The organism is Alteriqipengyuania sp., from assembly GCF_964222115.1.
Taxonomy (GTDB): domain Bacteria; phylum Pseudomonadota; class Alphaproteobacteria; order Sphingomonadales; family Sphingomonadaceae; genus Alteriqipengyuania.
In genome coordinates, this window is the sequence record NZ_CAXQBM010000023.1 from 2501 (window position 1) to 58910 (window position 56410).

Genomic DNA, 56410 nt, shown 5'->3' on the forward strand with positions numbered 1-56410 from the left:
TCGCACCGGAATCGCCGATCATGGCAAACCTATCTTTACCCCGTTGCGGGTAAGGCATTCGCGATAATGAGTGCACCCTCGCCCTTCCCCGCAGCCAACCGGCCCGATCGGCGCGATCCGCATGCGCGCCCGCGTGTGGCCGTGATCGTGCCCGCCTTCGGTGTCGCGCACTTGGTTGGCGATGCTCTTTCATCGGTCCAGTCGCAGACTTTCCGCAATTGGGAATGTGTGGTGATCGACGACGGCGCGCCGGACGACGTGGCTGGAGCTGTCGAGCCCTTCCTTGTCGATTCGCGCATCCGGATGATTCGCACCGACAACCACGGGGTCAGCGCAGCACGAAATGCGGCGATCCAGTCTGCGCGTGCTCCGCTCGTCGCGCTGCTGGACGGCGACGACCTATACTATCCGGACTACCTCGAGCAGATGACTGCCGAAATCGAGAGCCATGCGGGCTCAGCGCTCGTGACCTGCAACGCACGCCTCTTCGGTGCGATTCCCGAAGGGGAAAGCTTCGCGCAGAACAATGGCAGGGCGGGCGCCGCGACACTCGCGGCCGTTCTCGACCGCAGCTTCGATGTCTATATCGGATCGATGTTTCGGCGCGACGACTGGGCGCGCGTGGGAGGATTCGATCCTACGATGAGCCATTCGGAAGATTTCGACTTCTGGGTGCGGCTGATGATCGACCACGGGGATGCGCGTTACCTGGACGAGCCGCTGGGACAATATCGTATCCGGCCCGGCTCGGCCTCATGGAGCGAGCTGAAGATCCTGTACGGTAATGCCCACGCCTATAGAAAGGCGATGGCGCTGCTGAGTGATCGGGAGGAAGGCCGTGTCGCCGAACGCATGCTGGCCCAGACCGAACGGCAGATTGCGAGACTGGAGGCAATCGCCCGCGTAGAGGGCGGAGCAACCGGACCGGCTCTTGAGGAATTGCGCAGCCATTCGTCCGATCTGCGCAGCCCGGTGTGGCAAACCTCCTTCCTTGTCTGGCGCGTCTTGCCGGCGCTGGCCGCGCCCATGCTGAGATGGCGGCGCGAGGCCAATGATCGCCACTATGCCAAGGGTGACGTGTCGCCCCAGCGATTCGCGCCTGCCACTTTCCGTGGCATGGGCCCGCTTGGGCACCAGCCCCAGACAGCGGGAGCGGGCGCATGAGCTTCGTCGATAGTGTCCGCTCGGCCATCGCATGGCGATCGGGCAGCCAGATCATCGCGCAGGTTATCACATGGAGCGTGACGCTCGCCGTGGTGCGCATCCTCGATCCGGGCGACTACGGCCTGTTCGCGATGGGGCAGGTGGTCATCACCTTCCTGTCGTTCCTCAACGGATACGGGTTCGCGAGCGCGTTGATCCAGCGCGAGACGATCGACCGCCAGCTGATCCGCCAGACATTCGGCATGCTGATCCTGGTCAACTGCATCCTCGCCGCGACCCAATACGCACTCGCGCCCATCGCGGCAGAATATTACCACCAGCCAATGGTGGAGGACCTGCTGCGCGTGCAGGTGCTGCTGTTCCTCTCCGTGCCGTTCGTCGCGATGCCCGAAGTGCTGCTGATGCGCGAACTGGATTTCAAAAAGCCCGCGATGGTCAATGTGGTGGCTGCGCTGGTATCTGCCGCCGTCGCGCTCACCTGCGCGCTGGCGGGCATGGGCGTCTGGTCGCTCGTCTGGGCACCCATCGCGCTGTTCTGGACCCGCGCCATCGGCCTGACCTTTGCTGCACGCTGCCTCGACTGGCCCAGCTTCGACTTTCGTGGGAGCAAGCACCTCTTCACCTATGGATCATGGGTGCTCGCGAGCCACTTCTGCTGGACCATTGCGACGCAGGCCGACATCTTTTTGGCTGGCAATAGGCTTGGCGCACACCAGGTCGGCCTCTATGCGGAGGCGATCTTCCTCGTCACTATTGTGACCGCGCGGTTCATCCCGCCGCTGAACGATGTCGCCTTCCCCAGCTTCGCGCGACTGCAGTCCGATCGCGAGGTGCTGGCGCGCGCATTCCTGAAGGCGGTGCGGCTGATCATGCTGGTGGTGAGCCCGATCTTCCTCGGCATGCATGCCGCAGCCGAGCCGCTGGTGCTGACAGCCTTCGGCCCGAAGTGGGGCGAGATGGCGCCAATCGTCTCGCTGCTTGCGCTCGCGATGCCCGCGTTTACGGTCTACATCCTGTTCTCTCCCGCCTTCAATGCCATCGACCGGCCCGACCTTTCGGCCAAGACCAGCGCTGTCGTCGCCGTCATCCTGATCGGCGCATTCCTGTTCGGCCTTTCCGGCGGGGCGATGGGACTGGCAAAGGCATGGGTCCTCGCCAGCCCCGCGCTCCCCCTTGTCGCACTGGCGATGGGTGGCCGGGCCTTGCGCATTGACCTGCGCGGACTGATCGCCGCTATCACTCCGGGGCTTGGTGCGGCCTGCGGCATGACGCTGGTCGTGCGCGGCGTTGCTACAGCGCTGCCCGGTCTTGCGCCACCGCTCGAACTGGCAATCCTCGTGACCACGGGCGCCTGTGCCTATTTCTCGATCATCTATACCCTGCGACGCGATATGCTGGTCGAGATCGTGCGACTGGTCATCAAGCGACAGGCACCGCCCGTCCCCGCCGCTTAGGCCTCACGCAACAGCGGGCTTTTTTGGAGGAACCGGCGGCAAGTGGTATAACCCCTCTCATAAAAAGAGAGAGGACCGCGGTATGGCTTTCAGGCACTTCGCGAAACTGGCATTCGCTGCCACTTCCCTCACGCTGATCTCGGCGCAAGCGCCGCCGCAAGCCAAACAGGTCGAGATCGACGCTCCCCCGGTGGCCGAAGTTCTTCCCGAGACTCGTGCGGACAGCCTTGCAGCACCAGCGGCGGAACCCGTGCCCGAAATCGCACGTGTCCGCCTGAGCGGAGACGGCAATGACCGGCTGACCGTGCCTGTACGCATCGGTGAGAACGGGACCTACCCGTTCCTGATCGATACTGGATCGCAAGGCACCGTGGTGAGCGACCGGCTGGCGCAGCGACTCGCCATTCCGCAAAGTGGCCGGGTCACGATTGTCAGCACCGCCAGCATGGAGCAGGTGTCGACCGTCAGGCTCCCACAGCTTGGCTTCGCCAACCAGACCATCCCGCCGATGGACGCGCCGATGCTGGGATTCGACCACCTTGGAGTGGACGGGATACTCGGCCTCGATGCGTTGCAGGACCTGCGCGTGCTGATCGATTTCCGTCGCGGTCGGATGGATGTCGCCAATGCGAGGGACGACAAGCCCGATGGGCGTTTCGATATCGTCGTTCGCGCGCGGCGCCTGAAGGGGCAGATGATCATCACGAATGCCGAGATCGACGGGGTTCGCACCGCCGTGATCATCGACACGGGCTCGCAGATATCGATCGGCAACGCCGCGCTGCTCGACCGGCTGGGGCGGCGCGAGCGTGGACGGGTCATGGGTATCGACGTGCTCGGCACGCGCTATCTCGGCCGGGTGTCGATCGCCCGGCAGGTCAGCCTGGGGCGGCTTAGCCTCGGCAACCTGCCGATCGCCTATATCGACAGCCCCGCTTTTTCGGAACTCGGCTTTACCGACGAGCCCGCGATGCTGCTGGGCGTGGGCAACCTGCGCCAGCTGGACCGCATCGCGATCGACTTCGTGCGCGAATCCGTGCTGTTCGACGTGCCCGACGATATCATGCGCCGTCAGGTGCCCACGATACTCGACCGGCGACGGAGCTATACGACCGACCTTTAGCGGGCCGATCTGCAAAAGGCCGATCTCTCGCAAGCGCTTGTGCTAACGAACTGGCGTGACCACATGCTGGCCCGCGATGGGACCGGCGGCAGGCAACATAAAGGACGATAAACGGGGCCAGCCCGAGGGCTGGCATACGCTGCGAAGGTTCCTGCCCTACCTGTGGCCGAAGAACCGGACGGACCTGCGCCTGCGCATCCTGGCCGCGCTGGTCCTGGTGTTGGTCGCAAAGGGCACCACCCTCGCCCTGCCATACGCCTATCGCGCCGCAGTCGACTCGATGACCACGCCCGCCAACACGGCGGCCATGGTCGCGATCTCCTTCGTGGTCGCCTACGCGGCGGGACGCTTCGCCAGCGTCGCCTTCGACAATATCCGCAACATGGTGTTCGAGCGCGTAGGCCAGGACGCCACCCGGCAGTTTGCCGAAGACGTGTTCCGACGGCTGCACCAGCTCTCGCTACGCTTCCACCTTTCGCGCCGCACGGGCGAGGTCACCAAGACGGTCGAGCGCGGGATCAAGAGCATCGATACGATGCTCTATTTCCTGCTGTTCAACATCGCCCCCACCCTGATCGAACTGATCGCGGTGGCGGTGATCTTCTACCTCAATTTCGGGCTCGGCCTAGTGGCCGCAACCGCAGTGACCGTGGTCGCCTACATCATCGTCACGCAAGTCATCACCGAATGGCGCACCAAGCTGCGGCGCGAGATGAACGATCTCGACGGGCACGCGCTGGCCCGCGCGGTCGATTCGCTGCTGAACTACGAGACGGTCAAATATTTCGGCGCCGAGGCGCGCGAGCACGAACGCTACGCCAAGGCCGCGCGGCAATATTCCGAGGCGGCGATCAAGTCCGATTCCTCGCTCGGCCTGCTGAACATTGCGCAGGCGCTGATCATGAACCTGCTGATGGGCGGCGCGATGGCCTACACCGTGTGGGGCTGGAGCCGCGGCGACCTCACCACGGGCGACCTCGTGTTCGTGAACACCTACCTCGTGCAGCTCTTCCGTCCGCTCGACATGCTGGGCTTCGTCTACCGCACGATCCGGCAGGGCCTGATCGACATGGCCGCGATGTTCCGGCTGATCGATGCCGATGTCGAGGTGGAGGACATGCCCGGCGCACCTGCCCTGCATATCGCGCAGCCATCCATCACCTTCGACAATGTCCATTTCGGCTATGACGAGGATCGCCAGATCCTCCACGGGCTCGATTTCGAGATCGCTGCAGGAGAAACCGTGGCACTGGTCGGCCCGTAGGGTGCGGGCAAGAGCACCATCGCGCGGTTGCTGTTCCGGTTCTACGATCCGCAAGCGGGCCGCATCCTGATCGACGGGCAGGATATTGCGCGTGTGACACAGGAAACCCTGCGTGCCCAAATCGGCATCGTCCCGCAGGATAGCGTGCTGTTCAACGACAGCATCGGTTATAATATCGCCTATGGTCGCGCGGGAGCCGATGAAGCGGATATCCGCGAAGCTGCGCAAGGTGCCGCCATCCTGCCCTTCATCGATGCCCTGCCCGAAGGCTTCGACACGCAGGTGGGCGAACGCGGACTGAAACTGTCGGGCGGAGAGAAGCAGCGGGTCGCCATTGCGCGCACGCTGCTGAAAGACCCGCCTATCGTGATCCTCGACGAAGCGACCAGCGCGCTGGATTCGCGAACCGAGCAGGAAATCCTTGGCACGCTGAACCGCGTGGCACGCGGACGGACCACACTGGCCATCGCACACCGCCTGTCGACAATTGCCGATGCGGACCGCATCCTCGTGCTCGATAATGGCAAGCTTGCCGAACAGGGTCGCCACGCAGACCTGCTTCGCCGCGATGGCCTTTACGCAGAAATGTGGGCGCGCCAGCAGGCCGAGCAGAGCGAAACGCCCACCTGACATGCCCTGCGGGTTGTGCTGCAGCGCAGCATGGTGCACGGGGCACCGCTCACGCTGAAAGACTGGAAGCAAACCTATGACCGCCCCGACCGGCGCAGCCATGCACGCAAGCAAAATCGCCCGCTGGAAAAGCGAATGGTTCGGCAATGTCCGCGCCGATGTGCTCGCGGGCATCGTCGTCGCGCTGGCACTGATCCCGGAAGCGATCGGCTTCTCGATCATCGCGGGCGTCGATCCGCGTGTAGGCCTCTATGCCTCGGTCGCGATTGCGATGGTGATCGCCTTCACCGGCGGGCGACCGGGCATGATCTCGGCCGCTACCGCTGCCGTCGCCGTGGTGGTAGTGCCGCTGGTCCGCGATCACGGGGTCGAATATATCTTCGCCGCGACCATCCTGATGGGCATCTTCCAGGGCATCGCCGCCCTGCTGAAGCTCAACCTGCTGATGCAATTCGTCAGCCGTAGCGTCATCACCGGCTTCGTCAACGCGCTCGCAATCCTGATCTTCATGGCCCAGCTGCCCGAGCTGAACCCGAACAACGAAGGCGTGACCTGGCTGACCTACGCGATGGTCGCTGCAGGCCTCGCAATGATCTACCTCGTCCCCAGGCTGACCACCGCGATCCCCAGCCCGCTGGTCGCCATCGTGGTGTTGACCTGCCTCTCCCTGTGGCTCGGCTCGCCGGTCAATACCGTATCCGACATGGGCGAGCTGCCGCAGGGCCTACCCTTCTTCATGCTGCCCGACGTGCCGCTGACGTGGGAGACGCTCACCATCATTGCGCCGTACTCGCTTACCATGGCTGCGGTCGGACTGCTCGAATCGTTGCTGACCGCGCAGATCGTGGACGACATGACCCACACGGGCAGCGACAAGCGCCGCGAAAGCGCAGGGCAAGGCGTGGCCAACATCGTCGCCGCGCTATTTGGCGGCATGGGTGGCTGTGCGATGATCGGCCAGTCGGTCATCAACGTCACCTCCGGTGGGCGCGGACGCCTTTCCACCTTCGTGGCAGGCTTTGCACTCTTGATCCTGCTCAGCGTGCTCGGCGGCATCGTGGGCCAGGTGCCGATGCCCGCGCTGGTCGCGATCATGATCATGGTCAGCATCGGCACGTTCAGCTGGAACTCGATCCCCAACCTGCGCGTGCACCCGTGGCAAAGCTCGATGGTGATGTTCGTTACTGTCGCGGTGGTGGTCGCCACGCACAACCTCGCCATCGGAGTGCTGGTGGGCGTGCTGCTGTCGGGCATCTTCTTCGTCCAGAAGGTGATGCACATGTTCGAGGTCACGCGCACGAAGGAAGGCGAGACCGCGACCTATACCGCGCGTGGAGAGATCTTTTTCGGCAGCGTGGCCCGCTTCGAAGCGGCGCTGGGACCGGAAAGCCTGCGCCCCGATCCCGCCGACCACGTCATAATCGATGTGACCAAGGCACACTTCTGGGACATCTCGGCCCTCGGCGCGCTCGACAAGGTGGTCGAAAGGATGCGGATGCATGGCCGCAGCGTGCAGGTGGTGGGGCTCAACGAAGCGAGCGCCGATCTGGTGGACCGCCACGGCGTGACCGACCGCACCGGCGTGGAAATCGGGCTGGCGCCGCATCCGTAAGCGTTCAGCCGGTTCCGGTTACCGAGTGAAGATTGGCATAGACTTCGCGGCGAACCTCGCTCGCCTCGTAAGTCTGCGCAATCGCCTTAGCGAGCGGTGACGAGAGATAGGCGTCGAGCGAGGGCCTGTCCTCGAAGACATAGGCCCCGCAGATATCGCCGGTTTCCTCGTCCAGACCGAACCGCTTTTCCACGAGGCCGTGCACGTCATCGAATGAGCCGAAGCGTTCCGACATGCGGCGGATCAGCTCTTCCTGCCCAAGGTCCGAAGTGATCCTGACGAACAGGATGTGCTGGCCCGCAGAGGAATCCTCCCCGGTCACAGGATATACTTGCTCAGGTCCGTATCGCGCGAGAGCGTTTCGAGCCGTTCGCGCACATAGGCAGCGTCGATGGTGATCGTTTCGCCCTCGTGCTCTTCGGCCTCGAAGCTGATTTCCTCCAGCAGCCGTTCCATCACGGTCTGCAGGCGCCGCGCGCCGATGTTCTCGACCGCCTCGTTCACCCGTGCGGCGATCTTGGCAACCTCGCGCACGGCTTCGTCGGTGAAGTCGAGCGTGACCTTCTCGGTCCCGATCAGCGCTGTATATTGCTGGACGAGGTTGGCGCGCGTTTCCGAAAGAATCCGCACGAAATCCTCCTCGGTCAGCGCGCGCAGCTCGACCCGGATCGGCAGCCGGCCCTGCAGTTCGGGCAGCATGTCGGACGGTTTGGAGACATGGAACGCGCCGCTCGCGATGAACAGCACATGGTCGGTCTTCATCGGCCCGTGCTTGGTCGCCACGGTGGTGCCCTCGATCAGCGGCAGCAGGTCGCGCTGCACGCCTTCGCGGCTGACCGAGCCCCCGCGCACATCGGACACTGCAATCTTGTCGATCTCGTCGAGGAAGACGATCCCGTTGGTCTCCGCATTCTGGAGCGCGACGCGCGCCACATCGTCCTGGTCCATGCGCTTTTCGGCTTCCTCGTCGACGAGGCGGTCCCACGCATCGGGAACGCGCAGCTTGCGGCGGCTGGTGGGCTTCTTGCCCATCGCCTTGCCGAACATGTCCGACAGGTCGATCATGCCGACATTGCCGCCCATGCCGGGAATATCCATCGTGGTCGCCGGCTGGTCCTGCAGTTCGATCTCGACTTCGACCTCGTTCATCGAATTGTCGACGATCCGCTCGCGGAAACTCTGGCGGGTCGCTTCGGAGGCGCTGTCGCCTACCAGCGCATCGAGCAGCCGTTCCATCGCAGCTTCGCTGGCAGATTCGCGCACCGCCTCGCGCCGACGGTCCTTCTCCAGCCGGATCGCCTCCTCCACCAGGTCGCGCGCAATCTGTTCGACATCGCGACCGACATAGCCGACCTCGGTGAACTTGGTCGCCTCCACTTTCACGAAGGGCGCTTCGGCGAGGCGGGCCAGGCGCCGCGAAATCTCGGTCTTCCCGCAGCCGGTCGGGCCGATCATCAGGATATTCTTGGGCGTCACCTCGTCGCGCAGGTCCGGCCCCAATCGCTGCCGGCGCCAGCGGTTGCGCAGCGCCACGGCAACCGCGCGCTTGGCATCCTTCTGGCCGATAATGTGCTCGTCGAGGGAGGCGACAATCGCCTTTGGGGTCAGATTTTCCATGATGTGCTTTTGAAACCTATCCGTTCGGTTCGAGCGAAGTCGAGAACCGCCCGCGCCATCGTGTCTCGACTTCGCTCGACACGAACGGGCGGGGCAATCCTAAACCGTTTCGACCGTCACCTGGTCATTGGTGAAGACGCAAACCTCGGCCGCCACAGCCATTGCGCGGCGGGCGATCTTTTCCGGGTCTTCCTCGTAATCGGAGAGCGCGCGGGCAGCGGCGAGCGCGTAATTGCCGCCCGAACCGATCGCGGCAATTCCGCCTTCGGGCTCCAGCACGTCGCCATTGCCGGTCAACACCAGCAGCACGTCCTTGTCCGCCACCAGCATCAGGGCTTCGAGATTGCGCAGGTACTTGTCCATGCGCCAGTCCTTGGACAGCTCCACTGCAGCGCGGGTCAACTGTCCGGAATACTGCTCCAGCTTCTTTTCCAGCCGGTCGAAAAGAGTGAAGGCATCGGCCGTCGCGCCGGCAAACCCGGCGATGACATGGCCGTTCTCACCGATCCGGCGGACCTTCTTCGCATTGGGCTTCATTACCGTGTTGCCCATGGAAACCTGCCCGTCGCCCGCGAGCACGGTTGTGCCGCCCCGCTTGACGCCGATGATGGTGGTACCATGCCACTGTTGAAGGCCGTGGCTAGCCGCGTGATCGCTCATGTGGCGCGATATGGGGCGTAGCAGCGCGCTATCAAGCGCTGCCGAGCGCAGACCTTAGCCGCCCCCGCCCGTTCCACCGGCACCCGGAGCGCCGACCGTGCCGATATTGCCGAACAGATCTTCCAGGAAACCGCGTTCGCGGCCCAGGGTCGGCGTCTGGTCGCCATCGGGGCGCAGGTAGACCACGTCGTCGATGCCCTTCTGGTCTGCGGCGACCACATTGCCCGACGCATCGAAGCTGACCGCGAGCACGGTGTGGCTTTCGATCCGCGGGCGGACGAAAGGTTTGCGCGCGGTGATGCTGGATACGTAATACCAGGTTTCCGGCCCGAACTGGCTGGAGAATGTCGGCCGACCCAGCGTCGCCTGCACCGATTGCTGGTTGTCGATGCCCGGCTGCACCAGGCTGAACAGGCGGGTGTCGATAACGTAGCCGCGCGATTCGCGGATCGATGAACATCCGCCTGCAGACACTGCCAGCCCCAGCAGAACCACCGGTGCGATAGCCTTCACGATCCGCATAAACTTTCAAACCTTCTTCGCAAATTCGGTGCGCGCCCTTCCGTGAAAGGTCGCATACGCTATATCGTGGCGCGAGCCTTACGACCTCGCCCGCTCCCGCGCAATGGCACCGGCACCAGTACCTTGTGATCGGGCGCCGGGGCAGATGTGGCGACACCGCTTGAATTGCTGCTGAATGAAGGAAATAGCCCGATGTCCCTCCTCAATCGCCTGCTCGGCACCCGCGAGGATCCCCGCGAAGCGTGGCGGCCGCTGTGGCACGCGCTGGTGGGCATCGCGCGCGAAGAGCACTGGTATGCGCAGCGCGGGGCCGCCGATACGCTGGACGGGCGGTTCGACATGGTCTCGATGGTGACGGCCCTCGCGATGCTGCGGATGGAAACGGTGGAGGATGGGGTCCCCGCGGCAGCCCGCCTGACCGAGCTGTTCGTGGAAGACATGGAAGGCCAGATGCGCGAAGCCGGTATTGGCGATCCCACGGTGGGCAAGATGATGGGCCGGATGATGGCCACGCTGGGCGGCCGGGCAGGCAGCCTGCGCGATGCACTGGCATCGCCCGAAGACGCACTGCTGGCAGAGGTTGTCTCGCGCAATATGCACCTCACGGAAGACGAGCACGCTCCCGCGCGGATGGCCGAGGGCCTGCGAGCGCTGCATGGCGACCTCGCCCGGACCGATTTCGAGATGCTGCGGGGCGGAGCAATCGCACGATGAGCGAAGCTGTGCCCGCTCCCGAGTTTCCGCGGCCGATCTCCTTGCGGCAGATCGTCGGCCATCCGGTAGCGCTGGAGGCCAGCGATGCCGAGCGCTTGGCACTGGCGAAAAGATTCGCGATCACGTCGGTCGATCGGCTGTCGGCACAGGTGTCGCTCGACCGCAAAGGCGACCGGATCGATGCCCAAGGGACGCTCGTGGCCGACATCGTGCAGGCCTGCGTTGTCTCGGGCGAGGATTTCCCCGTGCATATCGAGGAGGATATCGGGGTGCGCTTCGTCCCCGAAGGCTCCATCCATCCCGCGCTCCAGAAGGACGGAGAGATCGAGATAGAGCTCGATCACAGCGATCTCGACGAAATCGAATATGCCGGAGAGACCTTCGATCTGGGCGAAGCGGTCGCGCAAAGCCTGGCGCTGGCGATCGATCCCTATGCGGAGGGCCCGAATGCAGACGCCGCGCGCAAGAAGGCGGGTATCGTCAGCGACGATGCGCCTTCCGGGCCATTGGCAGAAGCGCTGGGAGCCGCGCTCAAGAAGGGTTAGATCTCTGCGGGAGTCACACTGCAAAGTGCCTCTCGATACCGATGCGCTCCAGGAAAGCCGCATCGTGGCTCACCACAAGAAGCGCTCCGTCGAAACCTCGCAAGCCGTCTTCCAGCACTTCGAGAGATTCGATGTCGAGATGGTTGGTCGGTTCATCCAGGATCAGCAGCCAGGTTGGCGTCGCGCCTGCCAGCGTCACCGCCAGCGCTGCCCGCAAGCGCTCGCCGCCAGACAGCGTGCCAACTGTGCGCAGCGCATCGCGATTGCGAAACGCAAAGCGCGCGCACTGCGCATGGGCGCTTTCCTTATCCAGCTCGGGGTGATGGGCCCGCAGATTATCAAGGATGCTCGCCTGCGCATCCAGGACCGTGAGGTGCTGGTCGAGCATCGCGATCCGCTCCTCCGCCCGGTACGCCTCGCCCGCGACAGGATCGAGCAGACCCGCTGCAATCCGCAGAAGCGTCGTCTTGCCCGCACCATTGGGCCCGGTCAGCACAACGCGCTCCGGCCCGTCGATCCGCAAGGTCCACGGGCCCAGCCGACGGTTTCCGACAACCGCTTCCACCCGGTCCAGCGTGAGCACCCTCGCCCCGGAGGGCAGACCGCTGGCGGGCATGTCGATCGTGAGCGGGGTCACGATTTCGACTTGGGCTTGCGCCTCTTCCCTGCGTTTCGCCGCTTCGGCGATCTGCCGGTCGCTCGTCGCTTGATCGCGTCCATCGGTGTGCTCAGCACGCTCGGCCCGCGCGTCGAGCACCATCTTCGGTTCCGATCTTTTTGCGGCCACCGCTCTGCCCGCCTTGTCGCGCCGTGCCTTCACCTCGCGCCGTTGCTGCGCCGCATGTCGCGCTGAGCGAAACACAGCATCGGCGCGCTCGCTCTCTTCGAGGACACGCTGCCGCTCGGAATCCCGCGCGCCTTCGAAGGCGGACCATCCGCCGCCAAAGCTGCGGACACCGACAGGCGTCAGCTCGACGATCCGATCCATATTTTCGAGCAGCGCGCGATCATGGCTGGCGACCAGCACGCCGCCTCGCCAATCCCGGACAAGCGCCGCAACAACCTCGCGTCCGACCGCATCGAGGTTATTGGTCGGCTCGTCCAGCAGGAGAAGGTCGGGTGCTTCCAAGCGGACGCGAGCAATACCAATGCCGGTCCTCTCTCCGCCTGACAGGGTACCGATCCGCCGGTCCAGCGGCATGGCGGGCAATCCGACGGTTACGAGCGCAGCCTCGATCCGCTCTTCAAGAGACCAGTCCGCGTGGGCGAGATCGTCCGGCATGCCCTCGCCTGCCAGCACGCGGCGCAGCGTCGCGACACGATCCTCCACGCCCAGCGCGCGGGCAATCGTGAACTCTGGCGGCAGGTCCTGCTGCAGCATACCGGGCGTGCCTGAAGCGTGGATAGTGCCGGCCGCAGGCGGTGCCGCCCCTGCGATCATGTTCAACAGGGTCGACTTGCCCGAACCGTTACGCCCGACGAGGCCGACGCGCTCGGTAGCGATCGACAGGGTCAGGTCATGGAAGAGCGGGCGGCCGTCAGGCGTGCGGGCGGATACGGAATCGAGTGTGAGGAAGGGAGGCATAAGGTACCGTTACAGAGATCGAGACAAGGCGGTTCGCGTTGCTGATCCTGGTGTTCACGGCACAATTCCTTCTTTGCTCGGCCTGAATGTATGGCGTGGCGGAACGTGACGCAACCGGTCGCCGCGCGGGCGAGAACCGATTACGCTGTCCTACACGGTCGGCGTGCGGCATGATGCGCGCCGCTCTTTGAGGTCGTCGCATAAAAAAACCGCCCCACTTCAAGCAGGGCGGTCTTTCACTCTTAGACACTGTGTCAGGTGTGTCAGGGGCCTGTCGCCGCCAACGACTTCTATCCCGGCTCAGAACGGCCCGACCTAGAACGGGATATCGTCTTCCAGATCGTCGTAGTTGGCGCCGCCACCCGAGCTTGCGCCGGACGAGCCGCCGCCAACCTGGTTCCAGCCGCCCTGGTCGCCACCGGAGCCGCCACCCGAACCGCCGCCGTAGCCACCACCGCGCTGGCCGCCGCCACCGCCGCCGCCCTGCGCACCGTCGAGCATTGTCAGCGTGCCGTCGAACCCGCGCAGCACCACCTCGGTGCTATAGCGATCCTGCCCGTTCTGATCCTGCCACTTGCGGGTCTGCAGCTTGCCTTCGATGTAGACCTTGCTGCCCTTCTTCAGGAACCGCTCGACCACATTGACGAGGCCTTCGGAGAAGATCGCGACGGAGTGCCACTCGGTCCGCTCCTGCCGTTCGCCGGTGTTGCGGTCCTTCCACTGCTCGCTGGTCGCGATGCGCAGGTTGGCCACCTTGCCGCCGTTCTGGAAGCTGCGGATTTCCGGGTCTGCACCCAGATTGCCGATCAGCATGACCTTGTTGAGGCTGCCCGCCATGATTCGTATCCCTTCGTGTCTGTTGGGAACGACCTATCGAATGGGGCGCACCGGGGCGAGTCAAGAAAGCGCCGATGTGAACAGGCTCGCTACAGGCCCAGCGCCACCGCGCTCCAGTAGGTGATCCCGGCGAACACGTAGGCCAATGCGAACAGGTAGCCGAGCATGAAGAGCGGCCATTTCCAGCCATTGGTCTCTCGCCGGGTCACCGCAATGGTCGACAGGCATTGCGGCGCGAAGACGAACCACGCGAGGAAGGCGAGCGCGGTCGGCAGGCTCCAGCGTTGAGACAGCGTGCTGGCGAGCCCTTCGGCTTCGGCCTCCTCGTCCTCCGCATCGATGGCGTAGGTCGTGGCGAGCGAGGCGACTGCCACCTCGCGCGCGGCCATCGCCGGGATTAGCGCAAGGCTGATCTCGCGGTTGAAGCCGATCGGTTCGAGGACGACGTTGAGCCCGGTGGAAATCTGCCCGGCGAAGGATGCATCGAGCTGGCTCTCACCCGGCTCGGCCTGCGGGAAACTGAGTAGCAGCCACAGGATTACCGTGGCGGAGAAGATGATCGTCCCCGCGCGGCGCAGGAATACCCACGCGCGCTGCCACAGGCCTATCAAGATATCGCCCACGCTCGGTAGCTGGTAGCGGGGCAGTTCCATGATGAAGCCGGTCGCTTCGCCCCTCGTCAGCGTGCCGCGCAGCGCGAGCGCCACGATCAGCGCCGCGACGATACCGGCAAGGTAGAGGCAGAACATCACAAGGCCCTGCAGGCCAATCCCCGGCGCGACATCGCGCGCTGGAATGAACGCCGCGATGATGACGGCATAGACCGGCAAGCGCGCCGAACAGGTCATCAGCGGCGCGATAAGGATCGTGGTCAGCCGGTCCTTCGGGTCGGCAATGCTGCGCGTCGCCATGATCCCGGGAATGGCGCAGGCGAAGCTTGAGAGGAGCGGAATGAAGCTGCGGCCCGACAGGCCCACCCCCGCCATCAACCGGTCCATCAGGAAGGCGGCGCGCGCCATGTAGCCGGTCGCCTCCATGATCAGGATGAACAGGAACAGGATGACGATCTGCGGCAGGAACACGACGACCGATCCGACGCCTGCGATGATCCCTTCGGTCAGCAGGTCGCGCAGGAAGCTGGCCGGCATCGCGCCTTCCACCCACGCGCCGAGCGCCCCCGCCCCGCCGTCGAGCGCATCGGTCAGCGGCGCGGCCCATGCGAACACGGCCTGGAAGATGACGAACAGCAGCACCAGCAGGATCAGCGGACCGATCCAGGGATTGAGGAGCACGCTGTCCACCCGGTCGCCAATGCGGCGCGCGGCGGAGGTCTGGTAGACGACCGCTTTCGCAATCGTGCGTGCCTCCAGCCGCCTCTCGGTCGCATCCATCCGGGGGCGGTCGACAGATGTGCCGATTTCCGCACGCGCCGAGGCAATAGCCGCCCTGATCTCGTCCAGCCCTCGCCGCCGCACCGCAACCGTCTCTACCACCGGCACGCCGAGCGCTTGCGACAGCGCCTCGACATCGAGCTTCAGCCCGTCCCGCTCCGCCATGTCGACCATGTTCAGCGCGACGATGGTGGGCTTGCCGATCGCGAGCACTTCCTGCGCGAAGACAAGATGCTGTTCGAGGTTTCCCGCGTCGAGCACCAGCACCAACACGTCCGGCTCAGCCTCACCGGGAAACTCGCCATGTACGACCTGCCGGGTCACATCCTCGTCCGGGCTGGAGGCATCGAAAGCGTAGGCGCCGGGCAGGTCGATCACTTCCGCCTGTGTCCCGTCGGGAAGTGCGAGCAGGCCCGCGACCCGTTCCACTGTCACACCCGGATAGTTCGCGATCTTCTGCCGCGCGCCGGTCAACTTGTTGAAGAGTGCGCTCTTGCCCGCATTCGGGTTGCCGAGCAGCGCGACCCGGAAAGTCTCTGCCACGATCAGCCTGCCTTGAGAGAGATTGCCGCAGCCTGCACCTTGCGCAGCGCGATAGTCATTCGGCCGATCGTGATCGCCAGCGGGTCGCGACCGCCAAACACTCCGTGATGCGCCATGCGCACCTCAACCCCCTCTTCGAAGCCGAGCGCACGCATGCGCTTGGCATCTGCGGGCGGCAGCACGCCCCAATCGATCGCGGCAATCACCGCACCTTTTCCGGGCTGGAGGCTGTCGAGCGTCATCGCGCGGCTTGTGACAAAGCGCACTACGACATGCAACTGATTATCAATACCCGCGCGGGACTATTCGGCCGGGTAACGCAAGCGGCCCAGCAACCGAACCGGGCTGAAGTGTTCGCGATCAGCCCCGCCAAGAAACTGCGCCTTCGCCTTTTCGAACTGCATCACGTTGTCGATACGCCGATCGAGAAACGCGCGGGTTTCAGCCTTGTCGTCACTCTCGTCGTCGATCCACACCAGCAGCGTGGACGTATAGAGCGATGCGAGGATCGCGCGCTTGGTGTAGTGGTTGTAATCGGTCGCGGTATCGCCCGCGAGGCGCCACATTATGTCGGCGCTCTTCCACGCACGGCGGAACGCGGACCGCACGTTCTGCGGCATGGCCCCGACCGCCAGTGCGCGGCGCATGGCCTCTTCCTGACCTGCCACCGCATCCAGCCGGTACTGCACGAGGTCGCGGATCCTTTCGCGAATCTTGCGTGTCGCCAGCACATCGGGCGGAAGATCGCGGGCCATGGCAGCGTCGGTCGCTTCGATCCACGCGGTCACCATCGCCATCGCGCGAGATTGTCCATTGCCCTTGAACGCCAGCTTCGCCAGCGCGGGTTCCACGCCTTCCATTTCGGCAGCCGAGATCAGCGCGGCTTCGGTCCACCCGTCGAAAATAGCGGAATCGGCGATGGCCGGAGCCAGCGCGAGCCGCAATTCGTCAAGCGTGAGGTCGGCGGCATTGTCGATCATTGGCTAGAAGCTCGGCCCGTATTGCGTGGTGGATTCCTCTTCGCGCTTTTCGTCGGCGGAAGTGAATTCGTCCGACAGCCGGCGTTCGCCGATCAGCGCAACGTAATCGCGCGCAGACCGCCCCGAATTGTCCGTGCGATCGGGGTTCGCACCATTGGCGAGCAACACCCGCACCAGCGCTATGTCGCGCTTGTGCACGGCGAAGATCAGCGGAGTTTCGCCAGTAGCGGTGATCGGATCGATGCGCGCGCCCGCTTCCAGAAAGGCGATCACACCCTCGATATGGCCGAGACGCGCGGAGATCATCAACGGAGTCACGCCGTCCTTGTTGGCGATATTCGGATTCGCGCCATTGCCCGACAGGAACCGGATCCACGCGGTATCGCGACGCTGTGCCACAATGTGCAATGCCGTCTCGCCATTGGACTGGTCACGCGTGTTGATCAGCGAACTCGCGCCCGGTTCTTCCACCATGTCCGAAACTATCGTCGCGTCACGCTCCCGCACCGCTTTCAGGAACTTGTACCCGTCCGAAAATCCGCCGAGCTGAGCGACGGCGATGCTGCTCAGCGCGGCGAGCGAGAGAATGCCCATTCGGGCCCAATTGCGGAAAACCACCGGCGACACCTTAAACACTCCTGTCAAAGCCCCTAATTGCTGTATGGCGAGGCTCATTCTTCGATACACAGTTAGCAGACGCTGAACCCGATTGCCATGAACAGACTTCCGAAATCGATCGCATGCCTTGCACCTTTGGCGCTGGGCCTTGCCGCATGCTCCGGTGCAGAGGAAGCCCCCGCTGCGCCCCCGCTCGAAGGCGCCGCAATCGGCGGCGATTTCACGCTGACCGGCGAGGATGGCGAGCCTGTGTCGTGGGACGATTTCGACGGCAAATACCGCACACTGTATTTCGGTTATACCTTCTGCCCCGATGTCTGCCCGGTCGACACCGGACGCGCGATGGCGGGGCTGAAGCAGTTCGAGGCCGCATCGCCAGATCGTGGGGAGAAGGTCCAGCCGCTTTTCATCAGTGTCGATCCCCAGCGCGACACGCCGGAGGTGCTGACCGAATTCACCGACCAGTTCCATCCGCGACTGATCGGCATGACGGGGACGAAAGAGCAACTCGACAAGGTGGTGGACGACTTCAAGTCCTACTACCGGATCGGTGAACCCGGGGCGGGCGGCGGCTACCTCGTCGATCATACCAGCGTCACCTACCTTTTCGGACCCGATGGCCAGCCTATTGCGACCCTCCCGACCGACGAGGGCGCCGATGCTGTCGCCGCCGAACTCGACAAATGGGTGAATTGAGGGAGCGCTTCTGGGAGCGCCCGCTGGCCGAACTCAACCAGGCCGAGTGGGAAGCGCTGTGCGATGGATGCGGACGCTGCTGCCTGCACAAGCTGGAAGACGACGACACCGGCGAAATTGCCGAGACCAACGTCGCCTGTCGCCTGCTCGATTGCGAGACCGCCCGCTGCCGCGACTATGCCAACCGCAAGACGTACGTGCCCGATTGCCTGCGGCTGACCCGCTCGCTGGTCGACAAGCTGCCGTGGCTACCCGAAACCTGCGCCTATCGCCGCCGCGCCGAAGGGCGCCGCCTGCCCCGGTGGCACTACCTTCTCACCGGATCGCGCGACGATGTGCACCGCAAAGGCGCAGGTGTGGCCGGTCGGGTGATCTCGGAAACGAAGGCAGGGCCGCTCGAACACCATATTGTCGAGTGGGAAGGATGATCGACTGGCTGCGCGATCCGGCCGACCCTTCGGTGCAATTGGCCGATATTGAGCTTCCCCTGCACATTGTGCGGCACCCTCGCGCCACGCGTATGACACTGCGCCTGGCCGATGACGGGCAGAGCGCGCGGATCACCATGCCACGCTGGGGATCGACGCGCGAGGCGATCCGGTTCGCCCAGTCGCGCGCAGGCTGGCTCGATGCGCAGCGGGCCAGGCGCCCACAACGCGCCGAACCGCGACCGGGGGGCACGATTGCGTTTCGCGGGCACGATCTGGCGATTGACTGGCAGGAAGACCGCCCACGCAAGGTCGTGCTGCGCGGAGCCGCCATCGGGCTCGGCGGGCCTCGAGACGGCCTGACCCCCCGCCTCAAGCGCTGGCTGCAAGGCGAAGCGCGAAGCCTGTTTGCCGACGATCTCGCCTTCTACTCAGCGCGCGCGGGGCTGGAGACGCCCGACTTCGCGCTCAGCAGCGCACGCAGGCGGTGGGGCAGTTGCTCGTCGTGCGGCACCGTGCGCCTCAATTGGCGGCTGGTGCAGGCGCCCGATCACGTCCGCCGCTCGGTCGTCGCGCACGAGACCGCGCATCGCGTGCATTTCGACCATTCGCCGCGATTCCATGCCCTGCTGGCGGACCTGTTCGAAGACGACCTGCCGGACGCGGAGCGCTGGCTGAAGGCGAACGGACCAAGCCTTTTCAGCGCCTTCGGCTGACGCCCGGCGCATCCCCACTGGCGGGGCCGCGCTTCACGCCCTATGTTGCAGCGATGCGCATCAGCCCGAAATACGACGTCGCCGGCGGTTTTGGCGACCTGTGGACCGAACTGAAACGTCCCCAGCCCTATCGCTGGCCGATCCTGGCTGCGTCATTCGCCCTGACCGGGCTGGTACTCTATCCCTTCACGCAAGAACGCGTCTATCCGCCGCCGCCCAAGCCCGACATCGTGTACATCACCTCCTTCGCGCCCGATCGCAGCGATGCTGAAATCGTCGCCTCGAACATCGAGAACCAGGAGCGTAAGGAGGCGCGCCAGCGGCTGGAGGAGGCACGGATAGAGAAGCGGCGCGAGATGTATCGTGCGCTCGGGCAGGCGACCGGGATCGACACCGACAAGATGGAAGCCGAAATCGCCGAGGAACGCGCCCGGGAAGAGGCGGCACAACAGGAACGTATCGAAGCGGCGACGGGCGGATCGGTTGACCAGCCTGCCGACTGACGCACGCTGGCTGGCTGCTGCCGCACGGCTGGCCTTGCGTGGGCGCCCGCACAGCTACCCCAACCCCTCCGTCGGTTGCCTGATCGTCAAGGACGGTCGCGTCGTGGCACGCGGCTGGACGCGGGATGGCGGCCGCCCCCATGCCGAAGCCGCAGCGCTGGCGGACGCCGGCGATGCGGCACGCGGTGCCGACATCTACGTTACTCTCGAACCTTGCGCGCATGAGTCACCGCGAGGCCCCGCATGTTCCGACCTGCTGGTCGCCGCAGCCCCTGCCCGCGTGATCGTGGGCCAGAGCGACCCCGACCAGCGTACTGCCGGAAGGGGGATGGAGCGCCTGCGCACAGCGGGCATAGCGGCCGAGCTGGCCGATTGCCCGGCCAGCGCCGCCAGCCTTGCAGGTTATCTCACTCGCGCCGCTTCCAGCCGCCCGCATGTGACGCTCAAGCTGGCCATGTCGCTCGACGGGTGCATCGCGGATGCCGAAGGCTCCAGCCAGTGGATCACCGGCGAGGCGGCGCGCGCGCACGTCCATTCGCGCCGCGCCCTGGCCGATGCCATCCTCGTTGGCGGTGGAACCTGGCGCGCAGACACGCCACGCCTCGATGTGCGACTGCCGGGACTTGAGCAGCGCAGCCCGATGCGCTGGGTGCTCACATCGCAGCCTATCGATGGAGCGCAATCCATCGCCGCTCCGGCAGACATCGCGCAGATACCGGCGCAGTACCTTTACATCGAAGGCGGCGCACAGACCGCCGCAAGCTTCCTCGCCGCCGACCTTGTCGACCGGCTGGAGATCTACCGCGCGCCCATCGTCATCGGCGGCGGCATGCCTGCTGTGCGCGATATCGGCCTGCCAGAGCTTGCACAGGCGCATGATCGCTGGCAGCGGGTCGAACAGCGCATGCTCGGCCCCGATACCTACGAGGCCTTTGTACGAACCCGCACGGGAGGCTGAATGTTCACCGGAATCGTCACAGCGATCGGCACGATCACCGCCGCAGAGCAGCGCGGCGACCTGCGCGCGACGATTGCCTGCCCGTATGACCCGGCAGGCATCGCCATCGGCGCTTCGATCGCATGTTCGGGCGTGTGCCTGACCGTGGTCGAGCGTGGCGGGCAGCCGGGCGACGCATGGTTCGCGGTCGACATCTCGGGCGAAACCGTTTCGCGCTCCGCCCCCGGGCAGTGGCAGGAAGGGCGCCGCCTCAACCTCGAACGCGCGCTGAAGGTGGGCGACGAACTGGGCGGGCACATCGTCACGGGCCACGTCGACTGTGTAGGCGAGGTCGTGTCGGCGAGCGAGGAAGGCGGCTCGACCCGGCTCGCCATCCGCGCTCCGGCAGAGTTCGCACCCTTCATCGCGCCCAAGGGATCGATCACCGTCGACGGCGTGTCGCTGACGGTAAACGCGGTGGACGACCTTTCGGACGGCAGCTGCACCTTCACGCTGAACATCATCCCGCACACGGGCGAAGTGACGACGCTCGGCACGCTAGAGGCTGGCAGCCACGTGAACCTCGAGATCGATGTCCTCGCGCGCTACCTCAAGCGGATGCAGGGTCTCGCCGTGAAGGCCTGAGCGCGCATTAGCGCAGGATAGACTCCATCTTCTTGCCGCGGGCGAGTTCGTCGACCAGCTTGTCCATCCAGCGGATCTTCTGGGTCAGCGGATCTTCGATCTCTTCCACCCGGATGCCGCACACCACGCCCTTGATCTCGTCGACGTGCGGATGGATCTGCGGCGCTTCGTCGAAGAACGTCTCCAGCGTGGTCGCGCGCTCGATCTGGTCAGCCATCCCGGCATCGTCGTAACCCGTCAGCCACTGGATGACGGTGTCGAGCTCGGCCTTGGTGCGACCCTTACGCTCCGCCTTCTGGACATACATCGGGTAGATTTTGGCGAACTCGTAGTCGCCGATTGCCTTGCGCGGCATGCTGGCCTCTCCTGTGTACTTCACGTGTGATAGCACTTCGACACGGCGACGTCAGTCGGGCAATCGCGCTTCGATTCGAGCCGATACCTCCCGGCCCTGACACACCTGACACAGTGTCTAAGGGGAGAAATCCTCCCGCCCCGATCTTGCAGTTCCCAAGGGATATCGACGCTGTGAAAGAGCGGCCCGGAGCCTAGCCGCCCTGATCGCTGTAGGACAGCGGCCCGTTTGCAAACTCATCTCGCGTAATCGCATAGACCAGGTGCAGCACGCGCTTGCCTTCGTACTTGGCAAGCTCGGTGCGCCGGGTTTTCTGCGCGCCGATATTCTCCAGCGCATTGCGGCTGCGCCAATTGGCCTCTCCCACGCGAAAATCGACCCGTTCCACACTCTGGAAGGCGTGCGCCAGCATCAGCCGCTTCATCTCCCGGTTGACGCTCTTCCCCCAATATCGCGGGGCAAGGAATGTCCAGCCGATCTCTACCGAGCTCTGCTCCTCCGGGTCCTCATCGGCATCCATCAGCGCCTGGAAGCGCGACGACCCGATGATCTCGCCCTTGTCCTTGTCGATGATTGCCAGCGCACCGCCCTTCGCCAGCGCATCCTCGAAGAATGCACGGAACACCGGCTCGCGCCAGCGATCATGCATGGGGTGCTGTTCCCACACCATCGGGTCGGACGCGACGGCATAGAGCGCGTCCCAATCATCCTCTGTCAGTGGCCGCAGCAGGGTCCGTTCCCCTTCAAGAACGGGCTGCCGGTCCATGTCAGCCCGCAGTGCTCTGGGTAACGTCCGCCAGCGCGGCGATGAACTTGTCGATATTGCCCCGGGTCAACCCGGCGATATTGATGCGCCCGGAACCGGCCATGTAAACCGCGTGGTCTTCCCGCAGCTTGCCGATCTGCTCCTTGCTCAGCGGCAGCATCGCGAAGAGGCCATTCTGCTCTTCCAGATGCGCGAGCGGTACGCCTTCCACCTTGTTATCGGCAGCAGCCAGATGCGCGCGAACCCAGCGCAGACGCTCCCGCATCCGGTCGAGTTCGGCCAGCCATTTCTGGCGCAGGTCCTCATCGCGCAACACTATCCGCACCGCCGCACCGCCATGATCGGGCGGCATCGACCAGTTGGCACGTGCCAGTGCCGCCGCGTTCGACATGGCGGCACTCAGCATGCCCGGCTCCGCAACCTTGGCGTAGAAGGCGCCTACGCGGTCGCGGTAGAGCCCGAAGTTCTTGTCGCAGCTGTAGGCGATCAGCGCGTTGGGGACCCTGGCCAAAACCTTGCGCAAGCCTGCTGAGTCTTCTTCCAACCCGTGGCCCAGCCCCTGATAGGCACTGTCGATGATCGGCAGCACGGGGCTGTCCGCCAGCGCATCCGCGATCTGGCCCCACTGGTCATCCGTGTAATCGATCCCGCTGGGGTTGTGGCAGCAAGCGTGCAGCAGCACCGCATCGCCCTCTACGCCATTGCGGATCAGGTCGAGCACCGCATCGCCATCGGCACTGCCGTCCAGCTTCGCATGCGCGAAGGTAACGGCCTCAAGGCCGACATCCTCGATGATCGGGATATGGTTGGGCCAGCTGGGCGTGCCCACATGCACGCGCGTGATGCCTGCCCTGGCAGCCAGCGCCATCGCGAGCCGCACCGCACCGGTACCGCCCGGGGTCTGCAACCCGTCGATACGGCCATTCATGCCGGTATCGTCGCCGAAGAGGATCGGCATGATCGCCTTCACGAAGCCCTTGTCGCCTTCGGGGCCGAGATAGCTCTTGGAGTCCTGCTCTTCCCACAACCGCTGTTCGGCGGCCTTGATCGCCTCGAACACGGGCGTTGCGCCATCATCCGTGCGGTAGACCCCAACGCCAAGATCGATCTTGTCGTCCCGCTCGTCGGCGGCAAAGGCAGAGATCAGCGCGAGCAGCGCGTCGGGCGGAGTGTCTTGCAGGCGATCGAGCATGCCCGCCCCATGCTATCGCAGGGGCGCAACCGCAACCGATAATATCCGCCAGGCGCCGCTCAGAACGGTAACCAGCGCTGCTTCTTGGAGAATTTCATGTAGCCCGCGTTGACGCCCAGCCGCAGCCCCGCACCCATGCGGATCGGGATCAGCACGGTGTCGCCCTTGCGCAGGTAGCTCGCGGTGACACCGCCGACGAGGTAGGCCTGCCCCTCGCCCGCCGGGAAACGCTCGTACAGTTCCTCGGTATCGAACAGGTTGTAGACCAGCACGAAGGTCTTGCCGCCATTCGCGCCGACATCGAAGCCGATCGACGGGCCGGTCCAGTAAACGGGCATCTGCCCCTCGACCTTGTGATACAGCGTGCCCGAACCGTAGCGCGCACCGATAAAGAAGGCGCCGCCCGCCTCGCGACCGACGATATAGCCATTGGGCGTGCCCTGATCGGCCAGCACCTTCTCGATCATGCGGGCGATACCTTCCGCATTGTCCCCGAAGAAGCCCTGCGCGGCGCCGATCAGGTCGTCATCGCGCCATGTGTCGGCGCTTTCCGCGGCCGGTACGGTCGGCTCTGCGGCATAGGCGTAGGAATCGGTTTCCACCGGGGCGGGTGCCACCTGATCGCTCTGGGGCGACAGGTCGGTCCAGGTCGAAACCTGCGATTGCGGCTCCTCGGCAGGTTGTGCGGGCTGCTGCGGTGTGCCGTAGACCGAAGGCTCGCCCGGATTTTCCATCAGATCCCCGTCGATCTGCTGGTTCGGGTCGATCGTTTCGAGTGTTTGCGCCGCGATCGGTGTCGCCAGCATGGCGAACATCGCGACGAACAGGGCAGCGAACCGGTGGATGCTGAGAGTGCGAGCCATGACGGTCGCTCCTTCGCAAAAAGTTTATGGACGATCCCGGCGATAGACTGAATCGCATGAACCTCGCGCATCAAGAGCGAAGGCGGTGAACCGAATCGAAAACGCGCCGAGACGAGTCGTGCAGCACGAAGTTTACGCGCCGCCTTCGCGCCTCTTGTGCGCACGTGCTCTGCTGGTTATAGCGCGCCGCTCTCGCGCCGCAGCCACTGCGGTCGGGCGCGTGCGGAGACGTGGGTGAGTGGCTGAAACCAGCTCCCTGCTAAGGAGCCATACCTCTAGCGGGGTATCGAGGGTTCGAATCCCTCCGTCTCCGCCATTCTTTCGATCTCGCGGCACTTCACCCGGAAGCAATGCGGGATCATGCCCTCGACAAGGCGGTCCGGCGCGCGGTCGCGCGCCTGCCGGAGAGTTCGTACCGCTTCTTTCACTCCCCGCCATTATCCAACGGTGGTATTCGCGAAGATCGCAGACATGCGAAGTGTGACCAATATTGCTTCCCATTAGTGGCGCTGCTGGAACGATTGGCTTCGACACCATCGATATCGTGCGCTCACCCAGCTGACAGCCAATCAATGGCAAAGAAGATGCCTGCCACCCCAGCGGCCGCCCCGAACGAGATGGCAATCAGCATGAGGAGGCCGTCGCGCAGCAGCAGCGCAAGCCCGAACGCAGCTATCGCGGCCATCGGGATCGTGCTCGCGAAGGGAATGAATTCCAGGATCGGAACAGAAAGGCAAAGGATCAGGATCAGCAATGCGGCGCTGCGCGCAACGGGCGCACGCACGAAGCGATCCATCCTGCCATGAAACCACTTGTCCATGACCCGTGCCACGCCATCCAGCTTTCCGATCGCCTCGTGCATTCGCTCGCCGCCGACAGATCGGCGCTGGAGCCAGCCGGGCAGCCATAGATGCTCCTTGTCCAACGCCAGCTGGATTGCAGTGATTGCGACGATGACGGCTAGAAAGGTGGGCACTGCGGGAATGCCGCCGATCGGGCTGATTTCGATAAGCGCCGGTATTAGCAGCGCAGGCCCGTAGGAGCGATCTCCAATCGTATCGAGGACATCTCCGATCGTGACCCGATCGTGCCTTTCGGCAAGCGCGCTCAACCGGTCCAGGATGCTGCCGACCGAATGCACTTCCGATTCGCCATTGGCCGAATTTGGTCCGTCCATCACGCCCCTATGCACGCCGACATCAACAGAAGGACGGCGAACCCGACCGCAAATGCTGGGCTCGACAGGTGCCGCGGTGTGTCGGGCGCATCAGCTTCAGGGAGCAAATCCTCAATTGTCGCTGTCAGCAGTATGCCGGCAAAAACAGCCAGTACCGCGCCTTTCGCAAGTTCGCCCGCGCCGTTGAGTAGGACATACCCGACCAGCCCACCGATCAAGGGAGCCACAAAATAGGCGAGTGCAGCCAGCAATCGGGCACGCGGCTTGACCCGGCTATCCCGAAACGCTGCGGTGATCGCGAAGCCACCGGGCAGGTTTCCGATAATTTGCGACGTCGCGAGGAGTATTCCGAGCGGGCCAGCCACAGCAGCGCCCCCGCCCGTCATCAGCCCGTCGGTGAAGAGGTCCAGCGTGATCGCGGTGTGCGCCCCCCAGCCCCGTTCCTCCGCTCCATCCTTGCTGCCGCGAATGCGCTGTGCCACCGCCGCGATCGCAACCGAAACGCCTCCTCCGATTACGAACGCAAATGCGACCAGCCAGATGGCGACGAGCTCTTGCGCTCGCGGTAACAGCTCGGTCGCCGCCACCGCAAGCCCGACCCCGGCCGCCATGTGGAGCGCGCCGCCGGTAACTCCAGATGACGGCTTACGCCATTCGGCAAGCGCCATTCCCGCCAGGCTACCCAATGCCGGGAGCAGGGTGAGGAGCAGAACCGTGCCTAGGCCGATTGACTCAGCCATGTGCGCAAGCGCGACTGGCGATTGCTCTACGAAGCGCGTCGAAACCACGGAGTTTCCGGGCCGCTTCGCGATCCATCATCCATGGTTTCGAACAGGTGTAAGACACAGCAAACTTTTGGCCTAGTCCGCGACCCGCGGCGGCGGCGGATTGGTGCGCGGCGCGCTGCGGCGAGCGATCCGCCAGACGGTGTTCGATACGTCGTCTGCCACCAGCAGCACACGGCGCTCGGGATCGTAGGTCACGCCGACGGGGCGACCGCGGGCATGGCCATCTTTCAAGAAGCCGGTGAGCAGGTCGATCGGTTCGCCCGTGGGTCGACCATTGCTAAACGGCACGAACACCACCTTGTAGCCAGAGGGATCGGAACGGTTCCAGCTGCCGTGCATGCCAACGAACGCGCCCTCCCTGAACCGTCCGCCAAGGCCGTCCTCAGTGGTAAAATCGACTCCCAGCGCTGCGACATGCGCCCCAAGCGCATAGTCCGGGACAATCGCGGTGCGGACCAGATCGGGGCGCGCGGGCTTAATCCTCGGATCGATGGTTTGCCCGTAATAACTATAGGGCCAGCCATAGAAGCCGCCATCCCTCACCGATGTCAGGTAATCGGGCACCAGCTGGGGGCCCAGTTCGTCCCGTTCGTTGACCACGGCCCACAAGCCATCGGTCCATGGATTGAAGGCGAGCGCGGTAGGGTTGCGGATACCGGAAGCGAAAATGCGGCTGGCGCCGGTTTCCCTATCGATCTCCCAGACCACCGCACGATCTTCTTCCACGTCCATCCCGCGTTCGCCGACATTGCTGTTAGAGCCGATGCCGACATAGAGCTTGGATCCGTCGGGGCTGGCGGTCAGCGCCTTGGTCCAGTGGTGGTTGATCTTGGCGGGGAGCTTGGTGAGTTCGGTCCCCGGTCCGGGAAGGCTGGTCGCCCCTTCTGTATAGGGGAAGCTGACAAGGTTGCCCTGGTTGGCGACGTAGAGCGTGCCGTCCACGAAGGCGAGGCCATAAGGCGCGTCCAGCCCCTCGATGAAGGTCGTCTGCAGATCGGTCTGCCCGTCGCCATCGTCGTCGCGCAGGAGGGTAATACGATCACCACCCTCGACCGAACTTTTACCGCGACTCTTTATCCAGCCTGCGATCACATCCTTCGGGCGCAGCTTGGGCGCTTTGCCGCCCGATCCTTCCGCGACCAGGATATCTCCATTGGGCAAGACCAGAGTCTGGCGCGGGATTTTCAGGTCCTGCGCTATGGCGCTGACCGTGAAGCCTTCGGGGACTGTGGGCAGTTCCCCATCCCACCCTTCCGGCGTCGGAATGGTCATGGCCGGAAACAGCGTGTCGCTCTGTTCGGGCAGGTCCGGGCCCGTGCCCGTCTCGTCGACATCGGGATCGCTCCCGGCCTGACATGCACCGAGGACCAGCGCGAGCGGCAGCGCGAGAGTAGCAAGGCGGCTCATGTCGCTTGCTCCGCCATGCGTGTGCTGTGGGCGAGGTATGCGGCTACGAAGGCCAGCAGCGTGCACAGGACCGAGAGCGCCAGTCCGAACGTACCGACCGAGTGCCAGCCGTCGCGCGCATGCTGGAAGGCGTTGATCACGCCCAGAACGAACATTGCGGCGACGCTACCCAGATAGATCAGGCCGATGCCACCGGCATTTCTCAAACGACCGAAGAAAAGGCTGAGCAAAGCCCAGGCAAGGACCAGGCCTGCAAAGCAGTCCGCCCCTGCGATGAGCCAGGAGGAAAAATTGCTCCACTGGACCTCTGCGGTGTTGAGATACGTGATGTCGGACAGCAATGCGGAAGGGTAGAGCGCGACCGGGAAGGCCAGCAGAATTGCGTGGAGCGGGTTCGCGAAAGATCGCCAGTGCAGTGATGTCCTGTCCGCTGTTCGCTCCATCTTGCGCTTCTCCTCAGCTCCTCTAACCCACAATGGCGGGGAAAGTGCCAAGGATGATGGCGGCCACCGCCAGACCGATCGCACCGAAGGCGAGTGAAGCGCGGGGCAGACGGCGCGCCCAGAATAGCAAACCCGCGCATGCGACAATGCCAGCGGCAACCGCGATCCAGCGTGCGATCGCCTGCCCCGGGAAGACCAGCACCGCACCATAGGCGATCATGAAATGCAGCGCCCACACCGCGAAAGCGAGCACGAGCGTTCGGTAGATGGAAGGCCTGTCGATCGGCTGGCCGCCTTCCGCTCCGGCATCCTCACCCACCGGGAAACACCCGCGGGATGATCGTGAAGGCCATGCCCTGCAGAGCGCAGTAGGAAATGAAGCGCGCGACCACGTCCATCGTCACATTGGTCGGCGTGGTCATGATCCCGCGCGCTTCGCGGAAGGCGAGATAGGCCGCCATGATGACCGCGACGGTGACCACCTGGGCCTGCAGCACGGCGAGCATGAAGACGCTCGCGCCCATGCCGCTGGCAGTCGGTGAGAGCCCGGTCCCGAGCCAGCCCGTGATGTCGAGATAGAGAGCGCCCACAAGGAGCGCCGCCGCCGTCGCCTCGAACACCCAAGGCAGATCCCGCGCCAGCTTGCCTTCGCGCGTCGCGAGCATACGTCTGCCACCCCATGCCGCCAGAAGGGCCAGCGCTTCCAGCCCCACGATCAGCGCGGTCTCGCGCAGCGGTGGCGGTGCGCTCCAGACTTCGGGACTGATCCCGTAGAGGTACAGGTAAGCGAACACCGCCATGAAGCCGATCATGCCGATTACCACCATCAGCACATTGAGCGCCCACCAGCTGTGGCTCTTGGGCCCGGTGATCGCAATCGGCACTTCGATCCCTGCGCCGATGTTGGCGCTTTGCTGTTCCACCGGACGGTCGGTGTCCCACAGCCAGCGCAGGGTGCTGACCACTGCGACGATGCCGCAGAACACGGCAAAGGCATAGCCCTGCACGGTCAGCGACAGAAAAAACAGCGCGGTGAACACGGCCGCCGACAAGGGCCAGGGTGACGGGCCGGGCATCAGCTGGATATATTGCGGCTCGGCCAGGATCGGCGAGGTGATCAGAGTTTCGCGCTGCCCCGTCGGCGAATTGGGCAGGAAATAGCGGCCCTCTTCCACCTCCTTCGAAATCTCGGGTCGATTCCACAAGGGCTCTCGCGAGGTAACCAGCGGGATCGACCGGGTAGAATAGAGCCCGGTCGGCAGCCACTCCAGCGTACCGCCGCCGTAGATATTGCCCGCATCGTCATCGACGGTGAACCGAAACCTCCGGATGCAATCGATGACGAACAGCAGGATGCCCGCTGCCAGTATGAATGCACCGATGGTGGAGATCAGGTTGAGGAGATCGAAATCGCGGCCCGAGGGATAGGTGTAAACCCGTCGTGGCAACCCCATCAGCCCGGTCAGGTGCATCGGGAAGAAGGTGATGTGCAGCCCGGCAAACATCAGCCAGAATACCCACTTGCCGACCTTTTCGGACAGGGCCCTGCTGCTCGTCATCCCGTGCCAGTGGTAGAATGCGGCGAACATCGGGAACACCATCCCGCCCATCAGCACGTAATGCAGGTGCGCGACGATGAAATAGGTGTCGTGCGCCTGCCAGTCGAATGGCACCATGCCCACCATCACCCCTGTCAGCCCGCCCATGGTGAAGATAAGCACGCTGCCGACCACGAACAGCGCCGGCGTGTTCCACCTGATCTTGCCACTCGCCAGCGTGGCGATCCAGCAGAAGACCTGGATGCCGGCAGGCAGGCTCACCGCCATGCTCGCGGCCGAGAAATAGCCGGCGGAAAGGCGCGGCATATCGGTGGCGAACATGTGGTGGGCCCACACGCCGAAGCTGATGAATCCCGTCGCTACCAGCGCCAGCACGTTGAGCCGGAAGCCTACCAGCTCGGTACGCGCGGCAACCGCGACCATCATGCTCATCAGCCCGGCGGCCGGGATGAAGATGATGTAGACTTCCGGGTGGCCGAAGAACCAGAACAAGTGCTGCCACAGCATCGGGTCGCCGCCGCGCAACGGATCGAAGAACGGCCAGTTGAACGCGCGCTCGATCTCCAGCAGCATGGTGCACAGGATGACGCTGGGGAACGCGACAACGATCATCACCGCAAAGACCAGCATCGCCCAGGCGAACATCGGCATCCGATCCAGCGTCATCCCCGGCGCGCGCGTGCGCATGACGCCGACGATGATTTCGATCGCCCCGGCGATGGCCGATATTTCGATGAAGCCGATCCCCAGCAGCCAGAAATCCGTGTTGATTCCGGGACTGAACGCGATGCTGGTAAGCGGGGGATACATGAACCACCCGCCATCGGGGGCGAGCCCAACGAACAGCGAAAGGAAGAACATCGTCCCGCCGACGAAATAGGCCCAGAACGCGAAGGCAGAGAGGCGCGGAAACGGCAGGTCTCGCGCGGCCAGCATTTGCGGCAGCAGCATGATGCCGATCGCCTCCACCATCGGCACCGCGAACAGGAACATCATCACCGTGCCGTGCATGGTGAAGAACTGGTTGTATGTGTCGGCGCCCAGGAAATCCTGCATCGGCGCGGCAAGCTGGATGCGCATGCCCAGAGCCAGGATGCCCGCCGCGAGGAAGAACCCGAAAGCGGTCGCGACGTACCAGAAGCCGACATAGTTATTGTTGACTGCGGTCAACCGCCCCCATCCCTTGGGGGCTTTCCAGATTTCGGTCAGTTCCTCGACTTCGCTGTCCGGGCGCTTCTCGGTCGGGAAGCGCTCATACAGCGAATGGTCGAAGCCGGTTTCGGATTTCATTCCTGCAACTCGAGCCAGATCGCGATGGCTTCAAGTTCTTCGGCGCTCAGCCGGTCATAGCTCGGCATGCGGTTGCCCGGCTTGATCGACTGGCTGTCGCCGATCCAGCCGATCATCGTGCCGCGATGGTTGGGCAGGATGCCCGCACCAAGGCTACGCCGCGATCCGACATGGGTCAGGTCCGGCCCCGCGAGGCCGTTCGCCTCCGTGCCCGCGACCCGGTGGCAGGCGGCACAGCCGGTATCCATGAACAGTGCGCGTCCTTGCGACGCAGCGGCAGAGCGCCCCCCCGTCGTAGTCGACCGCGCCACGGCTGCGGAAGGTTGAACGCCTGAGGCAAGCCGCGCCAGTCGGGCATCGCGCCAGCGTACCCAGTCGGCCGGCTCATAAGCGATCGCGACGAAGCCCATCAGCGCGTGCTGTCCGCCGCAATATTCGGCGCACACGCCGCCGAATTCGCCTGCACGATCCGCTTCGATCCGCAGGAATGTCCGGCGACCGGGTATCATGTCCTTCTTGCCGGAGAGGTGCGGCACCCAGAAGCTGTGGATCACATCGGCACTTTCGAGTTCGAGCACCACAGGTGTGTCCACCGGGATGTGGATCTCGTTTGCGTCCTGCATCACGACATTCCCGTCGGGATCGAGATATTGCACCCGGAACCACCACATTTCGCCAGTGACGCGAATGCGCATCTCGTCGCCGCGAATAGGCTCGGTCAGGCTTGCGGTCAGGGTCAGGCCCCAGACCAGCAAGGCCGTTAGCACGACGCCAGGAAAGGCGATGCCGCCGATCCAGATTGCCCGCTCCCCGCCCAAAGCCTGCTTCCATTTCGACGGTCCTTTGATCGCCGCCCATAGCGCGGCCACGATGACCACGGTGACGACCGCGCCCAGTCCGAACAGCGCCCAGGCCAGCGTGGTCACCTGCGCGGAGAAAGGGCCTGCAGGATCGAGCACGGGCGGCGGCCAGCCCCACAGCGCATCAAGCATGACGAGCCTCAATCACGGTCGATACCATAAAGATAGGCGGCGATATCTTCGGCTTCCTCTTGGCTCAGAGGCATCGGGGGCATGGTGGAGCCAGGCTTCACTTCGGGCGCATTGCGGATGAAAGCTGCCAGCACATCGGGTCGGTTGGGCAGTTCTCCGGCGATCAGACCCACGTCGTCGAACCCTTCGAGCGAGGGGCCGAGCCGCCCCTTGGGCCAATCGAGACCGGGGATTTCGTGGCAAGACCCGCAGCCTGCGCGCTCTATCGCTGCGAGGCCGCGCATCTGGGAATCGTCGGTCGGTTCCTGCCGTGTCTGTACCGGGTCCTTGCACGCGGTCAGCAAAGTACAGGCGAGGAGCGCGATCATCGCCATCGATATCCGCCCCCCTCGTTCGCACTGTTTGTCTCGCCCCATCCCAAAGGGAACCGGGCGAGCGTCCGCTTCGTTCCCACGAACGATGCGTTTGCGCCCAGCTTATTCTGCTTTCACCACCTTGCTGGTGCTCGCCGTCGCAATCTCGTCATGTAGCCCCGCGCCGATTTCGGATCCGTTCGACGATAGCGGAGAGCTGCTCGCGCTGTCCGGCGGCGATGCCGGACCGCAGGCCGCCTGCCACACCTGTCATGGCCTGAACGGCGAAGGCGATGGCGCGATGGTGCCGCGTATCGCCGGGCTCGATCCGGGCTACATGGTCAGCCAGCTGGGACACTACGCCGACGGGCAGCGCAGCCACCCACAGATGAGCTGGCTCGCCGCGCGTCTGAACAGTGAGGAGCGGCTTGCCGTGGCGACCTATTACGCGCTGATGAGGCCGCCTGCCGTTGCGGATGTCGACCCGTCATATTCCTCCGCCCGCTGCGCGCTCGACCAAGCGCATGCCATCTATCAGCGCGGCCTCCCCGAGCGCGGTCTTGCCCCATGCGCTTCGTGTCACGGCACGGATGGCGAAGGGATCGGAACGGGCATCCCATCGCTGACCGGCCAGGGTGCGGCCTACCACGCAGAACAATTGCGGCGCTGGCGCTCGGGGGAACGTTATGGCGATCCGATGGGTGTCATGCACGATGCCGCGAGCAAGCTGCGTGAAGACGAAATCATCCCACTCGCGGAGTATATCGCCGGTGGTCCGGCGCCGTCTCGTCGTCCGGAATCTCGGGCAATATGCCCCTGACCACGTCGTCGCGGTCCCAGAAATGATGCTTTAGCGCCGCGCCGACATGCATCGGCACCAGCAGTGCAAGGCCGATCACACCCCATACATGCAGCGATCTCGCCCAACGGAGCACCTCATATTTCCATTCGGGCGAGAGGGTGTGGAACGGCATCGGCGGGATTTCCACGATGCCCGCAATGCGCAGCGGCTCGACCGGCTGGATCGCAGACCACATCGCCCAGCCAGACAGGGGCAGCAGCGCGAACAGCATGTAGAACACTATTACGGTCGCATGGGCGACCACGCTCTGCCAGCCCGGCTTGTCCGCATCATTGATCGGATCGGGAATGAAGAGTCGCCATGCGAAACGAAGCAGCGCCAGCAGCAGGATCGACAACCCAAGTTCACTGTGGAGTTCGTATGTCGCCAGCTTGCTGCCCCCCACCGGGTAGCGCGCCATCAGCCAGCCCGAGCCGAGCTGGAACAGCACGAGCCCTGCCATGATCCAGTGAAACCATACGCCAATGGGCGAATACTTGCCTTCTTCGGTATAGCTGACGGCCCATTGACGGATCAGGCGATGCAGCCTCATGTCGGGGCCCTGACGCCCAAGGCTCGATAAAGAATTGCGAGCGCGGCGAGCAGGTACACCAGGCTGCCCGGAGCCCACATGATAATCCCCGCCAATTGCTGGTCCTCCAGCGGGGAAAGCCCCCAGCCCTGCGTGGTCAGCCAATGTGGCGCGTAGAAAGCGCGGCTGGCGAACGCCAGTAAAGCACCGAGCAGGCCCATCGCGACCATGGTCGCGAGCGAGGCGATCGCTGCCGCCGGCGCTGGTGCGCGAACCAGCTTGGCCCACCATATCGCTGCAATCCCAGTGATGCTGGCTTGCATCGCCCAGAACGCCGCATCGCTGCTCATTGCCGCTTCGTAGAACGGCGGGGCATGCCAGAGCCAGAAACTCAGCGCATGGATCGCCGTCCAAACGGATAGCGAACCGCCAATGCGCAAGCTGTCCAGCCGGAGTGCGGCAACCACAAGCGGCGCGAGCAGCGCGGCGAGCAAAATGTCGTGCACAATGCGTACGGTAAACAGTGCCGAGCCCAACGCACAAAACGGACTGACATAGAGAAACACCAGGACGGCCAGCGCACCCGTCGCCTGTTGGACCCGCAAGCGATCCCGCCATAACCATATGGCTGCGGCGAAAACGACTAGGGCGAGCAGCAGTTCGGGCGCAAGATTCCATCGCGCGAACCAGTCATCCCGACCGGGCGCTTCCCCGCAGTAGGGCAACCAATTTGGCAAATGGTACTCCCTTCGCAAGCAAAATGTCCCATCGTGTCCTGTAGTTCCGGAAACGGAACGAGCCATGTCAGGGAAGCGTGGCGACTATCCATGCACTAATATCTCCGGGCACGACCTCATTTCACAAACGATCGCTCGCCGCACCGATGTGTGAGATTCGGGCCGACAGCCGATTTCCGGCTTCCGGGTACGATAAATCCAGAATCCAACCCACGGCTGCCATACTAATTTCGGTTCGCTTAGCGCGCCTCCCATTTTTTTCTGAATTAGATCGGCTGGCCCGCTCGTTTCCTGACTGACCGGCTGCACGAAGCGCCGGAGCACTCATTCTGGAGATCGAACATGAAACGGACCTACCTCACGCTTGCTACTCTCTCGATGACTGCCGCTACGGCCGCGCAGGCCGTGCCCACGCTCTTCGGAGAGCAATTGGCCCGCCAGGAGGAACAACGCATCATCACCTCGCCGATCGCCGGGATCGAGAACAAGCTGTGGTTCGATTATCGCATCGACATTATCGAAGCGCAGAAAGAACTCCGGAGCGACCTCAATCGCGCGAGCGATGCCGAAGATCTGCGCGACGCGTGGGAAGAATACGCCGACGAGCTTCGGGACGAGCGCGAAGACTACGTGAAGAAGATGGCGAAGCGCGGATATCGCATGGGCATTGTCACGGTCGGATGACCGTAAGCCCCACAGACCCCAAAGCCCATGCGTAACTGAAGGGCCGGTGTCCTCGCACCGGCCCTCTTTTTTATCCGATGTATAGAGGTCGATACGGGTGTTCGGCACAGCGCCCGCGCGTTACCGGCTCGCGCGCCAACCTCGTTTGCGTGCTGCCGTTTCAGCTTGCGGATCCAGCGCACCGCCAACCGCCATTTCCTGCGCTGCGGCAAATAGGTCCTGCTCACTGCTGGCCTGCCGAAACTCCGTTGACTGCGCTGTGCCGCCGCCGAGTATTTGCTCGATTCTCCACCCGGTATCGTCGCGGCAGGCAATTCCGCTGCGGGCCTCGCCGCTGAAGGCGCGGCACAGCTCGCCCTCGTCCGCTTCGAAGCTCAACAATATACGAGTCTCGGCATCGCGCTCTTGCGAAGCGACCAATTGCGTGTCGAGCGCTGCTGACAGCGTGGCATCCGCGTAGCCTTCGGGCGGTCCGCTTCCTTGCCACGGTTGCCAGATGGTGAGCACCAGCGAGGCGGCCAGTGCCGGGCCAGCTATTGGCGCCCAACGGCGCACCGCCGGTACCATTCCCCGTTTGGCGCGAGCTTCGGCGAAGCTCGTAATATTCGATGTCGCGTCGCTTTCCGGTGCCTGCCTGGGCTCGAGCAGTGCGGTGAGGTGCGATGGCACCTGCTGGTCGAGGATCGGGGCGTAATGCGCGTTCAACCTATCGCGAAGCGCCTGATGCGCTGCCACCTCGCGCGCCAATGAAGTGTCCGCAGCAATTGCCTGTTCTATCCGGGCGCGCTCTTCGTCGTCCAGTTGTCCGTCCGCGAAAGCAGCAAGCTTTTCCCTGCTGATCGTCATGGCGCCTCTCCCAGCATCGCAAACAAGGCGTCACGCCCCCGGACAAGCCGCGAATTGAGTGTGCCGACAGGGCAGCCGACGATCTCGGCCGCCTCCTTGTAGGAATAGCCTTCGACCATAACGAGGAGAACCGCCTCGCGCTGGTCATCGGGCAAGCGCTCCATCGACCGGCCCACCAAGGCAAGCTCGATCGCTGCCTCCTGCGATCCTTCGACGCCTACGGTCATACCCGCCTCCTCGGTATCGAAGGTCTGCCCGCGGCGGGCGACGGCTCGCTTATCGTCGATGAAAATATTACGCATGATCCGAAACATCCAGCTGTCGAGGCGCGTTCCTTCCCGCCACTGGTCGCGACGGGAAAGTGCGCGTTCGATGGTCATCTGACACAGATCGTCCCCGTCGGCTTGCGAGCCGGCAAGGCCGATCGCGAAGCGCCGCAGACGCGGGAGCAGTTCGAGTACCTGGCTTTCAAACGTCTGGGGCAGGTTGCTGTGCCTCTTCACGGATGAAACGGATGGGGTCGGTCGTTTAATCCATATGTAATGCGAAATCTGCTTAAGGAATACCCATGCGCACCCTCGCCGCATATGCTCTTGCCCTGATCGCGCTTACCGCGACCCCGCTCGCAGCCCAGATCGCCTTGCCTGGCGTACCCACGCAGTTGCCCGAAGTCGGCGGTGTGGTTGGCGACTTGCGCGATAAAGTCGGGAATACCGTAGAGGCGACGCGTGAGAATATTGATCGCAAGGCGCCCCGCTTGCTCACATTGCGCGAGCGTAGGCTCGACCGCCTGTTACGTCGGCACCCTGATCTGATCGAGCGCGATGCCCGGGGCGAACTTGCTCGCCGGGGCGAAGTGCTGGCAGTGGGGCTCCAGGAAGGCGATCTGCGCGCTCTGGGTGCAGCGGGATTTCGTCCGATCGGCACCGAGGCCATCGACGGTCTCGATCTTACCGTAACAAGATTGGCTGTCCCGGAAGGGATGAGCCTGGCCCGGGCCGAACAGCTCGCTACCGCGATTGCCCCGAACGCGGAAGTAACCGCCGACAACCTCTATCTACAGAGCGGGTCGAGCGATCGCGGATCGGCCTTGATGGTAGGTCCGGCCTCGCTGGCTGCTGCCGCGTCCGGCACCATCGAAGTAGGGATGATCGACGGTGCGCCCGGCAGTGCAATCGCGACAGTCGCGACACGCGGATTTGCCAAGGGGGCCCCTTACGCGTCCAACCATGGGAGCGCAGTCGCCAGCCTGCTGCAAAGTGCCGGAGTGGCACGAGTGCGGGTGGCCGATGTCTATGGCCGCGATCCCGCCGGCGGCAATGCTCTCGCCATTGCGAAAGGCCTGGGCTGGTTGACGGCAAGCGGCAGCAAGGTCGTGACTATCAGTCTGGTCGGCCCCAGAAATGCCGTCGTCGGCAGGGCCATCGCGCAGGCGCGCAGGCGCGGCGTGGTGGTCGTGGCAGCGGTAGGAAACGATGGCCCGGCTGCGCCCCCCGCCTACCCGGCATCCTATGATGGCGTGGTGGCGGTCACCGGTGTCGATGGGCGCAAGCGAGCATTGATCGAGGCAGGACGTGCGCTGCACCTCGACTATGCCGCCCCCGGTGCGGACATTCATGCGCGAAACGCGAAGGGCAAGTGGTTCAAGGCGCGCGGCACATCCTTTGCCACGCCGCTGGTGGCGGCTCGCATCGCCCGAGCCATGGCGCGTTCCGGCGACTGGCGCCGCGCACTTGATGCCGAAGCGCGCGATCTCGGCCCCAAAGGCCCAGACAGCACTTATGGCCGTGGCCTGGTCTGCGCGACCTGCGGCAGAAAAAAGTGACTGCCGCGCCGATGGCATGAATTAAATTCGATTGCTGGTTCGTTTTCCCGATGAGCGGCCCCGATTGGACCGCCCTGATTTCGAGGAAAGGAACACTCATGAAAAAGCTTCTTTTGACCGCAGGCTTCATCGCGCTGTTTTCGACCGGTGCTCACGCGCAGCTTCTCGGCGGCGGCGGTGCCGTTGGAGGCAGCTTGGGCGGCACGATCAATGGCACAATCGGCAGTCCGATTGACACCACCACGCTTGATCGCACCACACAGTCGCTACGCAGCACGGTGAATGGCACTGTCGAGACCGAGGGCAATCAGGACATTGATGCTCGCAATGGTCGCGTTTCGGCGCAGCGTAGCGCAAGTGGGTCGGTCAACGGATCGACCGCCAGCCTTGCGGACCTGCCGATCCCCACAATGACCGGTGTTGAGGCAAGCGCATATGGCCGCGGCGAAGCACAGGGTAGCGCGGATGCGCAGCTGATCGGCACGGATGCATTGGCCGGCACCTTGGCACCAGCTGCGGGCCAGGCGCGGACCGCTGCCACCCGGGCAGTGGCACGTGGCAGCGGCACTGCGAACGGCCTGATTGGCAGCGTGCCGCAACCGGGCCTGCCTTCGATGGGCAACAGTGCCTCGGGCGAAGGCTCGGCCAACGGCAACGCTTCTGCCGCGCTGTTGTCATCGCCGCTCGTGGTGGCCGGAAGCGCCGCGTCGCAAGCGGCAGGCACAGCTACCATCGCGCCGGGAATGCCCGTGATGACCCCCGATGGTGCATCGCTTGGCAAAGTCCGACAGGTGATCGCAGATGGCCGTGGCAACGTTCAGCAGGTGGTGGTCAAGCAGGGCAAAGTGACCCGCACGCTGCCGGCCGGGATGTTCAGCGCGCAGGGCGATGCCCTGGTCGCTGGCGAGGCATCCGGGCAGGCAGCCCGTCGTTCGGCCAACGGAGGGCAGCCCGCCCAAGCAGACTAACGGTTACAAGCCGAAAGCATAACGGGCGGGCCCGCGAAGGCCCGCCCTAATTTTATGGTCATCGCCCGGCGCAACACACGGGAGATCAGCCCTCTGCTCGCGCCGGTCTATCTCGCGTGCGGGCTGTTGCAGGTCGAGGTTGCCGATGTGCAGCGCTTCGCACTTCATCATGCGGTGCTGATGGCGATGACCTTGCTGCTCTCCACAGGTCCGATCACTCTGGCGCCTAGGCCAGAGCGCGGGCTTGTCAGGCGTCGATGAGGCGACCTCACAGCAAGCGGACAATGGTCATTCCCCCGTATTCCTGCCATGGTTGTTAGCGGTACCAGCAGGGAGGGCGGGCATGTCGAACAAGGAAACCGGAAAGAATACCACGCGGCGCGAGGCGCTCGCACTCGGGGCCGCAGCGGCGGCATCGCTCGCCTCGGGCAAGGCGCTCGCCCAGCGGGCCGAAGGCCAGCCTCTGCTCGGCAATCCTGCCCTGCCGGAAAAACCGGGGGACCGCCTGGGCTGGGCAATCGTGGGCCTCGGCACCTTCGGCGTCGGACAAGTCATTCCCGGCTTTGCCGATGCACGCCTTTCCCATCTCGCAGCCTTCGTATCGGGCAACGCGGAAAAATCCCGCATGCTGGGCGAACGGTACGGGGTCAGCCGTCACTACAATTACGATAATTTCGACACGATTGTGGACGATCCCTCCATCGACTGCGTCTACATCGTCCTCCCCGTCGGCCTGCATGCTGAGTTCACGATCCGCGCGCTGGAAGCGGGCAAGCATGTGCTGTGCGAAAAGCCGATGGCGAATAGCGCGCAAGAGGCCGAAGCCATGATCGCCGCAGCCAGAAGCGCGGGCCGCAAGCTCGGCGTGGCCTATCGCGTGCATTTCGAGCCGAACAATATGCAGGCGCTCAAGATCGTGGCGGACGGTGACCTCGGCACGATGCGGTTCGTTTCCGCCGACCACGGGTTTTCCGCCAATCCCGATTACCCGCCGCACAAGTGGCGCCTGGAAAAGGCGCTCGCCGGAGGGGGATCGCTGTGGGATATCGGCGTCTACGGCATCAACACCTCGCTGATGATGCTGCCGGGAGACAAGGTGACCCGCGTCTCTGCCGCCTACGCGACGCCGGCAGGCGATCCGCGCTTCACGGAGGTTGAGGGCGCGATCGACTATCGGCTGACCATGGCCAGCGGTATCAATGTGCAGGGCTCGTCGTCGTACTGCTGGAGCCCCTATGTCTCGCGCCAGCGCTATTTCGGCAGCGATGCGAGCATCGAGATGCAGCCTGCGACCACCTACAACTTCAACCAGATCACGCTCGAAGGCGGCGGCGCACCGCCGCGCACCTTCCAGGCGGGCGATCCGATGACGCAGTTCAGCGCCCAGGTCGACGGATTCTCGCAGGCCGTTCGCAACGATACTGCGCTGCGCACTCCGGGCGAGATGGGCCTGCGCGACCTGCAGATCATGGAAGCCTGCTATGCCAGCGCGGACCGGGGCGGCGCGCCCATTGCGGTCGATATCGCGGTCTAGCGGCGAATCCCGCCGGGCGTGTGGTCAGCAAGGTCAGCCTGGGAGTGGTCGGGCATGTCGCCCGGTGTCGCGTGTTTGAGCGCGAGGGCGGCGAGCCCGAGATCGAGCACACGAGAATCCTCCCACCCTTCCATCAGGCCATGCAACACGCCCGCCGCAAAAGCATCGCCTGCGCCGATGCGACCGACCTGCGAAGGCAAGTTGACCGGTCCGGATTTCGTATCACCATCGGGCCTGTCCAGCCGCGCGGCAACCGTTCCCGCAATATCGGCCCCCTCGCCCCTTCGGGTCGCAATGATTGCCGATAGCCGGGGGAAGCGCGCGAACAGCGCCGACGCGGCCTCCCGTTCTTCCCGCGCGCCACCCTCGAAACCCGCCAGGTAGGCGGCGTCGCGGTGGCTCGCGAACAGCACGTCCACCTGCTCGACGATCGGGGCGAGCACACTCGCCCGTTCGCGATCGCTCCCACGCCAAAGGCTTTCGCGATAATTGCAGTCCATCGCGACCGTGCACTCGGCATAGCGGGCGGCGTTAACGATTGCCAAAGTCGCAGCGGCGGGTTCCGCGCCAAGGGCCGGCGAAATCCCGCTCACCACGAGCAGGTCGATACCGTCCAGTGCCGCGGCGAGATCGAACGCCTCCGTGCCGCATCGGGCGAAAGCACTCTCGGCCCGGTCGTATGTCACTCGCGGCGTGCGGCCTGCTCCCAGCCCGTCGACGAAATAGAGCCCGGCCCTGCCGCGCCCATCGACCATGAAGCGCGTATCGACCCGCTCCGCATCCAGCGCGCGGCGCATCCGCTCACCCAGCGGGTTGGCGGGGACGGCAGAGATCATCCGCACATCGTGCCCCAGCTGCGCGAGACCGACAGCCACGTTCGCCTCGGCCCCGCCGACATGCAGATCCAGCTGAGATGCGCGACGCAGGCCAACGCCATTGGCCGGTGAGAGCCGGAGCAGGATTTCCCCGAAACAGGCGATGCGCGCCATTGGCCAGTCTGCCTCCCTAACGGATCGGCGCTGGCGCCATTTTCGGCACCAGCGTCTGGATAACGAGGAAGGCGATCATGTAGCCCAGCCCCGCGTAGATGACGATGGGCACGTAAGACCCTGTCAGTTCGAGGGTCCAGCCCGTCGCCTGCGCGATCAGGATACCACCGACCGCGCCCGCAGCACCGCCCATGCCCGCAATCGTCGCGACCGCGCGGCGCGGGTACATGTCGGCAATCATGGTGAAGATGTTGGAGCTGAACGCCTGGTGCGCCGCCGTGCCTAGGCCAATCAGCAACACCGCCATCCACGGTTCGGGCACGCTGGCCACAGTCACCATTGGCAGCGCGAACAGCGCGGCGACGAACAGCGTCGTCTTGCGCGCCCGGTTTACGCTCCAGCCGCGCCCGACGAGGTGCGAGGAGAGCCAACCGCCTGCGATCGAACCGATGTCGGCCAGCAGGTACACCCCGATCAGTGCCGGGCCGATCGTGGCGAGGATGCCGCTGTCGCCCTTGGGGAACAGCTCCATCCCCTGCGTCTTGGACAGGAAATCGGGCAGCCAGAACAGGAACAGGTACCACACCGGATCGGTGAAGAACTTGCCGCAGATGAAGAACCACGCCTGCCGCTGGCGGATCGCGTCCTTCCAGCCAAGCGGTTCGCCGGCTGCGTCCTCGCCGTCCTGGTCGATCCACGTGCGCTCATCGGTCGAGACCTTGGGATGATCGGCAGGTTGGCGGAAGTATCGTAACCATGCCCACAACACGACGAACCCGATCAACCCGGTGACGAGGAAGGCGGATCGCCAGCCATAGGCCCCGGCAATGCCTATCGCGATAATCGGCGTCAGCAGCACACCGACATTCGCGCCTGCATTCAGGATGCCCACACCCAGCGCACGCTCGCGCTTGGGAAACCATTCGGCGATGGATTTAACCGCACCCGGATAAGCCGCGCTCTCCGCGACCCCCAGCGCAATGCGCGCGAGGATGAAGGCGAGCACGCTGCGCGCGGCGGCGTGGAAGCACGCAGCAAGGCTCCACAGCGCGATGGCAATGGCGATCCCCTTTCGCGTACCGACCCGGTCCAGCCAGCGCCCGACCACCAGAAGGCCGATGCCGTAGCTCGCCTGAAATGCGGTGACGATGTTGCCGTAATCGACCTCGGACCAGCCCATCTCCTCTTCGATCACGGGCTTGAGAACCCCGATGATCTGGCGGTCGATATAGTTGATCGTAATGACGAAGAAGAGCAGCGCGCAGATACCCCAACGGTACCTGCCCAGCGGTTTCGCCACCTCGGCCATGCTAGCCATCATCCCCTCCCATTTTTATTCTATTTTGTTAGCGCTATCATATGGAGGCAGGCCAGTGACCGCAAGCGCATTTCCCTAGCGTCTTTCCGCCACGGCAGCAGCGCGCAGCCGGGCACGCAGCACCTTGCCAGACGCGGTCAGATCGTCCTCGCTCCACCCCGATGGGCCCGTCCCGGGTTTGAGCGCGGCGCTGCCCTCGTCCTTGTCCGCGATGGACCAGTTAAACCACGAAATGTCGTGTTCCTCGGCCCAGTCCCACCACTCCTTGCTGCTGGCCATGTCGATCGTCCCATCACCATCCGCCTGCACCAGACCGAATTCGGTGATCATCAGCGCAAGGCCCTGTTGGCGCGCGGCCTCGGCGCGATCGCGCAGCGATTCCTTGTGCGTGGCGGCGTAGTAGTGGAGCGTGTAGCCGATATTTTCGCCAACCAGCGGATCGCGCGCGGCGATGTCGACATCCTGGCTCCAGCTGGGCGACCCCACAATGATGAGATTGTCCGGGTCCACCGCGCGGATCGCGGCGATAATACGCTCATGATAAGGCTTGATGTCGCGCGACCAGTCGACACCTTCGCGCAAGGGCTCGTTAAACGGCTCGTAGATCAGGTTCGGCAGGTGACCATAACGCTCCGCAATGGCGACCATGAAGCGCTCCGCCTCGTCGGGGTAGGATCGGTGTGCGTGCCAGTCGACGATGACGTAGATGCCTTCCGCCGCCGCAGCCTCGATTACACGGGACGCCTTGGCAAACTCGCGGTCGAAGTGCTGGCGGGCGCTATCGTCTCCTTCTGCGGCGATGGCGGCGCGCACCCCGCTGACCTTCCAGTCCCGCGCCAGCCAGCGCACGGTTTCGGCGGAGTAATATTCCGGCTCCCACTGCGACCAGAACAGGCTCATCCCGCGCAAGGTGACCGGGTCCCCCGTCTTGTCCACCACCTTGCCATCGACGATGGAAAGCTGTCCGTGACGCGCCACGGGGCTGTTCGCGGGCGCAATCGCAACCGGGTGCGGCTCATAGAGCGAACTATCGGCAGGCGGCGCGGCCGTCTGGCAGGCCGCAAGTGCGATCAGCACCGGCGCGACGACAAATCGAATGTGGTTCACGATAGCTCTCCCAGCTTGTTTTCTACGTATCGGCAGTCGGCATCGCTCGGCGACCAGCGCGATGCCAAAGGCCCGCCCTCGCCGAACATCGTTGCGAGCAGTTGGTCGCGCGGGGTCGCTGCGACCAGTGCGCGCAGCTCGCTGCCGCGCGGATCGTCCACAAAGCGACCATCCGTGAGGTGCCAGAGCCACGCCGCAATTCCGGAAAGGATCGCGGTGCATTGCTGCTGCGGATTGTGCGCCAGCGTCTCGAGCCAGCGCTGCGGCAGCTTCTCGCTGCCATCCATCGCAATCTGTGCCAGCCGGTGGCGCAGCGCCGGGTCCTCGAAGCGAGCGAGAAGCCGGTCGGCATAGGCGCCAAGGTCCTGCCCCGATGCAGCGGAAATGGTCGGCGCGGCCTCGTCACGCATCAGACGTTCGACCAAAGTGCGCAAGGCCGGATCGGCCACCGCCTCGTGCACGAACTGGTAGCCACGCGACAGGCCTGCATAAGCGAGCAAGGAATGCGCGCCGTTGAGCATGCGCAGCTTCGCGGTCTCGTATGGCGCAACATCCGAGACCAGTTGCGCACCGTGGTTTTCCCAAGCGGGGCGAGGCCCGGCAAAGCGATCCTCGATCACCCACTGGCTGAAGGCCTCGGTGAACACCGCGCCTTCGTCCCGCACCGCGCCAAGTAGGCCCTGCGCGGCATCGAGATCGGCGGGAGTGGCCGCCGGGACGATCCGGTCCACCATCGAATTGGGGCACGTGCATTCGGCGTCGAACCACGCGACCAGATCGGGCGCTTCGGCGTCGAGGAATTCGCGCATCAGCTGCGCCAGCCGATCCCCATTATGCGCCAAATTGTCGCAGCTCAGCAGGGTGAGCCCGCCGCTGCCTGCCTGCTTGCGCTCTCGCATCGCGCGGGCGAGATGCGGATAGAAGCTCCCCTCCCTCGCCGCCACGAGATCGAGCGAACCGTTACCCGCACGGCAATAGCCCTTCTCGGTCACCGTGAACGAGACAATATGCGTGGTCGGTGCCGCAAGGTGGCTCAGGATCGCGTTGTCGTCTGCCCCGCCAACCAGCACTTCTTGGACGGCGCCGATCACCCGCGCCTCAACGCGCTCTCCACTCCGCTCGACCAGCGTGTAGAGCCCGTCCTGCGGATCGAGCTGCTGCGCGACCGTGCCCGATCGCAGCGAGACGCCTGCGATCATCCAGTCGCGCTCTCCCCCATTCATGCAGGCATCGGTGTACCAGGCCTGATGCGCGCGATGGAAAGCGCCAATGCCGAAATGGACGATGCCTACCTGCTGTGCCGCGCGATCATATCCGGGCCGGGGCACCTCTTGCGGCACGGCGTGGATGCTGTCCGCTGACAGTCTCACAGCCGGTACGCATCCCTGACCAGCCCGTAGGTGAGCGCATGCGCCACCTCGAAGGCCTCGTCCTCCTCCAGGCGATGCTCGGCGACCAGCTCTGCCAGGAAACCGCAGTCGATCCGCCGCGCGAGATCGTGCCTTGCGGGGATCGAGAGGAAGGCGCGCGTGTCGTCGTTGAAGCCCACGGTGTTGTAGAAGCCCGCGGTCTCGGTCGTCCGGCGACGGAAGCGACGCATGCCTTCCGGGGTGTCGTGAAACCACCATGCCGGGCCCAGCCGCAGGCAGGGGTAATGCCCCGCTAGCGGCGCCAGCTCGCGGGCATAGGTATCTTCGTCCAGCGTGAAGAGGGTGATCGTGAGATCGGGCTCGTTCCCGACCGCATCGAGCAGCGGTTTGAGCCCGTTGACGAAGTCGACCGACGTCGGGATATCGGCGCCCTTGTCGCGCCCGAACGCTTCGAACAGCGCCGCATTGTGGTTGCGATAGCTGCCCGGATGGATCTGCATCACGAGCCCGTCGTCGAGGCTCATCCGCGCCATCTCGGTCAGCATCTGCCCGCGAAACAGTTCGGCATCCTGCGCCGAGGCGTGGCCCGTCTTCACCCGGTCGAACAACGCCTGCGCCCCGGCAGGGGAGAGGTTGGCGGTCGCGGGGCTGGCATGGCCATGATCGGTCGCCGTCGCGCCATGTGCCTTGAAAAAAGCACGGCGATTGCGGTGCGCGGCGAGGTAGCCGTTCCAGTCCATCACATCCTCGCCGGTCAGTTCGCCGAACTTCGCGAGGTTTTCCGCAAACCCTTCGAACTCGGGGTCGATCACGGCGTCCGGGCGATAGGTCGTTACCACCCTGCCCTGCCAGTCGCTCTCGCGGATCGTCCGATGATGGTCGAGCGGGTCGAGCGCGCCCTCGGTGGTGGCGAGGAATTCGATCCCGAAGCGATCGAACAGCGCGTGCGGACGGAACGCATCGGTCTGCAACGCGGCGTCGATCACGTCGTAATAGTGGTCTGCCGTTTCGCCTTCGAGCCTTACGTCGATCCCGAAGGCCTCGGCGAACACCCAGTCGAGCCAGATGCGCGAGGGCGTGCCGCGAAACAGGTGATAATGCCGCGCGAAAATGCGCCACGCCTCACGCGGGTCGGCATCCGCACCGATCCCCAGCTCTTCGAGCTTTACGCCCTGCGAATAGAGCATGCGGAACAGGTAATGGTCGAGCTGCAGCAGCAACTCGGCCGGATTGCCGAAGGCTGCATTCTCCGCAAACCATGCCGGGTCGGTGTGCCCGTGCGGGCTGATAATCGGCAGGTCGCACACGCTTTCATAGAGCGCACGCGCGATGTCGCGGGTCCGGCTTTCCGCAGGAAACAGACGGTCGGGGTGGAGCTGCAATCGCTGGGGCAGGATCGGTCCTCTCTTGTGATCGGCGCCGGTTCGACGCATTGGTAGCGCTATCGCAAGAGGGGTAACGCGTTGAAGATCACGACGGCAAGAGTAATCGTCACCTGCCCGGGGCGCAATTTCGTCACGCTCAGGATCGAGACCGATCAGGGCGTGTACGGCATTGGCGATGCGACCATGAACGGGCGCGAGCTTTCCGTAGTCGCCTATCTGGAGGAACACGTGATCCCGTGCCTGATCGGGCGCGATCCGCGCCGGATCGAGGATATCTGGCAGTTCCTTTATCGCGGATCCTACTGGCGGCGCGGCCCGGTGCAGCTTTCCGCGGTCAGTGCGGTCGACACCGCCTTGTGGGACATCAAGGGCAAGATGGCGGGCATGCCGCTCTACCAGCTGCTCGGCGGGCGCAGCCGCGACCGCGTGCTGTGCTACGGCCATGCCAATGGCGAGACGCTGGCGGACACGGTCGAAGCGGTCGGCAAGTATATCGACCTCGGCTACAAGGCGATCCGCGCGCAAAGCGGCATTCCGGGGATCGAGAAGGCCTATGGCATCGCGCGCGGGACGATGCATTACGAGCCTGCTGACGCTGCGCTGCCGACCGAGACTGTGTGGGATACGCCCAAGTACCTGCGCTTCGCCCCCAAGCTGTTCGAAGCGCTGCGCAAGGAGTTCGGTGACGAGCCCGAACTGCTTCACGATGTGCACCACCGGCTGACTCCGAACGAGGCAGCACAGCTGGGCAAATCGCTGGAGCCATATCGGCTGTTCTGGATGGAAGATCCCACGCCTGCGGAAAACCAGGAGGCTTTCCGCCTGATCCGCGAGCGCACAACAACTCCGGTCGCGGTTGGGGAGATCTTCAACACGATCTGGGACGCCAAGACGCTGATCGAGAACCAGTGGATCGATTACATCCGCACCACCGTGCTGCGCGCAGGCGGGATCACGCACCTGCGCCGGATCGCCGATTTCGCGTCGCTATACCAGGTGCGGACAGGCAGCCACGGGGCGACCGACCTGTCCCCCGTCACGATGGGTGCGGCGCTGCACTTCGATACCTGGGTGCCCAATTTCGGCATCCAGGAATATATGCGTCACAGCGATGAAACCGACGCGGTTTTCCCGCATGACTACTCGTTCGCGAACGGCTTCCTGCATTGCGGCGAGGCACCGGGCCACGGAGTCGATATCGACGAGGAGCTGGCCGCGAAGTACCCGTACCAGCCCGCGCAGCTCCCCACGGCCCGTCTTGAGGACGGGACCATGTGGAACTGGTAACCGGTCAGAACCGGAGGGTCGTTGCCTCTCCCGTATAGGTCAGCGTCCTGCCCTCGCCCTGCTCGAACACAGATCCTGGCGTGCTGCCCTCTTGCAGCACCACGGTGATTTCGCGCGTGTCCGCCATGCCGGGGAAGCTGCCCTCGCGCGTGCCAAAGGTAAGAGTTCGCGCCGCATCGTCCCAGCGCATGGGAATGCGCGCAAACTCTCCGCGGGCATAGCCCATATCGGTACCCTGATCCTCGTACAGCGTGAAGACGGCATCCGCGCCGGGGAAGACATGCACAGTCAGCGGCCCCTGCGGATTCTCCCCGGTCCACTGCACATCGGGCCCCATCGGCACGATCGACCCTGCACGGACGAATAGCGGCATGCGCTCTCGTGGAGCGACAGCAGTGATCGTCTGCCCACCGGCATATTGGCGGCCTGTCGCCGCATCGTACCAGTCGGCGCCTGCCGGCAGGTAGACTTGGCGCTCGCGCGCTTTGAACTCGGTCACCGGGGCGACGAGCAGCGACGGGCCGAACATGTACTGGTCGTCGATGTCCCACGTCGCGCGGTCGGCCTGGAAGTCCATCACCAGCGCGCGCATCATCGACCCGTCGTCGAAGTGCGTGCCCGCCGCGACAGTGTAGATGTAAGGCAGCAGGCGATACCGCAGGCGATGATAATATGTCAGCCCCTCCATCATCGCCGGGTCGTCCTTGGCGATGATCGGGGTCTCTCGATGCGGGTACTCGCCGTGGCTGCGGAACAGCGGGGTGAACGCGCCGAACTGGAACCAGCGCAGGTAGAGCTCGCGCCACTCGGGCATCGCTTCGGGTAGCTCGTCGGTATAGCGCTGCTCGACCGCGAACCCGCCGATATCGTGCGTCCAGTTGGGAATGCCCGCCAGCGACACATTGGTTCCGGCGCTGATCTGGTCACGCAGATCGTCCCACCGGGCAACGACATCGCCCGACCAGAGCGCTGCCGAGGCGCGCTGGATGCCGCCGAAGCCGCTGCGCGTCAGGTTGAACGGCCGCGTGTCGGGCTGCGTCTCCTTCAGCCCGTCTGCCATGCCGATCGCCTGCAACAGTCCGAAGCTGTTGAAGATGGCGAGGCCCGGCGTGTCGGTGGCGGCAGAATACATTTGCCGCGCGCGCTCTTCGACCGAAAGGTTGGAATGCCAGTCCGGCTCGGTCGCATCCATCCACCATGCGTCGAAGCCCTTGGGCAGCAGCGTGTCCTTTACCTGCCGGAAATAGATTTCCCGCGCCTCCTGCGGATAGGGATCGTAGAAGGTGTTGGCATATCCGGGGCCGACCCAGTCTTTCTGCCCCGCTTCCAGCGGACGGCGGTAGAGATAGCCCTTCGCGTCCAACTCCTTCGCATTCTCGGTCGTCGGGTAGAACTTCGGCCAGACCGAGATCATCACCCGACCGTTCAGGTCGTGCACGGTGTCGACCATCGCCTTGGGATCGGGGAAGCGGTCGGGATCGAAGCAGTTGCAGCCCCAGCTGTCCTCAGGCCAGTAGAACCAGTCCTGCACGATGGTGTCGATCGGAATGTCCGCCTCGCGATATGCACGGAAAACGTCGGTCAGCTGCTCCTGCGTCTGGTAGCGTTGGCGCGACTGCCAGAAGCCGTAGGCCCAACGCGGCATCATCGGTGCCTTGCCGGTCAGGCGGCGATAGCCTGCCACCAGCGCGTCCATATCCTCGCCCGGCACCACGTAGTAATCGATCGCCTTGCCCGCTTCGGACGCGAAGCTGACCGAGTGACGGTCTTCGGGCGGCAACGGATCGGCGTGATAGAGCGCAATGTAGCCCTGGTTGGGCTCCCACTCGATCCGCAAGTCGACAGGCTCGCCCGCACTCAGGTCCAGTTCGAAATTATGGTACCACGGGTTCCAGTTCTGCCGCCACCGGTCGAGCACCTTCTCGCCATTCGCGTAAACCGAGACATAGCTGGACGAATAGAGACGGAACTTGTGCGTGCCAGCCTCTTCGGGCGTGTAGCTGCCGGTCCACACGACGCGCTGGGTCTGCACCGCATTGCCCTGTGTGTTCTGGCCCGAGGTTGCTGCGACCGTATCGGCTTTGGCCTCAGCGGGCCAGCGCTCCTGATCGTCGAGATACTGGTAATCGATCACCGGCTCGGTGCGGGTCAGGGCGAGCCGGTCTCCGAGATAATACTTCGCCTGCCAATCGATCGCGAGCTTCTGGTATGGGTCGGGGTCGCCAACCCTCGTAATCGAGGCATTGTCCCACAGGATGCCGTAGCCGCGCGTCGAAACGAGATAGGGGATCGCGGTCGCGATATTGTGCTGCGCGAGCTCCAGGTCCTCGCCATTATAGTTCATCTGGCGGTTCTGGTGCTGGCCGAGCCCGAACAGCCCCTCGTCCGTGCCGCGATTGAACTGCACGCGGGTGGCGAACCATTCCTGCCCTTCGAGCGTAACCGGCTCTATGCTGCGCGCGGGCGCATGCTCGTCCAGCAGCAAATTCCCCGATGCATCGGATACAGACAGCGCCCCGTCGGCATAGTCCACCGATGCCGACCCGAGCGGAGTGCGCAGGACTGCGCGGTCCTCGAACGTTTCCAGCCGGGGCTCCCCATCGGGGCTGGCAACCACCTGCGCCGTCGACGGCTCTTGGGGCACACCACCGCCAAGGGTGACACGGAACGTGCCATCCGCGAAGGCCAGCACGCGCACTTCCTGACCGTCGTCCGTCGTCACGATCATGCCGTGCGGAACGGGTCGAGCCTCTCCGGCAAGCGCGACAGCGGGGGGGAAGAAGGCCAGACACAGGGCTGGCAGGATCGACAGCTTCATTGGCCCGTCTCCATCACAAGGGTTCGTGTCTCGATCGCTGCGGGAGCGATACGGCCTGCGCCTCGCCCGGTAATCGTAAAGCTGGTCCGGCCCCGGATATCGTCCGAGGCGCTGCCGATCATCAGCTCGATCTCGCCCGGTTCGATCACCCACCCGCCGGACGGGCCCCACAGCGCGAACTGGTCTGCGGTCAGCGTGAAGGACACGCGCTTCGTTTCGCCGGGTGCGAGCGCAACACGCCTGAACCCGCGCAACTGTTTGACAGGGCGTGACACGTTGGCGACAGGATCGCGCATGTAGAGCTGCACCACCTCGTCCCCGCCGCGCGCCCCGCTATTGGTGACGTCGACCGAGATCGTGAGCGCACCGCCATCCGCCGCAATCTCGCTGCGGTCGAGCATCGGCTCGCCATAGGCGAAGTCGGTGTAACTCAGCCCGTGACCGAAAGCGTAAAGCGGCGTGATCGGCTGATCCATGTAGCGCGCCGTATCCTTGGTCAGGTCGGGATCGGCAGGCCGTCCGCTCGGCAGGAAATCGTAGTTGACCGGGACCTGCCCGGTCGTGCGCGGGAAGCTGGCGGGCAGCTTGCCGCCTGGATTGTTCTCGCCAAACAGGGTCGCGACGATGGCCGGGCCCGCCTCAATCCCCAGTAGCCAGGTCTGCAGTACGGCGTCGGCCTTTTCCGCAATTTCAGGGATGGCGAGCGGGCGACCGCCCATCAGCACCACGACCAGCGGCTTGCCGGTGGCGGCGAGCGCTTCGAACAACTCGCGCTGACGCCCCGGCAGTTCGAGCGAGGAACGGCTGCGCGCCTCGCCGGACCAGTCGAAATCCTCGCCCAGAGCGAGCACGATCAGATCGGAGCTTTGCGCGGCTGCGATTGCCGCCGGGATGCCCGAGGCATCGTCGGACCGGCTATCGGCACCGGGCGCAAAGGTGACGTTCGGATGCGCCGCTTCCAGCGCCGCACGCAGCGTCACCACGTCCTCCGCCATGCCCCGTGCGCGCCACGAGCCGAGCTGCGAAAGCGCATCGTCGGCCAGCGCGCCGATCAGGGCAATGTGCTGCGCATCCTTCGCCAGCGGGAGCACATCCCCCTCGTTCTTGAGCAGCACGATCGATCGCTGCGCGGCAGTGCGAGCAGCGGCCCGATGATCGTCGGACAGGATGACACGCGACTCACGCGCGGCGTCGTGATACTTGTACGGATCGTCGAACAGGCCGAGCGTGCGCTTGGTTTCGAGGATGCGCCGCACCGCCTGATCGAGCAGCGGCACAAGTGCGGGATCGGCATCGATGGCCGCCTTCAGGTCGGCGGCGTAGACATCCGCGACCATGTCCATGTCGACGCTCGCTTCCAGCGCCAGCCGCGCCGCATCGCTGCGCGACCCGGCGACGCCATGCGCCATCAATTCCTCGACCGCGCGCCAGTCGGAAAGCAGCAGCCCTTCCCAGCCCCATTCGTCGCGCAACATGGTGCGCAGCAGCGCTGCATTGCCGGTGGTCGGCACGCCGTCCACCGCGTTGAATGCGGTCATGTAGCTCGCGGTGTCCGCTTCCGCCGCGGCGCGGAACGGAGCGAGATACACCTCTTGCATGGTTCGCTTACCCACTTCGGCTCCGGCGTAGTCGCGACCGCCCTCGGCAGCCCCATAGGCGCCGAAATGCTTGGCCCCGGCGATAATCGTGTCCGCTGCTGCGAGATCACTGCCCTGGAAGCCGCGGACCTGTGCCACCGCCATCCGGCTGCCGAGAAAGGCGTCTTCGCCCGCACCTTCGACAATGCGGCCCCAGCGCGGATCGCGCGCAATGTCTACCATCGGGGCAAAGGTCCAGTGCAGTCCCGCCGCGCTTGCCTCGGTCGCGGCGATACGGGCGTGGCGCACTGCCGTGTCCGGGTCCCAGCTGGCAGCCATTGCCAGCGGCACGGGAAAGATCGTGCGATAGCCATGCACCACGTCCATCGAGAACAGCAGCGGGATGCCGAGGCGGCTTTCCTCTACCGCAACGCGCTGCAACTCTCGCAAGGGCTCGGCCCCCGCGACATGCAGATACGAGCCGACCTCGCCCCGACGGACTTTCTCCAGCTCGTCCGGGCCGAGCCGCGAATTGAGCGCTTTCGACCGGCCACCCATCCGCTGGACCAGTTGGCCGATCTTTTCGTCCAGCGTCATCTGATCGAGCAGGGCATCTATATTGGCAGGATTCGCGCTACGCGACGACTGCCCCACCTCGACAGATTCGAAGGCTTGGGCACCGACAGTCCCGGCCATCGCAACCGCCAGAATTGCGGACGCACACACTGGTAGCGCTACCATTAAGCGACGAAACATTCCCCCTCCATCAGCCTGTTCGGCTTGTCTGTTTGTACGAATGCTATGCAGCTTCGCTGTATGTCGCAAGAGCGAGCCTCTATGGGACTCGCATATCTAGCACAGGATAGGTGACCTGCGGAATTTCGCTGCTAATCTTGTCGGCTGATGAATAGCAGCCCGAGCCCCACCAAGCCCGCGCGCGTCACATCCTTCGATGTGGCGGAACGCGCAGGCGTCAACCAGTCTACCGTGTCCCGCGCCCTCGCCGGATCGCCACAGGTTACCGCTGCGACGCGTGATCGCGTGCTCGCCGTGGCGAAAGAGCTGGGCTACACGATCGATCAGCGCGCGTCCGGCCTGCGCACCGGCAGGATAGACACCGTGGCGGTGGTGATCCTGCAACGGCCCGAGGACAAGCAATCCACAGGCAATCCGTTCTATTTCGAACTGCTCGGCAGCATTTGCGAGGCCGCGTCCGAGCGCGGGCTGGAAACGCTGGTATCGCTACAGTCGGAGACAGGTGCGCTGTCGGGCGACTATGTAAAGCGTGGGCAGGCCGACGGGACGATCGTGATCGGGTCGGCGCGCAACTCGGATGCGTGGCAATATTTCCGCGAATTGCAGCAATCGGAAGAACGTCTTGTCTTCTGGGGATCCCCCTTCGAAGACGCGCGATGGGTCCGTTCGGACAATATTGCAGGCGGCAAGCTGGCCACGCGCACCCTGCACCAACGCGGATACCGCAAGATTGCCTTTGTGGGACCACTCGAAGCCGGGCCCGGACAGTTTGCGGAGCGTTTCGCCGGGTATCGCGAAGAGATCGAGAGGCTGGGCCACAACCCGATCCAGGCGAGCAGCTACCCCGATGGAGACCGCAGCGCTCAGGGCTATCACGCGGCGCGCGAACTGCTTCAACAGCACGGCGATATCGACGCCTTTTTCGCTGCCAGCGACCGGCTGGCCTTCGGCGTGCTCGAATACATGCAGGAACTGGAAGCGCGCATTCCCGACAGGTTCGGACTGATCGGTTTCGATGGCATGTCGGCAGGCACGGTCTGCAATCCGCCGCTGACCACGGTAGCACCCGAATTGCCGGAGGCGGCAGAGGCCTTGCTCACGGCAGCGATCGACGGGCAGGCGCCAGCTTCGCAGCGCGTCGGGGTCAAACTGGTAGAGCGGGCCAGCGTGCGTGCGGCGCCAGCTTGACCTGCCGTGCATAAGAGCGGGCGATCAGGTCTCGCCGCGTGATTTGGCAAAACCGCATTCGTGGGCCTTGCGCACCACATCCGCAAAGCTTGGCAGCCCGAGCTTGAGCATGATCCGCGCCCGATGCGCCTCTACCGTGCGCACGCTGATGCCGAATTTGTCGCCTGCCTCGCGATTGGTGCTGCCTGCCACGATTTCGCGCGTCACCTCGCGTTCGCGGTCGGACAAGCCCTGGAATTTTGCAAAAACCTCCGCCCGCTCCATCTCGCGCTGATAGCGAATGCGAAACGTTTCGAACCCGGCCGCAATGGTTTGCGCCAGCCTTTCGATCGAGCACGGCTTTTCCAGAAAATCGAACGCCCCGCGCTTCACTGCTTCGACCGCCAGCTCGATCTCGGCATTGCCCGACATCATGATGGCAAGGAAACGCGCCTGGTCCATCTGGCGCAACAGCTCTGTGCCCGACATTCCCGGCATGCGGACGTCGATCAGCGCAATCCCGGGCTGTTTGCCGGTCGCCTCATGGAATGCGTCGCCCGATTCCCACTCGATGACTTCGAGATCGCCCATCTTGGTCAACATTTCGACCAAGACCGCACGCCACAGTTCATCGTCGTCAATAATGTGGACTACACGTTCCATCGGGCCTCAAATTCGTCGTCGTCTTGCGAATTTACGTCGGTAGGGACATCGCGGCTTACAGATCAAGCAGACAATCGCGCATAATCGTAAATGCTCACCGAATTGCGAACGCGAGATTGTGCTTACGCCGCCACGTCCAGCCGCGACCTGCCCTCCAGGATCAGCTCCAGGCGCTCCTGATCGGTGTTTGCCTTTACAAGCTCATGCTCGAACCTCGCCGCTCGCTTGCCCAGCTCGCCCTCGCCGAACACCGCAGCGGTCCCTGCCAGCTGGTGGAGCGCACTGGCGAGATCGGCCCATCGGTCGGTCACGTTTGACTGGTCGATAGAGTGCGCCAGTTCGCGCAAGCGATCCTTGCGGTCGTCGTATTTGAGGCGGAGGGGATGGGCTGCATCCAGCGCTCCGTTATCTGGAGGGTCCGACGCCGAGGGCGATGCCTGCGCCGGACGGGATGCCCCCTCCCCGCGCCCTGCAAATCGGTCCAACATCTTGCTCAACGCCTCGACGGTCAAAGGCTTGGCGATGTGTCCCTGCATGCCCGCGTCATGGCAGGCTCGCACGTCTTCCTCATACGCATTGGCGGTCAGCGCAACGATCGGCACACGTTCGGCATCATAGCCGCGTTCACGCAGGATGCGTGCCGCACTCAGCCCATCCATCCCGGGCATTTGCAGGTCCATGAGGACGAGGTCGAAAGGTGCATCCTGGGCACAAGCCTGCTCGACTCGCTCGATGGCGGCGGCACCGTCCGCCACGATTTCGCACCTCGCGCCGACCCGCAGGATCATCGCTTCGATCAGGTGCTGGTTGATCTCGATATCTTCGGCGACCAGCAGGCGCATGCCGCTAGTCGGGCTGACTTCGCCCGATCGTCCCATATCGCCGGCATCGCTCTCTACGCCATCCGAAGCGATCAGGGGCAGTGTGACGGTAAATGTAGAGCCCTTGCCTGGCGTGCTGGTGACGGCGATCGACCCGCCCATCAGCTCCACCAGCTGGCGCGTGATCGAAAGGCCCAGTCCCGAACCCCCGAATCGCCTCGCGACGCTGGTATCGCCCTGGGTGAAGGAATCGAAAATCCCGTCCAACTGGTCCGGCGCGATCCCGATGCCAGTATCGCTCACCGCGATCCGGTACGCTGCGCCATTATCCGCCTTCTCTGCCGCAACCTCGATCCGGCCTTCGCTGGTAAACTTGACCGCATTGCCAACGAGATTCTGCAGCACCTGCCGCACACGCAGCCGATCGCCTAGGATCATGCGCGGCAGAGCGGGATCGATCCGGGTGGTAAGTTCCACCCCCTTGCGCTGGGCAAGCGGAGCCATCAGGCGCGATATGCTGTGTAGTTTGTGCGGCAGGTCCATAGGCTCGGACGTCACCTGCATCAGACCCGCATCGATCTTCGATCTATCGAGGATGTCGTTGAGCAATTGCATCATTGTGCGGCCCGATTCCGCGATCATGCGAACATAGTTTCGCTGGTCGCTTTCTAGCGCCGATTGTTCGAGCAAATCGGTGAACCCGATAACGCCATTCATCGGTGTGCGGATTTCGTGGCTCATATTGGCGAGGAAGGCCGACTTGGCCATCGCCGCGGCTTCCGCCTGCTGTCGTGCTGCACGCAGCTCCGCTTCGAG

General features: G+C 64.3%; 55 protein-coding genes, 1 tRNA gene and 1 pseudogene (1 of these 57 only partly in view). 22 read left to right on the forward strand and 35 right to left on the reverse strand.

All coding sequences use genetic code 11. The annotated features are described in order from the left end of the window. Positions 1-66: 66 nt before the first annotated feature. The 5 genes and pseudogenes from ACEQXE_RS04245 to ACEQXE_RS04265 all read left to right on the forward strand — a co-directional run bounded on the left by ACEQXE_RS04245 (position 67) and on the right by ACEQXE_RS04265 (position 7247). Positions 67-1164: a glycosyltransferase family 2 protein gene (locus tag ACEQXE_RS04245; RefSeq protein WP_370177710.1), complete on the forward strand. Its 1098-nt coding sequence runs from the start codon at positions 67-69 to the stop codon at positions 1162-1164. Then, positions 1161-2618 (forward strand): lipopolysaccharide biosynthesis protein, encoded by a 1458-nt coding sequence (locus ACEQXE_RS04250; RefSeq protein WP_370177711.1) that lies wholly within the window; start codon positions 1161-1163, stop codon positions 2616-2618. The genes ACEQXE_RS04245 and ACEQXE_RS04250 overlap by 4 nt, the downstream gene beginning before the upstream one ends. Before the next feature lie 82 nt (positions 2619-2700). Beyond that, positions 2701-3741 carry a retroviral-like aspartic protease family protein gene (locus ACEQXE_RS04255; RefSeq protein WP_370177712.1) on the forward strand — a complete coding sequence of 347 codons (1041 nt, stop codon included), beginning with the start codon at positions 2701-2703 and terminating at the stop codon, positions 3739-3741. Positions 3742-3817: 76 nt separating this feature from the next. Next, a pseudogene (locus ACEQXE_RS04260) lies at positions 3818-5635 on the forward strand (ABC transporter ATP-binding protein/permease). A gap of 100 nt (positions 5636-5735) precedes the next feature. Beyond that, on the forward strand, positions 5736-7247 hold the full coding sequence (locus tag ACEQXE_RS04265; protein WP_370177803.1) for a SulP family inorganic anion transporter: 1512 nt from the start codon (positions 5736-5738) through the stop codon (positions 7245-7247). A gap of 4 nt (positions 7248-7251) precedes the next feature. Here the strand turns inward: ACEQXE_RS04265 and ACEQXE_RS04270 are convergent, their stop codons facing one another. The 4 genes from ACEQXE_RS04270 to ACEQXE_RS04285 form a co-directional block, all read right to left on the reverse strand. Next, on the reverse strand, positions 7252-7569 hold the full coding sequence (locus ACEQXE_RS04270) for a YdhR family protein (RefSeq protein ID WP_370177713.1): 318 nt from the start codon (positions 7567-7569) through the stop codon (positions 7252-7254). Beyond that, the gene (gene hslU, locus ACEQXE_RS04275) at positions 7566-8867 is read right to left on the reverse strand and encodes an ATP-dependent protease ATPase subunit HslU (protein WP_370177804.1); all 1302 of its coding nucleotides are present in this window, start codon (positions 8865-8867) and stop codon (positions 7566-7568) included. The genes ACEQXE_RS04270 and hslU overlap by 4 nt, the downstream gene beginning before the upstream one ends. A 96-nt stretch (positions 8868-8963) precedes the next feature. Continuing rightward, positions 8964-9524, reverse strand: a complete 561-nt coding sequence (gene hslV, locus ACEQXE_RS04280) for an ATP-dependent protease subunit HslV (RefSeq protein ID WP_370177714.1) — start codon at positions 9522-9524, stop codon at positions 8964-8966. Positions 9525-9578: 54 nt separating this feature from the next. Further along, entirely contained in the window at positions 9579-10046 is a 468-nt protein-coding gene (locus ACEQXE_RS04285; protein ID WP_370177715.1) for an outer membrane protein assembly factor BamE, read from the reverse strand. 192 nt (positions 10047-10238) lie between these two features. Here ACEQXE_RS04285 and ACEQXE_RS04290 point away from each other — a divergent pair, with 192 nt between their 5' ends. Next, a complete protein-coding gene (locus ACEQXE_RS04290; protein ID WP_370177716.1) occupies positions 10239-10760 on the forward strand; it encodes a ubiquinol-cytochrome C chaperone family protein in 522 nt (173 codons plus the stop codon). After that, positions 10757-11305, forward strand: coding sequence for a DUF177 domain-containing protein (locus ACEQXE_RS04295; protein WP_370177717.1), 549 nt, complete (start codon positions 10757-10759; stop codon positions 11303-11305). Before ACEQXE_RS04290 ends, ACEQXE_RS04295 begins: the two co-directional genes overlap by 4 nt. Positions 11306-11318: 13 nt before the next feature. Here the strand turns inward: ACEQXE_RS04295 and ACEQXE_RS04300 are convergent, their stop codons facing one another. From ACEQXE_RS04300 to ACEQXE_RS04325, 6 genes are all read right to left on the reverse strand, one after another. Further along, complete coding sequence (locus tag ACEQXE_RS04300; protein WP_370177718.1) at positions 11319-12890, reverse strand: ABC-F family ATP-binding cassette domain-containing protein; 1572 nt, start codon at positions 12888-12890, stop codon at positions 11319-11321. Positions 12891-13205: 315 nt separating this feature from the next. Next, a complete protein-coding gene (gene ssb / locus ACEQXE_RS04305) occupies positions 13206-13727 on the reverse strand; it encodes a single-stranded DNA-binding protein (RefSeq protein ID WP_370177719.1) in 522 nt (173 codons plus the stop codon). 89 nt (positions 13728-13816) lie between these two features. Next, positions 13817-15661, reverse strand: coding sequence for a ferrous iron transporter B (locus tag ACEQXE_RS04310; RefSeq protein WP_370177720.1), 1845 nt, complete (start codon positions 15659-15661; stop codon positions 13817-13819). Positions 15662-15663: 2 nt separating this feature from the next. Beyond that, entirely contained in the window at positions 15664-15903 is a 240-nt protein-coding gene (locus ACEQXE_RS04315; RefSeq protein WP_370177721.1) for a ferrous iron transport protein A, read from the reverse strand. A 60-nt stretch (positions 15904-15963) separates the two neighbouring features. Further along, positions 15964-16641: a COQ9 family protein gene (locus ACEQXE_RS04320; protein ID WP_370177722.1), complete on the reverse strand. Its 678-nt coding sequence runs from the start codon at positions 16639-16641 to the stop codon at positions 15964-15966. 3 nt (positions 16642-16644) lie between these two features. Beyond that, positions 16645-17259, reverse strand: a complete 615-nt coding sequence (locus tag ACEQXE_RS04325; RefSeq protein WP_370177723.1) for an ankyrin repeat domain-containing protein — start codon at positions 17257-17259, stop codon at positions 16645-16647. A 96-nt stretch (positions 17260-17355) separates the two neighbouring features. Between ACEQXE_RS04325 and ACEQXE_RS04330 the strand changes: the two genes are divergently transcribed. The 6 genes from ACEQXE_RS04330 (at position 17356) to ACEQXE_RS04355 (ending at position 21184) form a co-directional block, all read left to right on the forward strand. Then, a complete protein-coding gene (locus tag ACEQXE_RS04330) occupies positions 17356-17955 on the forward strand; it encodes an SCO family protein (protein ID WP_370177724.1) in 600 nt (199 codons plus the stop codon). After that, positions 17943-18383, forward strand: coding sequence for a YcgN family cysteine cluster protein (locus ACEQXE_RS04335; protein WP_370177725.1), 441 nt, complete (start codon positions 17943-17945; stop codon positions 18381-18383). Before ACEQXE_RS04330 ends, ACEQXE_RS04335 begins: the two co-directional genes overlap by 13 nt. Positions 18384-18475: 92 nt before the next feature. Then, positions 18476-19099 (forward strand): M48 family metallopeptidase, encoded by a 624-nt coding sequence (locus tag ACEQXE_RS04340; RefSeq protein WP_370183827.1) that lies wholly within the window; start codon positions 18476-18478, stop codon positions 19097-19099. Between the two features lie 53 nt (positions 19100-19152). Beyond that, positions 19153-19602 (forward strand): hypothetical protein, encoded by a 450-nt coding sequence (locus ACEQXE_RS04345; protein ID WP_370177727.1) that lies wholly within the window; start codon positions 19153-19155, stop codon positions 19600-19602. After that, a complete protein-coding gene (ribD, locus tag ACEQXE_RS04350) occupies positions 19592-20560 on the forward strand; it encodes a bifunctional diaminohydroxyphosphoribosylaminopyrimidine deaminase/5-amino-6-(5-phosphoribosylamino)uracil reductase RibD (protein WP_370177805.1) in 969 nt (322 codons plus the stop codon). The genes ACEQXE_RS04345 and ribD overlap by 11 nt, the downstream gene beginning before the upstream one ends. Continuing rightward, positions 20561-21184 carry a riboflavin synthase gene (locus ACEQXE_RS04355; RefSeq protein ID WP_370177728.1) on the forward strand — a complete coding sequence of 208 codons (624 nt, stop codon included), beginning with the start codon at positions 20561-20563 and terminating at the stop codon, positions 21182-21184. Between the two features lie 7 nt (positions 21185-21191). Here ACEQXE_RS04355 and ACEQXE_RS04360 read toward each other — a convergent pair whose 3' ends face one another. The 4 genes from ACEQXE_RS04360 to ACEQXE_RS04375 form a co-directional block, all read right to left on the reverse strand. After that, positions 21192-21539, reverse strand: coding sequence for a DUF2200 domain-containing protein (locus ACEQXE_RS04360; RefSeq protein ID WP_370177729.1), 348 nt, complete (start codon positions 21537-21539; stop codon positions 21192-21194). 193 nt (positions 21540-21732) lie between these two features. Continuing rightward, a complete protein-coding gene (locus ACEQXE_RS04365) occupies positions 21733-22305 on the reverse strand; it encodes a GNAT family N-acetyltransferase (protein ID WP_370177730.1) in 573 nt (190 codons plus the stop codon). 1 nt (position 22306) lies between these two features. Next, the gene (locus ACEQXE_RS04370; RefSeq protein ID WP_370177731.1) at positions 22307-23497 is read right to left on the reverse strand and encodes an aromatic amino acid transaminase; all 1191 of its coding nucleotides are present in this window, start codon (positions 23495-23497) and stop codon (positions 22307-22309) included. A gap of 59 nt (positions 23498-23556) precedes the next feature. Further along, positions 23557-24360, reverse strand: a complete 804-nt coding sequence (locus ACEQXE_RS04375) for a DUF1134 domain-containing protein (RefSeq protein WP_370177732.1) — start codon at positions 24358-24360, stop codon at positions 23557-23559. A gap of 224 nt (positions 24361-24584) precedes the next feature. On the opposite strand from ACEQXE_RS04375, the gene ACEQXE_RS04380 reads away from it, so the two are divergent. Further along, positions 24585-24676, forward strand: a tRNA-Ser gene (locus tag ACEQXE_RS04380). A gap of 234 nt (positions 24677-24910) precedes the next feature. Here the strand turns inward: ACEQXE_RS04380 and ACEQXE_RS04385 are convergent. From ACEQXE_RS04385 to ACEQXE_RS04420, 8 genes are all read right to left on the reverse strand, one after another. Beyond that, positions 24911-25537 (reverse strand): exopolysaccharide biosynthesis protein, encoded by a 627-nt coding sequence (locus ACEQXE_RS04385; RefSeq protein WP_370177733.1) that lies wholly within the window; start codon positions 25535-25537, stop codon positions 24911-24913. Further along, on the reverse strand, positions 25537-26205 hold the full coding sequence (locus ACEQXE_RS04390; protein ID WP_370177734.1) for a ZIP family metal transporter: 669 nt from the start codon (positions 26203-26205) through the stop codon (positions 25537-25539). Before ACEQXE_RS04390 ends, ACEQXE_RS04385 begins: the two co-directional genes overlap by 1 nt. Positions 26206-26397: 192 nt before the next feature. After that, positions 26398-27732: a sorbosone dehydrogenase family protein gene (locus ACEQXE_RS04395; RefSeq protein WP_370177735.1), complete on the reverse strand. Its 1335-nt coding sequence runs from the start codon at positions 27730-27732 to the stop codon at positions 26398-26400. Beyond that, positions 27729-28175, reverse strand: coding sequence for a DUF2231 domain-containing protein (locus tag ACEQXE_RS04400; protein WP_370177736.1), 447 nt, complete (start codon positions 28173-28175; stop codon positions 27729-27731). The genes ACEQXE_RS04395 and ACEQXE_RS04400 overlap by 4 nt, the downstream gene beginning before the upstream one ends. 22 nt (positions 28176-28197) lie before the next feature. Then, a complete protein-coding gene (locus ACEQXE_RS04405) occupies positions 28198-28494 on the reverse strand; it encodes a hypothetical protein (protein WP_370177737.1) in 297 nt (98 codons plus the stop codon). After that, on the reverse strand, positions 28487-31024 hold the full coding sequence (locus ACEQXE_RS04410) for a cbb3-type cytochrome c oxidase subunit I (protein ID WP_370177738.1): 2538 nt from the start codon (positions 31022-31024) through the stop codon (positions 28487-28489). Before ACEQXE_RS04410 ends, ACEQXE_RS04405 begins: the two co-directional genes overlap by 8 nt. Further along, positions 31021-32016, reverse strand: coding sequence for a cytochrome c oxidase subunit II (locus ACEQXE_RS04415; protein ID WP_370177739.1), 996 nt, complete (start codon positions 32014-32016; stop codon positions 31021-31023). Before ACEQXE_RS04415 ends, ACEQXE_RS04410 begins: the two co-directional genes overlap by 4 nt. A gap of 8 nt (positions 32017-32024) precedes the next feature. Continuing rightward, on the reverse strand, positions 32025-32390 hold the full coding sequence (locus ACEQXE_RS04420) for a cytochrome c family protein (protein ID WP_370177740.1): 366 nt from the start codon (positions 32388-32390) through the stop codon (positions 32025-32027). A gap of 127 nt (positions 32391-32517) precedes the next feature. Between ACEQXE_RS04420 and ACEQXE_RS04425 the strand changes: the two genes are divergently transcribed. After that, positions 32518-33189, forward strand: coding sequence for a cytochrome c (locus ACEQXE_RS04425; protein ID WP_372520204.1), 672 nt, complete (start codon positions 32518-32520; stop codon positions 33187-33189). On the opposite strand, the gene ACEQXE_RS04430 is transcribed toward ACEQXE_RS04425, so the two are convergent. After that, positions 33113-33763: a cytochrome b gene (locus ACEQXE_RS04430; protein WP_370177742.1), complete on the reverse strand. Its 651-nt coding sequence runs from the start codon at positions 33761-33763 to the stop codon at positions 33113-33115. The two genes, ACEQXE_RS04425 and ACEQXE_RS04430, sit on opposite strands and share 77 nt — an antisense overlap. Beyond that, entirely contained in the window at positions 33760-34479 is a 720-nt protein-coding gene (locus ACEQXE_RS04435) for a cytochrome c oxidase assembly protein (protein ID WP_370177743.1), read from the reverse strand. The genes ACEQXE_RS04430 and ACEQXE_RS04435 overlap by 4 nt, the downstream gene beginning before the upstream one ends. Before the next feature lie 342 nt (positions 34480-34821). On the opposite strand from ACEQXE_RS04435, the gene ACEQXE_RS04440 reads away from it, so the two are divergent. Continuing rightward, positions 34822-35163, forward strand: coding sequence for a hypothetical protein (locus tag ACEQXE_RS04440; RefSeq protein ID WP_370177744.1), 342 nt, complete (start codon positions 34822-34824; stop codon positions 35161-35163). Between the two features lie 120 nt (positions 35164-35283). On the opposite strand, the gene ACEQXE_RS04445 is transcribed toward ACEQXE_RS04440, so the two are convergent. Further along, positions 35284-36009, reverse strand: a complete 726-nt coding sequence (locus ACEQXE_RS04445; protein WP_370177745.1) for an anti-sigma factor — start codon at positions 36007-36009, stop codon at positions 35284-35286. After that, positions 36006-36512, reverse strand: a complete 507-nt coding sequence (locus ACEQXE_RS04450) for a sigma-70 family RNA polymerase sigma factor (protein WP_370177746.1) — start codon at positions 36510-36512, stop codon at positions 36006-36008. Before ACEQXE_RS04450 ends, ACEQXE_RS04445 begins: the two co-directional genes overlap by 4 nt. 65 nt (positions 36513-36577) lie before the next feature. Here ACEQXE_RS04450 and ACEQXE_RS04455 point away from each other — a divergent pair, with 65 nt between their 5' ends. The 4 genes from ACEQXE_RS04455 to ACEQXE_RS04470 all read left to right on the forward strand — a co-directional run bounded on the left by ACEQXE_RS04455 (position 36578) and on the right by ACEQXE_RS04470 (position 40336). Then, positions 36578-37834, forward strand: coding sequence for a S8 family serine peptidase (locus tag ACEQXE_RS04455; protein WP_370177747.1), 1257 nt, complete (start codon positions 36578-36580; stop codon positions 37832-37834). A 98-nt stretch (positions 37835-37932) separates the two neighbouring features. Then, complete coding sequence (locus ACEQXE_RS04460) at positions 37933-38802, forward strand: hypothetical protein (protein WP_370177748.1); 870 nt, start codon at positions 37933-37935, stop codon at positions 38800-38802. A gap of 54 nt (positions 38803-38856) precedes the next feature. Further along, complete coding sequence (locus ACEQXE_RS04465) at positions 38857-39063, forward strand: hypothetical protein (protein WP_370177749.1); 207 nt, start codon at positions 38857-38859, stop codon at positions 39061-39063. 82 nt (positions 39064-39145) lie between these two features. Continuing rightward, positions 39146-40336, forward strand: a complete 1191-nt coding sequence (locus tag ACEQXE_RS04470; protein WP_370177750.1) for a Gfo/Idh/MocA family protein — start codon at positions 39146-39148, stop codon at positions 40334-40336. Here ACEQXE_RS04470 and ACEQXE_RS04475 read toward each other — a convergent pair. From ACEQXE_RS04475 to uxaC, 5 genes are all read right to left on the reverse strand, one after another. After that, on the reverse strand, positions 40333-41325 hold the full coding sequence (locus ACEQXE_RS04475) for a sugar kinase (protein ID WP_370177751.1): 993 nt from the start codon (positions 41323-41325) through the stop codon (positions 40333-40335). The two genes, ACEQXE_RS04470 and ACEQXE_RS04475, sit on opposite strands and share 4 nt — an antisense overlap. Positions 41326-41341: 16 nt before the next feature. Beyond that, complete coding sequence (locus ACEQXE_RS04480) at positions 41342-42646, reverse strand: MFS transporter (RefSeq protein WP_370183814.1); 1305 nt, start codon at positions 42644-42646, stop codon at positions 41342-41344. A gap of 72 nt (positions 42647-42718) precedes the next feature. Next, positions 42719-43750 (reverse strand): glycoside hydrolase family 5 protein, encoded by a 1032-nt coding sequence (locus ACEQXE_RS04485; protein WP_370177753.1) that lies wholly within the window; start codon positions 43748-43750, stop codon positions 42719-42721. After that, positions 43747-45120: a mannitol dehydrogenase family protein gene (locus ACEQXE_RS04490; protein ID WP_370177754.1), complete on the reverse strand. Its 1374-nt coding sequence runs from the start codon at positions 45118-45120 to the stop codon at positions 43747-43749. Before ACEQXE_RS04490 ends, ACEQXE_RS04485 begins: the two co-directional genes overlap by 4 nt. After that, the gene (uxaC, locus tag ACEQXE_RS04495) at positions 45117-46553 is read right to left on the reverse strand and encodes a glucuronate isomerase (protein WP_370177755.1); all 1437 of its coding nucleotides are present in this window, start codon (positions 46551-46553) and stop codon (positions 45117-45119) included. The genes ACEQXE_RS04490 and uxaC overlap by 4 nt, the downstream gene beginning before the upstream one ends. 30 nt (positions 46554-46583) lie before the next feature. On the opposite strand from uxaC, the gene manD reads away from it, so the two are divergent. After that, a complete protein-coding gene (manD, locus tag ACEQXE_RS04500) occupies positions 46584-47792 on the forward strand; it encodes a D-mannonate dehydratase ManD (protein WP_370177756.1) in 1209 nt (402 codons plus the stop codon). A gap of 4 nt (positions 47793-47796) precedes the next feature. Here manD and ACEQXE_RS04505 read toward each other — a convergent pair whose 3' ends face one another. Then, a complete protein-coding gene (locus tag ACEQXE_RS04505) occupies positions 47797-50610 on the reverse strand; it encodes a TIM-barrel domain-containing protein (RefSeq protein ID WP_370177757.1) in 2814 nt (937 codons plus the stop codon). Further along, positions 50607-52883 carry a glycoside hydrolase family 3 N-terminal domain-containing protein gene (locus ACEQXE_RS04510; protein WP_370177758.1) on the reverse strand — a complete coding sequence of 759 codons (2277 nt, stop codon included), beginning with the start codon at positions 52881-52883 and terminating at the stop codon, positions 50607-50609. The genes ACEQXE_RS04505 and ACEQXE_RS04510 overlap by 4 nt, the downstream gene beginning before the upstream one ends. Before the next feature lie 207 nt (positions 52884-53090). Between ACEQXE_RS04510 and ACEQXE_RS04515 the strand changes: the two genes are divergently transcribed. Then, entirely contained in the window at positions 53091-54131 is a 1041-nt protein-coding gene (locus ACEQXE_RS04515) for a LacI family DNA-binding transcriptional regulator (protein ID WP_370177759.1), read from the forward strand. Between the two features lie 24 nt (positions 54132-54155). On the opposite strand, the gene ACEQXE_RS04520 is transcribed toward ACEQXE_RS04515, so the two are convergent. Continuing rightward, positions 54156-54773 (reverse strand): response regulator transcription factor, encoded by a 618-nt coding sequence (locus ACEQXE_RS04520; protein ID WP_370177760.1) that lies wholly within the window; start codon positions 54771-54773, stop codon positions 54156-54158. Between the two features lie 122 nt (positions 54774-54895). Beyond that, positions 54896-56410: the 3' end of a PAS domain S-box protein gene (locus tag ACEQXE_RS04525; protein ID WP_370177761.1), read on the reverse strand. The gene runs 2019 nt beyond the window's last position; only the last 1515 of its 3534 coding nucleotides appear in the window; the start codon falls outside the window, past its right edge; the stop codon is at positions 54896-54898.

Excerpts from the sequence above, each read along its gene's own strand:
- ACEQXE_RS04245 (WP_370177710.1), top strand. The coding sequence starts at position 67 with ATGAGTGCACCCTCGCCCTTCCCCGCAGCCAACCGGCCCGATCGGCGC.
- ACEQXE_RS04250 (WP_370177711.1), top strand. The coding sequence starts at position 1,161 with ATGAGCTTCGTCGATAGTGTCCGCTCGGCCATCGCATGGCGATCGGGC.
- ACEQXE_RS04255 (WP_370177712.1), top strand. The coding sequence starts at position 2,701 with ATGGCTTTCAGGCACTTCGCGAAACTGGCATTCGCTGCCACTTCCCTC.
- ACEQXE_RS04265 (WP_370177803.1), top strand. The coding sequence starts at position 5,736 with ATGCACGCAAGCAAAATCGCCCGCTGGAAAAGCGAATGGTTCGGCAAT.
- hslV (WP_370177714.1), bottom strand. The coding sequence starts at position 9,524 with ATGAGCGATCACGCGGCTAGCCACGGCCTTCAACAGTGGCATGGTACC.
- ACEQXE_RS04285 (WP_370177715.1), bottom strand. The coding sequence starts at position 10,046 with ATGCGGATCGTGAAGGCTATCGCACCGGTGGTTCTGCTGGGGCTGGCA.
- ACEQXE_RS04290 (WP_370177716.1), top strand. The coding sequence starts at position 10,239 with ATGTCCCTCCTCAATCGCCTGCTCGGCACCCGCGAGGATCCCCGCGAA.
- ACEQXE_RS04295 (WP_370177717.1), top strand. The coding sequence starts at position 10,757 with ATGAGCGAAGCTGTGCCCGCTCCCGAGTTTCCGCGGCCGATCTCCTTG.
- ACEQXE_RS04300 (WP_370177718.1), bottom strand. The coding sequence starts at position 12,890 with ATGCCTCCCTTCCTCACACTCGATTCCGTATCCGCCCGCACGCCTGAC.
- ssb (WP_370177719.1), bottom strand. The coding sequence starts at position 13,727 with ATGGCGGGCAGCCTCAACAAGGTCATGCTGATCGGCAATCTGGGTGCA.
- ACEQXE_RS04315 (WP_370177721.1), bottom strand. The coding sequence starts at position 15,903 with ATGACGCTCGACAGCCTCCAGCCCGGAAAAGGTGCGGTGATTGCCGCG.
- ACEQXE_RS04320 (WP_370177722.1), bottom strand. The coding sequence starts at position 16,641 with ATGATCGACAATGCCGCCGACCTCACGCTTGACGAATTGCGGCTCGCG.
- ACEQXE_RS04330 (WP_370177724.1), top strand. The coding sequence starts at position 17,356 with ATGAACAGACTTCCGAAATCGATCGCATGCCTTGCACCTTTGGCGCTG.
- ACEQXE_RS04335 (WP_370177725.1), top strand. The coding sequence starts at position 17,943 with ATGGGTGAATTGAGGGAGCGCTTCTGGGAGCGCCCGCTGGCCGAACTC.
- ACEQXE_RS04340 (WP_370183827.1), top strand. The coding sequence starts at position 18,476 with ATGACACTGCGCCTGGCCGATGACGGGCAGAGCGCGCGGATCACCATG.
- ACEQXE_RS04345 (WP_370177727.1), top strand. The coding sequence starts at position 19,153 with ATGCGCATCAGCCCGAAATACGACGTCGCCGGCGGTTTTGGCGACCTG.
- ACEQXE_RS04355 (WP_370177728.1), top strand. The coding sequence starts at position 20,561 with ATGTTCACCGGAATCGTCACAGCGATCGGCACGATCACCGCCGCAGAG.
- ACEQXE_RS04360 (WP_370177729.1), bottom strand. The coding sequence starts at position 21,539 with ATGCCGCGCAAGGCAATCGGCGACTACGAGTTCGCCAAAATCTACCCG.
- ACEQXE_RS04365 (WP_370177730.1), bottom strand. The coding sequence starts at position 22,305 with ATGGACCGGCAGCCCGTTCTTGAAGGGGAACGGACCCTGCTGCGGCCA.
- ACEQXE_RS04370 (WP_370177731.1), bottom strand. The coding sequence starts at position 23,497 with ATGCTCGATCGCCTGCAAGACACTCCGCCCGACGCGCTGCTCGCGCTG.
- ACEQXE_RS04375 (WP_370177732.1), bottom strand. The coding sequence starts at position 24,360 with ATGGCTCGCACTCTCAGCATCCACCGGTTCGCTGCCCTGTTCGTCGCG.
- ACEQXE_RS04385 (WP_370177733.1), bottom strand. The coding sequence starts at position 25,537 with ATGGACGGACCAAATTCGGCCAATGGCGAATCGGAAGTGCATTCGGTC.
- ACEQXE_RS04390 (WP_370177734.1), bottom strand. The coding sequence starts at position 26,205 with ATGGCGCTTGCCGAATGGCGTAAGCCGTCATCTGGAGTTACCGGCGGC.
- ACEQXE_RS04395 (WP_370177735.1), bottom strand. The coding sequence starts at position 27,732 with ATGAGCCGCCTTGCTACTCTCGCGCTGCCGCTCGCGCTGGTCCTCGGT.
- ACEQXE_RS04400 (WP_370177736.1), bottom strand. The coding sequence starts at position 28,175 with ATGGAGCGAACAGCGGACAGGACATCACTGCACTGGCGATCTTTCGCG.
- ACEQXE_RS04410 (WP_370177738.1), bottom strand. The coding sequence starts at position 31,024 with ATGAAATCCGAAACCGGCTTCGACCATTCGCTGTATGAGCGCTTCCCG.
- ACEQXE_RS04415 (WP_370177739.1), bottom strand. The coding sequence starts at position 32,016 with ATGCTTGATGCGCTGTGGGGCTGGCCGCCGCCCGTGCTCGATCCTGCA.
- ACEQXE_RS04420 (WP_370177740.1), bottom strand. The coding sequence starts at position 32,390 with ATGGCGATGATCGCGCTCCTCGCCTGTACTTTGCTGACCGCGTGCAAG.
- ACEQXE_RS04430 (WP_370177742.1), bottom strand. The coding sequence starts at position 33,763 with ATGAGGCTGCATCGCCTGATCCGTCAATGGGCCGTCAGCTATACCGAA.
- ACEQXE_RS04440 (WP_370177744.1), top strand. The coding sequence starts at position 34,822 with ATGAAACGGACCTACCTCACGCTTGCTACTCTCTCGATGACTGCCGCT.
- ACEQXE_RS04445 (WP_370177745.1), bottom strand. The coding sequence starts at position 36,009 with ATGACGATCAGCAGGGAAAAGCTTGCTGCTTTCGCGGACGGACAACTG.
- ACEQXE_RS04455 (WP_370177747.1), top strand. The coding sequence starts at position 36,578 with ATGCGCACCCTCGCCGCATATGCTCTTGCCCTGATCGCGCTTACCGCG.
- ACEQXE_RS04460 (WP_370177748.1), top strand. The coding sequence starts at position 37,933 with ATGAAAAAGCTTCTTTTGACCGCAGGCTTCATCGCGCTGTTTTCGACC.
- ACEQXE_RS04465 (WP_370177749.1), top strand. The coding sequence starts at position 38,857 with ATGGTCATCGCCCGGCGCAACACACGGGAGATCAGCCCTCTGCTCGCG.
- ACEQXE_RS04470 (WP_370177750.1), top strand. The coding sequence starts at position 39,146 with ATGTCGAACAAGGAAACCGGAAAGAATACCACGCGGCGCGAGGCGCTC.
- ACEQXE_RS04475 (WP_370177751.1), bottom strand. The coding sequence starts at position 41,325 with ATGGCGCGCATCGCCTGTTTCGGGGAAATCCTGCTCCGGCTCTCACCG.
- ACEQXE_RS04480 (WP_370183814.1), bottom strand. The coding sequence starts at position 42,646 with ATGATGGCTAGCATGGCCGAGGTGGCGAAACCGCTGGGCAGGTACCGT.
- uxaC (WP_370177755.1), bottom strand. The coding sequence starts at position 46,553 with ATGCGTCGAACCGGCGCCGATCACAAGAGAGGACCGATCCTGCCCCAG.
- ACEQXE_RS04505 (WP_370177757.1), bottom strand. The coding sequence starts at position 50,610 with ATGAAGCTGTCGATCCTGCCAGCCCTGTGTCTGGCCTTCTTCCCCCCC.
- ACEQXE_RS04510 (WP_370177758.1), bottom strand. The coding sequence starts at position 52,883 with ATGGCCGGGACTGTCGGTGCCCAAGCCTTCGAATCTGTCGAGGTGGGG.
- ACEQXE_RS04515 (WP_370177759.1), top strand. The coding sequence starts at position 53,091 with ATGAATAGCAGCCCGAGCCCCACCAAGCCCGCGCGCGTCACATCCTTC.
- ACEQXE_RS04520 (WP_370177760.1), bottom strand. The coding sequence starts at position 54,773 with ATGGAACGTGTAGTCCACATTATTGACGACGATGAACTGTGGCGTGCG.